Raw genomic sequence first — 56,122 nt, 5'->3', positions numbered from 1 at the left:
CGAGGCCAGGCTGTCGGCATCTAAGGCTGGCTGTCCGCCTGCCCCCGGTCCGTCAAAGGCGCTGACCACCTCGAGATCGACGCCAACGGGTGGAAAACCGCCCGCCGGACCGACAAAGGCCAGCCCCTCGATCGTAGCGGAGGGAGGGCTGGAATTGACCACGTTATAACCCAGCACATCCCAGGTATCTCCGGTATTCGGATCGCGCAGGGTCAGGCGATACTCCGCTCCGATCCGCGTGCCATCCGCATAGGTCACCCCGTCAATGGTCTGCGCCCCATCCAGCCGCTGATTGCCGTTATTGTCATCGAACGTCGTGCTGGTTCCGGGTTTGCTGATAAAGGTTTCGCGCCAGTGGTTGTTTTCCAGGCGGATGGTCGCGCCCACCAGATGCGTCCCGTCGCCCTGGGTGATCCCGCTCAGGGACAGCCCGCCACTGATCGCGATATTTGACGTCTCCAGCATCCAGACGCTGTAATTGGCCATTCTACCCACCTCAAGATCACCGAAACCCGTCGGTCCCACTCATGCGCACAGCCCGGTATCGTTCCGGTTTCGCCTGCCCATCAGTCAACACCCTGCGCAACCGCAAGGCTAACATCATATGATTTATAACAGATTAGCGACACTCTGACCATCTGCCCCCGGTCAGTTGACGTCAGACTGTATCCTTGCCGCACCAGCCTGCAGGGCGCCGCCCGCGCGGTCAAACCGCAGATAGGCAATGGCCTGCTCTCCCGACTGGGTATAGAGGCGTCCGGCCGGTTTGCCCTCAGCCGTCAGGATCTCGGTGCCGACAGGCGCGCGTCCCTCGATCCGCACCATTGTCAGCCCCTTCTTCATCTCGGCCTTGTGCTTCATCCGGGCGGTCACCTCCTGGCCCACGTAGCATCCCTTGCGGAAATCCACGCCGTTCAGCCGCTCGAACCCTGCCTCCAGAATGAACGTGTCGGGCGTCAGTTCGATCCCCGTCTCGGGGATGCAATGGGCAACGCGAATGGCGTCGAAATCGCTGCCGTCATCTCCGTCCTGCTCACCATAGGTGCGCCATCCCAGCGCCGGATGGCGCGGGTCGGACAGCGCATCCGCCGGTGCCGGTCCGGTGCCGCGCCTGACTTTCAGATCCGTCCCGGTGATCGCCACATCGGCGCGCAGCTTGTACATGTTCAGACGCTGTATCAGCATCGGCGCCAGGTCGGATGCCACATCCAGCCAGATCGCATCGCCCTGCCGCAACAGCAGGAAATCCGCCAGATACTTGCCCTGCGGCGTCAGCAGCGCGGCATAGACCAGCCCATGATCCAGTTTCGCCAGATCATTCGTCACCAGCCCCTGCAGGAATTCCCGGGCATCGCTGCCGGTGATCGCCAGAATGGTTCGCGCCATTGCTCATTCCCCTCGTACTGACCCTGTAATATAGGTCACAGGACCGGACACAACAGGGGACAGACATGCGCGCGGCCTTATCGGTGATCATCCCCACTCTGAATGCCGCGCAGAACCTGCCCGCCTGCCTTGCCGCGCTGATCGAGGGACTCGAGACCGGGCTGATCCGCGAACTGATCCTGTCCGATGGCGGTTCTGGCGATGCCACGCTGCAAATCGCCGATGCGGCGGGGGCGGTGATCGTGCAGGGCATGCCCTCGCGCGGCGGGCAACTGCGGCGCGGCGCGCAGGTCGCGGGCGGCGAATGGCTGCTTTTCCTGCATGCCGACACGATGCTGCCTGCGGGCTGGACGGCGGCGGTGCGCGCGCAGATGGATACGGGCGCGCCCGCCGCGTTCCGCCTGTCCTATGACGCGGCAGGGGTCATGCCCCAAATCGTGGCGGGCTGGGCCAATCTGCGCTCGCGCCGCCTTGGCCTGCCATATGGCGATCAGGGGCTGCTCGTCTCGCGGGCCGATTATGACGCCACCGGCGGCTACCCGGATATCCCGCTGATGGAGGACGTGGCGATGGCGCGCGCCCTGCGCGGGCGCATCGCGCTCCTGCCGCTCAGCGTCACCACCTCTGCCGCGCGTTACCTGCGCGATGGCTGGCTGCGGCGTGGCGCGCGCAATCTGATCCTGCTCGTCCGTTATCTTTGCGGGGCCGACCCCCTGCGCCTCGCAGCGCGCTATCGCCGCTCAGAATAAAGGTCTGTGCGCGGCGTCATAAGCCGCCTGAATGGCCGTGTGATCATATTCGGAGGCGATCCAGTCCTCGAATGCGATGCCCGTTTCCGCCTGCCGCGCCGCATACTGATCCAGAATGAAATCCAGCACCCCCGTGCGCGTCCACCGGAAATGGATGTATTTCACCCCCAGCATTCGCCGCGCCTCGGTCAAGGGCCGCCCCCCGATCACCATCAGATAGATAGCCGAGGCGAATCCGGCCCGGTCCGCCCCCGATTTGCAATGCATGACAAAGGGACGCTCGATCTCGTGAAAAGCCCGGATCACCGCCAGGATATTCTCGCGCGGGGCGGCGTTGCGCGCCTGGAGCGTGCAGTTCACCAGCCGCAGCCCAAGCTGCGCACAGCTTTCCTCTTCGGTCAGGTAATGCGCCGCACCCGCCGCCCCCCGCAGATTGAGGATCGAGCGCACGCCCATCGCCTTGAGCCGGACAAAGCGCCCATGGGTCGGCTGGTTCGAGCGATAGACGCCGGGGGCCACCTCGAAATGATTGGTCCAGACGTGGCGCAGGATCGCATGATCGAACCACAGATTGTAAATCCCGGCGCGGCGGCGGTTTTCCGGCGTCGAAAGATCCGTGTTGTAAGAGGCGCGCAGGTCGCGTTCCCAGCTGGAAATCCGTTTTATCAGGCTCATGCGCGCGGGGCTTTCCCTTGTCCGTTGGGCGTCGCACTCATCTAGGCGGCGGCGCGGGGCTTGGCAACCTCCGATCCCGATTGACGCCGCCGCAAAGCTGCGTAATGTCCGGCCCGAACCTCCCAGGAGAACCCTCATGAGCCTTGCCAACGGCCGCCCCTATCTGGCCATTCCCGGCCCCTCGGTCATGCCCGAAGAGGTGCTGCGCGCCATGCACCGTGCCGCGCCCAACATCTACGAGGGCGATCTCATCGAGATGACCGCCAGCCTGATCCCCGATCTGCGCGCCGTCGCGCGCACGACGCAGCATGTGGCAATCTACATCGCCAACGGCCACGGCGCATGGGAGGCGGCGCTGGCCAATACCCTCAACCCCGGCGACCGTGTTCTGGTTTCTGCCACCGGGCGCTTTGGTCATGGTTGGGCCGAGGTGGCGGAATTGCAGGGAATAGCTGTCGATCTGATGGATTTCGGCAAACGCGCGCCCATTGATCTCAACCGGATCGAGGATGCGCTGCGCGCCGACACCGCCCATGCGATCAAGGCCGTGCTCGCCACCCATGTGGACACCTCCAGTTCTGTTCTCAGCGACATCGCGGGTATCCGAGCCGTGCTTGACGCCACTGGCCACCCGGCGCTGCTGATGGCCGACTGTATCGCCTCGCTGGCCTGCGACCGCTTCGAGATGGACGGCTGGGGCGTCGATGTCATGGTCGCGGGCAGCCAGAAGGGCCTGATGGTGCCACCCGGCCTGGCCTTCGTGTTCTTTTCGGACAAGGCCGCCGAGGCGCGCCGCGCACTGCCCCGCGTCAACCGCTACTGGGACTGGACCGCGCGCGCCAACCCCGAGATGTTCTACCAGTATTTCGGCGGCACCGCGCCCACCCATCACCTTTACGGCCTGCGCGCGGCGCTCGACCTGATCATGGCCGAGGGGATCGAGGAAGTCTGGGCGCGGCACGACACCCTTGCCCGCGCCATCTGGGCGGCCTGCGAGACATGGGGCCAGACCGGTCCGCTGGAGATGAACATCGCCGACCCGGCGCTGCGTAGCCGCGCCGTAACCGCCCTGCGCATCGGTGCGCCGCATGGCTCGGCCCTGCGCAGATGGGTGCAGGACAATGCGGGCGTGACCCTCGGCATCGGCCTTGGCATGGCGGAACCCAACGATCCGGCCTGGCACGGGTTCTTCCGCATCGGCCATATGGGGCATGTGAACGCGCATATGGTGCTGGGCGCACTGGGTGCGATCGAGGCGGGGCTGACCGCGCTCGACATCCCGCACGGGACGGGGGCGCTTGCGGCGGCGGCACGGGTGATCGCGGGGCGGACCCGCTGCGTAGGTTGAGGCTGGCACCCGCGCGGCTCTCGTGGCGACCTGACGACAGCCCCAGGTCATTCCCGCCAAACTCAGGCACCCGGATCAAGCCCGGGGCGCTGTGGCTCTGATCGGCGGCAACACACGATAGGCCTACAGCTTCGCCGCCTTCGCCAGCGCCTCGGGCAACGCGCCCGCCAGCACCTCCAGATCCTGCGGCCGCCCGCAGCTGATGCGGATGCAGCGGTCCTGCGGCGCCACGAACGGCATTCGCACGAACACCCCCCGCGCCACCAGCCCCGCCAGAACCCGGCGCGCGAAATCGCCGTCCCGCCCGCAGTCCACGCTGACGAAATTGGCGGCGGAGGGGATCACGCCCAGCCCGTTCCCGCCCGCGATCCGCGCGATTTCTGCGCGCGCGCGGCGCACCTCGGCCTGTACATGCGCCAGCCAGCCGTGATCGCCCAGCGCCGCCAGCGCCCCGGCCTGCGCCATCCGGTTCATCCCGAAATGATTGCGGATCTTGTCGAAACTGCGGATCAATCCGCCTGCGCCGATCGCATAGCCGATCCGCGCGCCTGCCATCCCGTAAGCCTTTGAAAAGGTGCGCATGCGGATTACGCGCGGATCCTCCGCCGCCACCTCCGCCGCCGTGCCTTCTGGGGCAAACTCCACATAGGCCTCGTCCAGCAGCAAGAGACACCCCTCGGGCAAATCCCCGAGTGCGGCCACGATTTCGGCCCCCTGCCGCCATGTGCCCATCGGATTGTCGGGATTGGAAAGATAGATCAACCTGGCATCCACCTCGCGCGCCCGCGCGATCAGCGCCGCCAGATCCTCGTGATCGTCGCGATAGGGCACCTTGTGCAGCACCCCGCCGAACCCCGCGACATGATAGTTGAACGTCGGATAGGCCCCATCCGATGTCACCACCGCGTCGCCGGGGCCGATCAGCAACCGCACCAGATTGCCCAGCAACCCGTCGATTCCCTCGCCCACCAGCACGTTGTCGACCGCCACCCCCAGATGCCGCGCCAGCGCCGCGCGCAGATCATGGCTGGTGGGATCGCCGTATTTCCAGACGTTTTCGGCCTCTTCGCGCATCGCCGCCAGCGCCAGGGGGGATGGACCAAAGACATTCTCGTTCGCCCCCAGCCGCGCGGCAAAGGGCGCGCCTCGCATGCGCTCCTGTTCCTCGGGCCCGACAAAGGGTACATTGGCGGGCAGGCTCTGAACCAGCGGGGTGTAACGTGGCGTTTCCATGCGCCGCAGTTAACGGGAACCCGGCCCCGCGTGCAAGAGCGTGCCCCAACGTCGCCCTCGACCGCCGCCGGAAACTGCAGTTTCATGCAGGGCGAGGAGGACCGCCCATGCCCCGCGTCACCACAGAGATCACCGATCACGTCGCCCATGTCATCCTGACCCGACCCGACAAGATGAACGCGGTCGATCCCGACATGGCAGAGGCCATCGTCGCCGCCGGTCAGGCGCTGGCCGATGCCGATATCCGCGCCGTCGTGCTCTCGGGCGAGGGCAAGGCATTCTGCGCGGGCCTCGACGTGATGAGCTTTGCCAAACTGGCCGCAGGCGATCCCGAAGCGCTCATCCTGCCGCGCAGTCATGGCAATACCAACCTCTTTCAGGAGGTGGCGATGATCTGGCGCCGCCTGCCGGTGCCGGTCATCGCGGCGCTGCACGGTGCGGTCTATGGCGCGGGGTTTCAACTGGCGCTCGGCGCGGATATCCGCATCAGTGCGCCCGATGCGCAACTGGCAATCATGGAAATGAAATGGGGCCTCATTCCCGACATGGGCGGCATGGCGCTCTTGCCGCGCCTCACCCGGTCCGACGTGATTCGCCGCATGACCTACAGCGCCGCACCGATCCCTGCCGCACAGGCCGAACGCTGGGGGCTGGTGACCGAGATTGCCGATGACCCGCTTGTCGCAGCACAGGCCCTGGCCCGCGACATCGCCGCGCGCAGCCCCTCGGCCATCCGCGCTGCCAAGCGGCTGATCGGACAGGCCGAAAGTGGCATTGGCGAGGATGCCGTGCTCATGGCCGAAAGCACCGAACAGGCCGCGCTCATCGGGAGGCCCGATCAGATGGAACAGATCGCCGCCAACATGGCGCGCCGCGCGCCGGTATTCGGGCGTGGGGGATAGCGTTCCCCACATGGCATGAGATCCCCCAATGGAAACGGGATGCCGGGCACTGGTCCAGCATCCGTGAAGGGAACGTAGACCAACGACTGAGGAGCCGCGCGGTCGCTGGGCCGGGGACTGGCGAAGCAACGGTGGGAACTGCCGCTTTATGCCAGCAAATCCCGTGTGACCTCCAAGCGTCGTGCGACGCCTCAAAATCGCCAGGCCGCGGGACGGCCCGGCGATCGCGCGGCGGCGCTACGCGCCTTGTTCCGCGCGAGTGGCAGCCTCGACGTTCGCATCAGACAAACGTTGACTGCTTATCCAGCACCACCAATGCCCCCTCCGTCCCGCATAACTGCCACTCGGGCTTTCGTCCGAGCGCCTGAAGGCGCACCAGAGGCAGACCGGGACCCTTTTGTCAGGTGGCGAACATTGGCTTCAGCTTCAGCCGCCGTAAACCGCGCTCCAGCGCTCGATCAGCGCCTGCTGCAACTGTTTCGACCGCTGGTTCCAACCGCGCGCACCGGGCGGGCGCTCATCATTGGCCGGGTCAATCCGCGACCGCAGACTGTCGCTCGCCGTGAAGATCGCAAAGGCCAGGGTCGCCCCGCCCGGCGTGGCAACATAGCCCGCCAGCGCGCTGACGAAATGCAGCGTCCCGGTCTTGGCCAGCACCTTGAGCGGATGGTTCCCGACCGGCTGGCCCTGGCTGTTGCGCAGTTGGAACTCGCGCAGCAGCGGCGTCAGATGACCCGCCTGATGCACGCGCGCCAGCGCCTGCGCCAGTGCCGCCGCACCCAGCCGCGAGCGGTCACTCAGGCCCGAATGATCCTTCAGATCGGCCCCCGCCATACCCAGCCGCGACTGCGCCCACAGGCTCATCTCCTGTGCCGACTGCTCCAGCGCCACCGCGCCACCGCGCCGCTTCTTGCTGGCGGCAAGACCGACCATCTCGGCGGTCAGGTTGGTGGAATAGCGCATCATCTCGCGCAGGATCTCGGGCAGGGGCGCACTGCGGTGGCTCGCCAGCAGCGCGCCACCCGGTGCGCTGCCGCTCAGTTCCGGCTTGCCAAGCTCGATCCCGTGCGAGCGCGCAAAGGTGGCGAAGACCTCGGCCGCATAAAGCTCCGGTTTGCGCACCGGCAGCCATCGCGCACCGCCATCGCCCAACGCCGCGCGCGCCACGGTCCAGTCCTCGCGGCTGCCCGCGTCGCTGTAGGTATAGACCGGCATCGCGCGATCCGCGATACGCATCCGCGCCACGGTCACGTCGGGGCGGTATTTGCCGGATCGTGCATCCATCGTGATCCGGTACTCGCCGCCCGCGCGTTTCCACTCGAAATGCACCCGGTTGTAATTCAGGTTCAACCCCGAGAGCGCCGGGTTGTAGCCTGCATGTTCCGGCTGACCTTCGTCGATTGCCCGCCTGAACGGCACCGCTCCGCCCCAGACCAGGAACCGGCCCCGCACCTCGCGCAACCCGGTGGTCTTGAGTGCCGCCGCCATGCCCGCCAGCGCATTGGTGTCCAGCGACGGATCGCCGCCCCCCGCCAGCACCAGATCCCCCCGGAGCACACCGTTCTCCACCGGTCCGGTGGCGATCAGCCGCGTCTCGAACCTGTGCGCCGGCCCCAGGACCTCCAGCGCATAAAGCGCCGTCACCGCCTTGGTCACGCTGGCGGGGGGCAGGGCGGTCATGCCGTCTGCTTCCTCCAGAACCTGACCCGTAGTCGTGTCCGCCACTGCAAATCCGACCTGCCCCGACAGGTTCGCCTTGGTGATCAGCGCCTCGGCGCTCGGGGCGGCCACGGCCCCCTTGCGCACCGGGCCCGACGGTCGCGCCACCGGGCGCAGCGACACTTCCGGTGCGCCCGCAAACGCACCTTGGGCCAGCGCTGCCAGCGCCGTCCCGATGAACAGGCGTCTCGAATAGCTGTTGGTCATGACCCGAATTTAACCGAGGCCGCGCGGCCCGTGCAATCGGCATTGCGCTCCGCTCCGCTCACGTTTTCGCCGGTCTGCGCCGCAACCCGCGCTCGCAGGTGCGTCGAGGATATATCCATCATCGGCACATTGACGAAACACCAGGCCGGCGCGTCGGCGCGCCCAAGCGCGCGCGCATCACGGCCCGCGATTCGCGCATGGCCATAAATCCGCGCCGCCGGTGACATGCGCGCCGAAATCCGCTGGCCGGGCCGCGCCAGCACGCCCACCGGCACCGTCTCGATGATACTGCGCCAGTCCTGCCAGTGATGGAATTGCGCCAGATTGTCCGCCCCCATCAGCCAGACGAACCGCACGCCCGGATAGGCCGCCATCAGCGCCGCCAACGTCTCGGCGGTATAGCGCGTGCCCGCCCGCGCCTCGAAATCGGTGGCCGCCATGCGCGGGTGATCGACCATCGCGCGCGCCGCCGCCATCCGCGCGACCAGCGGTGCCGGTCCCTGCCGCTTGAGCGGATTGCCGGGGCTGACCAGCCACCACAGCCGGTCCAGAGCAAACCGTTTCAGCGCCTCGCGACTGATATGCAGATGCCCTTCATGCGGCGGATCGAACGATCCGCCCAGCAGACCGATCACCTGACCGGGGCGAGCATGGGGCAGGGCATGTCTCATCGCCCTTTCATTGCCAGCCCTGTGCGCCGTGTAAAGCGAAATCCCGATCCGGGCACCCCGACAGGGCGCCGCAGGCCCCCCCGCCACGGCCCCCATTGCCCCCGCGCCGCATGGGCGTTATCACCCGGTCTCGGATCACGACATACCCAACCGGAGCGGCACGACCATGGCAGCCTATCAATACGTCTATCACATGCAGGGCGTCTCCAAGACCTATCCCGGCGGCAAGAAATGCTTTGAAAACATCCATCTCAGCTTTCTGCCCGGCGTCAAGATCGGCGTCGTCGGCGTCAACGGCTCGGGCAAATCCACCCTGATGCGGATCATGGCCGGGCTCGACACCGACTTTACCGGCGAGGCATGGGCCGCCGAGGGGGCCAAGGTCGGCTATCTGCCGCAGGAACCGCAACTCGATCCCACCCTCAACGTGCGCGAAAACGTGATGCTGGGCGTCGCGGCGAAAAAGGCCAGGCTCGACCGGTTCAACGAACTGGCGATGAACTACAGCGACGAGACCGCCGACGAGATGGCCACCCTGCAGGACGAGATCGACAGCCAGAACCTCTGGGATCTCGACAGCCAGATCGACATCTCGATGGAGGCCCTGCGCTGTCCGCCCGACGAGGCCGATGTCACGACGCTCTCGGGCGGCGAGAAACGCCGCGTGGCGCTTTGCAAGCTGCTGCTCGAGGCCCCCGACATGCTGCTTCTGGATGAACCCACCAACCATCTCGATGCCGAAACCGTCGCCTGGCTGCAACAGCACCTCATCGACTACAAGGGGACGATCCTGATCGTCACCCATGACCGCTATTTTCTCGACGACATCACCGGCTGGATCCTCGAGTTGGATCGCGGTCGCGGCATCCCCTACGAGGGCAATTATTCCGCCTGGCTGGAACAAAAGGCCAAGCGTCTGGCGCAGGAGGCGCGCGAGGACAAATCCAGGCAAAAGACGCTCGAACGCGAACTCGAATGGATGCGTCAGGGCGCCAAGGCGCGGCAGGCCAAGCAAAAGGCCCGGATCAACGCCTATAACGAACTGGCCGGCCAGTCCGAGCGCGAGAAACTGGCCCGCGCCCAGATCGTCATCCCCAACGGCCCGCGCCTTGGCGACAAGGTGATCGAGGTCGAGGGATTGAAAAAACACATGGGCGACAAGCTCCTGATCGAGGATCTCGACTTTTCGCTGCCGCCCGGCGGCATCGTCGGCGTGATCGGCCCCAACGGCGCGGGAAAATCGACCCTCTTCAGGATGCTGACCGGACAGGAAGCGCCCGATGCGGGCACCATCGAATATGGCGAGACGGTCAAGCTCTCGTATGTCGACCAGTCGCGCGACGACCTCAAGGACAACGAGACCGTGTGGGAGGCCATCTCTGGCGGCGCCGAGATCATCCAGCTGGGCGATGCGCAGATCAATTCCCGCGCCTATTGCGGCGCCTTCAACTTCAAGGGCGGCGACCAGCAGAAAAAGGTCTCGCTTCTCTCGGGGGGCGAGCGCAACCGCGTCCACATGGCGCGGCTGCTGAAAGAGGGCGGCAACGTGCTCCTGCTCGACGAGCCGACCAACGACCTCGACGTCGAAACCCTGCGCGCGCTTGAGGATGCGCTGGTGGATTTCGCCGGCTGCGCCGTGGTCATCTCCCACGACCGCTTTTTCCTTGACCGCATCTGCACCCACATCCTCGCCTTCGAGGGCGAGGCGCATGTGGAGTGGTTCGAGGGCGATTTCTCGGCCTACGAAGAGGACAAGAAACGCCGTCTGGGACCGGACGCGCTCGAGCCGAAGCGGGTGAAGTACAAGAAGTTTGTGAGGTAGAGGGGGCTAGTGCACAATCATGCCTTCGGGATCGAACGACAGGCGAACAGTCTGTAAGGTTCCATTCTTCTTAGCTGGAAGTTCAAAACCAGATTGCCCGCATCGGATGATCGCCCGGCGAGCAGCTTCAAAAGCCTGTCTTACAGCGGTCGGATTGCCACCAGAGCCATCAATAAGCGAAATTGAATCAATATTTGGTCTGCCTTGATTATCAATATCGAATTCGACAACAATCATTGTGCGCAAGGCTTCGGAGCTCAAGCTGCCAACATTCCAACACCGTTGAATTGATGCCTGAATTGCGTTCTTTTCGTTATTTTTAAGAGATGTGCTGCTATTTTCCTCGGCGTCTGCATTCAAATCATTCGAGGAATCACGCTCTAATGCCCCAGCGAGCGCGTTTGAAAGCGCATCGTTGAAAAAGTTCTCGGTGGCTTGCGGCTCTTGAGACGAGGCTGGGCGTTGTTTTTTTGGCCCCTGACCCGGCTTGTTTTCTGAAATGAGACCCTGTTCGCCTCGTTCACTTAGTATCAGCCATGCGCCGAGCGCCGCATTCAGCGTGCCGTTATTGTAGGGTAGAAAATCTGGAACTTGAGCATCCCAATCCAATGCTTCTGCAATCAAGTCTGAGCCATCACAGTAAACCTCAGTATGAACTTTCTCACCGTTGAATAGTATCCGCGCACGAGTTGTCGGACCGTCAACAGTCTCATAGGTCCAGACATGTGAGAATGGCATCGTATTGCTCAAAGCGACACCAGCGTTCGCCAACAATTGAATCTCACTCAAACATTCTTTCTCGCTCCCGAACTCTCGCCTTCCGGTCCCTATGAAGTCCTTCATCAGTTCGGGCGCGTGACGACTGAATTCCTGCGCTTTTTCCGCTCCCTGTTTTGCAAATCCGCCAAGTAAATTCCCCCCAAGTTCCTGCGCGGAAATAGACGCCGGAAAAAGGATTAACGCTAGTATGCTCTTAGCCGCTAATGACTTTGTCATTGTCCACCTCCACCTCTCTAGATACCATGATATGCATGAGTGCCAAACATAATCCCTGGGTGAAACCGGCGGCATCGACCTCCATAGAAAGTCAAACACTCCAGCGATCCTCCGTAACGCGGGCCTCCACCCCACCACCCCGCCTATTCGCCAAACCGACCCTCCGGCACCGCCCGCGCCCATTCCGGCTCTACCCGGCCCAGCCGGATATCGCGGTAGATCGAGGAATAGGGCCAATCTCGTGGCTGCGTGACAAACCCGTGTTTCACCGGATTGGCCCAGCAATAGCGGATATGCGCCACATGGTCCGCCTCGTCCCGAATATGATGCTCCCAGAATCGCCGCTGCCAGATCGCCACCTCGCCCTTGTCATGCCGTAGGCCGGGGTTCACCCCGGCATATCGCCCCGATTGCACCACCGGAAACCGGGATGGCGGGGTGAACCCCGCCCTACGCAGCCCCATGGTAAACCGCGCCTTGATCGCGCCCCATCTTGTGGAATAATCGCTGTCCCCGTCCGGCAGCGTCCAGACCGCGTGCAGATGATCGGGCAGCACCACCCATGCCCCCACATCAAACGGTCGCTCCGCCATCGTCACCCGCACGGCGGCGCGCAGATGCGCGATCTCCTCGACCAGCACACGGCTGCCGCGCGCGGCAAGCGCCACGGTAAAGAACACCGTGGCACCAGATCGTCGGGGGCGCAGATAACCGGACATGCACCGACCCTGCACCAGCCGGATTAACGGGCGGTTACCCGCCCGCCCGTCCGTACGGTTTTTGCCCGGAACCGTACGGCGTGCCCCGGTCAGGACACGTCCTTGTAATTGATTTCGCGCGCGTCGCCGCCGGTCTTTTCACGCCGCACCAGCAGCCGGTTGAGGGCATGAACATAGGCCTTGGCGCTGGCCACCACCGTATCGGTATCCGCCGCCTGCCCGGTGACGATCCGCCCCGCCTCTTCCATCCGCACCGAAACCGTGGCCTGCGCATCCGTCCCCTCGGTCACCGCATGCACCTGATAAAGCTGCAACCGGGCCTCATGCGGAAACAGGGCGTTGACCGCGTTGAACGTGGCATCGACCGGCCCGTCGCCGGTGGCCTCGGTCGAGACCTCGCGCCCGTCGATCTCCATCGTGAGGCTCGCCTGTTGCGGACCCTCGGTGCCGCAGACCACCCGCAAGTATTTGATCTGCAAGCGATTGTTCTCGGAGTCCACGCCCGCATTGACGAGCGCCACGAGATCGTCGTCATAGATTTCCTTCTTGCGGTCGGCCAGTTCCTTGAACCGGACAAAGACATCGTTGAGCTGGTTGTCGGCCAGTTCATAGCCCAGATCCCTGAGCTTGGAGCGCAGCGCCGCGCGTCCTGAATGCTTGCCCATGACGATGTTGGTTTCCGTCAGGCCCACATCCTCGGGGCGCATGATCTCGAAGGTCTCGGCGTTCTTGAGCATGCCGTCCTGATGGATGCCCGACTCGTGCGCAAAGGCGTTCTTGCCGACGATGGCCTTGTTGAACTGCACCGGAAAGCCGGAAACAGCGGCGACGCGGCGTGAAATATTCATCAGCTTGCGTGTATCGATGCCGGTCTCAAAAGGCATGATATCGCCGCGCACCTTCAGCGCCATAACCACCTCTTCCAGTGCCGTGTTGCCGGCGCGCTCTCCCAAGCCATTGATAGTACATTCGATTTGCCGCGCGCCACCCGCGACAGCCGCCAGTGCATTGGCGGTCGCCATGCCCAGGTCGTTGTGGCAGTGGGTGGCAAACACCACCTCGTCCGCGCCCGGTACCGTCTCGATCAGGCGACGGATCAGCGAGGCGGATTCCTCGGGTGCGGTATAGCCCACGGTATCTGGAATGTTGATCGTGGTAGCCCCGGCCCTGATTGCGATCTCCACCACCCGGCAGAGATAATCCCATTCGGTGCGGGTGGCATCCATCGGCGACCATTGCACGTTGTCGCAGAGGTTGCGGGCATGTGTCACCGTCTCGTGGATACGTTCGGCCATCTGATCGCGGTCGAGATTGGGGATGGCGCGGTGCAGCGGCGAGGTGCCGATAAAGGTATGAATTCGGGGACGCTGCGCGTGCTTCACCGCCTCCCAGCAGCGGTCGATATCCTTGAAATTGGCCCGGGCGAGGCCGCAGATCACGGCGTTTTTCGCGTTTTTCGCAACTTCGCTCACCGCGTTGAAGTCCCCCTCCGAGGCGATGGGAAATCCTGCTTCGATGATATCGACACCCATCTCGTCGAGCAGCCCGGCAATTTCGAGTTTCTCGGCATGGGTCATGGTGGCGCCGGGGCTTTGCTCGCCATCGCGCAATGTGGTGTCGAAGATGACGACACGGTCCTTGGTCTGATTGGTCATGTTGGTCTCTTTCAAAAAATCCTAAGCCTGTGGCGCGAACACGGCACATCCTCTGAGCGGTCGCGCCAGAACGGCACGCTCAGAGGCGGCTTAGGCCTAGCAGGACAGCCAGAGCGGCACGCCGGGCGGCGCGTGGCATCGGGGCGATATGATCCTGCATCAACATGGGCAAAACTATAAGAGCGCCGGACGGCGATGAAAACCCCGAAATTGCGCGGGCCTTCCGGGGGTTGAACCGGCGCTACACCCGGCTAGGTCTGGCGGCATGGACAGGGCATTGATCATCGGATCATCCGGCGGGATCGGACGCGCGATTTGCGCCGCGTTGCAGGCGCGGGGCGTGGCGGTCGCTGGCCTGTCGCGGAGCATGGACGGGCTCGATGTGACCGATGAGGTGTCAATCGAGACGGCGTTTGCACGACTGGGCGGATCGTTTGATCTGGTGCTGGTGGCGACGGGCGCGCTGGAGATTGGCGGCGCACAGCCGGAAAAGGCGCTGCGTCAGGTCACGGCCCGGGCGATGCTGGATCAGTTCCTGCTCAACTGCGTAGGGCCGTCTCTGGTCCTGAAACATGGCGTCAGGCTCTTGCCGCGCGACCGTCGCTGCGTGTTTGCCGCGCTGTCGGCGCGGGTGGGGTCGATTGGCGATAACGGGCTCGGCGGCTGGCACAGCTATCGCACCGCCAAGGCAGCACTCAACCAGATGATCCACACCGGGTCGATAGAACTGGAGCGCAGTCATCGCGCGGCAATCTGCGTAGCGCTGCATCCGGGCACTGTCGAGACGCAATTCACCCGTAAATATCTGGGGCGTCACCCTGCGGTTTCCCCCGAGACAGCAGCGAAAAACCTGCTGAACGTGATCGAGCGGCTGCGACCGCAGGACACGGGTGGATTTTTCGATTGGCAAGGCAAGCGCGTGCCATGGTAGGCCGCCTTGTTCTCGTGCTGGGGGATCAGCTTAGCCACTCGGTGTCCGCCTTGCGTGAGGCGGACAAGACCAGCGATACCGTGGTCATGGCCGAAATGATGGACGAGGCGCGCTATGTGCCCCATCACCCCAAGAAGATCGCGCTGATCCTGTCGGCGATGCGGCATTTCGCCGAGGAACTGCGCGCGGAGGGCTGGCAGGTTGCCTATACGCGCCTCGACGATCCCGAGGCCACGCGATCCATTGTCGGAGAGCTGATGCGCCGTGCCGAGCAGCATGAAACGACCGAGGTCATCACCACGCAACCCGGCGAATGGCGGCTGATCAAGGAGCTGAACAACGCACCGTTGCGCGTGCGGCAATTGCCCGATGACCGCTTCCTCTGCTCGCTGGAAGAGTTCGACCGATGGGCCAGGGGGCGCAAGGAATTGCGGATGGAATATTTCTATCGGGAAATGCGGCGCAAGACCGGGTTCCTGATGGAGGGTGGCAAACCCGCAGGCGGCAAGTGGAACTTTGATCACGACAACCGCAAGCGCGCGCAGGCTGACATGCTGCGCGCCAGCCCGATGCAATTCGCGCCCGATGAGGTGACGCGACAGGTGCTTGATCTGGTCGAGACGCGGTTTGATGGGAACTTCGGGCAGTTGCGCCCCTTCTGGTTCGCTGTCACGCGAGCGCAGGCGCTGCGTGCGCTGGATCATTTTGCACGCCACCTTCTGCCGGGGTTCGGAGATTATCAGGATGCCATGCTGAACGATGATCCGTTTCTGCACCATTCGGTCATATCCATGTATCTGAATATCGGTTTGCTCAATCCTGTGGATATCTGCACTCGTATCATTGAAGAATGGCAAGCCGGACGCGTCCCGATAAATGCCGCCGAAGGCTATGTCCGGCAAATCATCGGCTGGCGCGAATATATGCGCGGCATCTATTTTCGCGAGGGGCCGGACTATGTACGGCGCAACGCTCTGGGACATGACCGTGATTTGCCCGCGCTTTACTGGGGCGGCGATACGCGAATGAATTGTGTGCGCCAGGCTGTTGAACAGACAGGAAAAGAGGCCTATGCCCATCACATCCAGAGGCTGATGGTGACTGGCAATTTTGCGTTGTTGGCAGGGATCGATCCTGTTCAACTGCATGAATGGTATCTGGCCGTCTATGCCGATGCGTTCGAATGGGTCGAGGCCCCGAATGTAATCGGGATGAGCCAGTTTGCTGATGGCGGGATCATCGCCAGCAAACCATATATTTCGTCCGGCAACTACATCAACAGGATGTCTGATTACTGTGGCACCTGCGCCTATTCGGTCGGGGACAAGACCGGCGCGCGGGCCTGTCCGTTCAACCTGCTCTATTGGGGTTTTCTGGACCGCCACCGCGAACGATTTGCCGGTAATCCGCGCATGACGCCGGTCTACCGGACCTGGGACGGGATGGATGCCGGCCGAAGGTCAGAAATCCTGTCGGACGCCGCACAGAGGCTTGATAATCTGGATGCAGGTCGCGTCGTCTGATCACTCCGCAGGGGCGGTATTGTCGGTCAGCGCACCGTCTTCCCAGGTGCCGCTTTCCTCCTGCCCGCTGGCATAGCGCATCGTGCCCTCGCCCTGCCGCTTGCCCGAACGGAACGTCCCCTCGTAAACATCGCCATTGGTATAGGTGGCGACACCCCGCCCCGAGATTTCTCCGTTCTGCCATTCACCTTCATAGATGAATCCGTCAGGCATGGTGATCTTTCCCTGCCCGTGCCGCTGTCCTTCGGCAAAATCGCCGACATAGACCGTACCGTCCGGGTAGGTGGCGGTGCCCTGTCCGTGTCGCTGTCCGTCACGCCACTCACCCTCATAGCGATAACCGTCAGGATAGGTCATCACGCCCTGACCATGATTGCGGGCATTCTGGAATTCGCCCTCATAGACGAGGCCGTTGGGATAGGTGGCGCGCCCGGTACCCTCGATCACGCCACCGACCCACGACCCCTCGTATGTCGCGCCATCGGGATAGGTGATCTTGCCCTCGCCATTGGCCAGATCGTCACGGAACTCGCCTTCGTAAACCGATCCGTCAGGATAGACCACGCGCCCCTGACCCGAGATCTTGCCCGCCACCCAGGCACCGGCATATTCGTAACCGTCGGAGCCGGTGAACCGGCCCTGCCCATGGCGGCGATCATCCTTGAATTCGCCTTCGTAGACATCGCCGTTCTCATAGGTCACCCGGCCCGTGCCCTCGCGCCGTCCGGCCACCAGATCTCCTTCATAAACGTCGCCGTTGGGCTGCGTGAGCCTGCCCTTGCCATCAATCTGACCTTCGCGCCACGTGCCCTCATAAATCAGCCCGTCAGACATGGTGAGCCGACCCTCACCTTCGCGTGCGCCGCGCGCGACCGCGCCCTCGTAAACCGCGCCATCGGGATAGGTGATGGTTGCCATGCCTTCCTTGACGCCGTTCACCCAGTCGCCGTCATAAACATAGCCGCCGGGGGACTCCATCCGCCCGCGCCCGTGATGCATGGCATTCAGAAACCCGCCCTCGTAGCGCACGCCATTGGCATAAACCGCAACGCCCTGGCCGGTGATCTTGCCATCCTCCCAGGTGCCTTCGTAGGTGCCGCCATCGGTAAACACGATCTTGCCCACGCCATTTGGTTTGCCCCGCGCAAACTCGCCCTCATAGACCGATCCGTTTGGAAAGCGTGCAACGCCCCTTCCACGTATTTCCCCCTCGGCCCAGTCACCGGAATATTCATAGCCGTTGGGCAGGGTATAGGTGCCGGTGCCATGTTGCAGCCCGTTCTGAAAAGTCCCCTCATAGATGCCACCATCATCATATTGCTTGGTCTGCACCTGACCTTCCTGCGCAGAGGTCATGCCCGCCCCGACCAGTGCGGCGGCCAGTGTCATCGTCCGTGCCTGCGAAAATCTCATGTCTGCCCCGATGCCCGATCCCGCCCGATTTTGCGGCGGTGGGCCAAATCTAGAGGACCGGGCAGGGGCTGACAACGGGTTTTGGGCAAATCGGCTTTCCCTCGCGCGGTGATCTGCTAAATCACGCGCATGGACGGACAAAGGGCACGCGCATGGCTGACAGGTTTCGCCTGACACTGGCACAGTTGAACCCGACGGTGGGTGATCTGGAGGGCAATGCGCGGTTGGCGCGGCAGGCGTGGGAATGCGCGCGCGACGCCGGGGCCGATATGGTGGCGCTGCCAGAGATGTTCATCACCGGCTATAATCCGCAGGATCTGGTGATGAAACCTGTCTTTCACCAGGCGGCGATTGCGGCGATCGAAGGGCTGGCGCGGGATTGCGCCAATGGCCCCGCCCTTGCCATCGGCGGCCCCGCACTCGAAGGTGTGGGGCTTTGCAACGCATATTACGTCCTGCAGGGCGGTGCGATGACCGCGCGTGTGCTCAAGCATCATCTGCCCAATGAGACCGTGTTCGACGAAAAGCGGCTCTATACGGCGGGGGCGGTCGCGGGGCCTTATGGCGTGAATGGTCTGCGTATTGGCTCTCCGATCTGCGAGGATGCCTGGCATGACGACGTAACCGAGACGCTTGCCGAGACCGGGGCCGAACTCTTGCTGGTGCCCAACGGATCGCCGCATTACCGCGACAAGATGGATCTGCGCCAGAACATGATGGTGGCGCGGGTGATCGAGACCGGGCTGCCGCTTGTCTATCTCAACCTTGTGGGCGGGCAGGACGATCAGGTGTTTGACGGCGGCTCTTTCGTGCTCAACCCCGGGGGCGCCCTTGCCCTGCAAATGCCGATGTTCGAAGAGGCGATTGCGCATGTCGATCTGAAGCGCGGGGCTAATGGCTGGCGGGCGATGCCGGGCGATCTGGCGCATCTGCCGGACGATCTGGAGCAGGATTATCACGCCATGGTGCTGGCCTTGCGCGATTATCTGCGCAAGACCATGTTTTCCAAGGTTCTGCTGGGTCTGTCGGGGGGGGTCGACAGCGCCATCGTGGCCACCATCGCGGCGGATGCGGTGGGGGCGCAGAATGTCCGTTGTGTGATGTTGCCTTCCGAATACACCTCCGAGACTTCATTGGAGGATGCCAGGGCTGTCGCGGGGGCCCTCGGATGCCGACATGATATCATTCCCATTTCCGAGGCGCGGGCAGCGATCACCAGCACGCTTGCGCCGCTCTTTGAGGGGCTTGGGGCGGATCTGACCGAAGAGAACATCCAATCGCGCCTGCGCGGTTTGCTGCTCATGGCACTCAGCAACAAGTTCGGAGAGATGCTGCTGACCACCGGCAACAAGTCCGAGGTCGCGGTGGGTTATGCGACGATCTATGGCGACATGGCGGGGGGGTATAATCCGATCAAGGATCTCTACAAGACCCGCATATTCGAAATCTGTAGCTGGCGGAATGCGAACCATCGCGCCTGGATGCTGGGGCCGGCTGGAACGGTAATCCCGGATCGGGTGATGCAGAAACCTCCAAGCGCCGAATTGCGCGCCGATCAGAAGGACAGCGATTCGCTGCCCGATTATCCGGTGCTGGACGGGATTCTGGATATCCTTGTGGATCAGGACGGTTCGATCTCCGATTGTGTGGCTGCGGGCTTTGACCGCAAGGATGCCAAACAGGTCGAACATCTGCTCTACATCAGCGAGTACAAGCGGTTTCAGTCAGCCCCCGGCACAAGGCTCAGCAAGCGCGCGTTCTGGCTTGATCGGCGTTATCCTATCGTGAACCGTTGGCGGGATAGGTCTGGCGCTGACTGAAACCGCACCATGGCCGGTGCGGATCTACTCGGCGGCGGGTGCAGGCAGGTTCTGATCGGTGTCGCCCGCACGATGCTGCTCAAGATCGCTACGCGTCGCGCGATATCGCTCCACATAAGCGATGAGATCCGCCTTGCGCAGCGGTTTTCCCAGAAACCCGTCCATCCCCGCCAGATGCGCCTCTTGCTGATGCTGATCCAGAACATTCGCCGTGACCGCGACCACATGCGCGGGCATCAGATCATGCGCCGCCTCCTGGGTGCGGATGAGTCCGGTCGCCTGATAGCCATCCATGCCGGGCATCGAGACGTCCATCAGTATCAGATCGGCTGGCGCCTCGGCATAGAGCGCTACCGCCTCTGCTCCGCTGGTTGCGACGCGCAGCGAAGCTCCAGAGCGACTGAAATAACGCTCGAGCAACAGCCGATTCGTCGCGTTGTCATCCACTGCCAGAACGCGCAGCCCGGCTGCCCAACCGGTTACCATTCGGGGCGTTTCGTTACGGTGGGTGGGCAGAGATCTGATGTTGTCCAGAGACTCGCCTCCTTCGGTCAATGCCCTTTTGACCGCATCCAGCAAGAGCGATTCGCGTACCGGCTTTCTCAGCGTGATGCAGTCGCCATTCCCCGCGCGGGCCGGGCCGTCCGACAGGATGATTTGTGGCACAGCCTCAGGCATTTGCGTGCGTGCGACGCTATCGTCCATCACGATCAGGTCGGGTCGCGCTTGCGCCGCCACGCCGGAAAGGGCCACCATGGTCTCGGCATCTTCGACCTCAGCCCCTAGATAGGTCAGCAGCGCCACCAGCCCTTTGCGCCGGTCGGTCATTGGATCCACCAACCAGATACGTGGTGCGCGCCCGTCGGCGTGGATCAGCCGGCCCGCCTTCAATCCGCGACCGGTCGTGTCTTGTGGGACGAGCGGCAAGGCGATATCGAATCGCGTGCCGTACCCCTCGCGGGAGGTCAGTGTCAGCCTGCCGCCCATCAACGTCACGAGTTGGTGGCTGACCGCCAGGCCAAGGCCGGTACCGCCAAAGCTGCGGGTGGCGGTATTGTCGACCTGCTCGAATGCGGCAAAGATCCTGTCGTGCTGATCCGGGGGAATGCCCAGACCGGTATCGGTGACGGACAGGACAAACTCGCCTGGCGTGCCAGAGACCACGCGCAGGGCGACATGCCCTTCCAGCGTGAATTTCACGGCGTTGCCGGCGATATTGACGAGGATTTGCCGCAATCGTCCAGCGTCGCCCAGCATCACCTCGGGTATGGTCGGTGCCACATCGGCATAGAGTACCAACCCCTTGCGTGCCGCCAGCGGAGCCAGAAGCTGTGTGACATCCTCAATGATTTCGCGCAGGCGGTAAGGTTCCTCCGCCAGCGTCAGTTTTCCGGCTTCGATCTTGGAGAAATCCAGGATGTCATTGATGATCGTCAGGAGCGCGTCACCCGAACGCACCATGGTGGTGACATAGCTGTCCTGTTCAGGTGTCAGAGCCGTCTCTGCAAGCATGTCGGCCATGCCGATGATGCCGTTCATGGGGGTGCGGATTTCATGGCTCATCTTGGCGAGAAAATCGGATTTGGCCTCATTCGCGCTGATCGCGACCTCGCGCGCCTCTTCCAGACGGTTGATGAGACGGCGCAGCGGGCGACCGACGATCACACGGAACGACACCCAGTTCGCAACGGCGGCGATGAGGATGCCGCCAGCCAGCAGCAGGACCAGAAAGTCGCGCTGATAGCGTTTCACGGTCGCGATTTCACGTTCATCAAAGCGAGTGACAAGCCGGGTGATCGGCCAGGAAAATATCTCATAGGGCAGTGACAGCGCACCCTCCGCTCCCTGACAGCCCAGACCCTGCGGCACCACGGCCAGCACCTCGCCGCTCTCGGGATTGATGAGTTCGACACAACGGATCGCCGGATCGCCCAGCAGCGTTTGCATCAGGTCGGTCACATAGGGGCTCGACCATGCTGTCGGGTCGATGTTCTGGTCGCTGAATCGTTCCAGTGCGCCGCCCAGTCGCGCGGTTGCATTGCCGATCCGCATTGCCATCGCCTCTTCGCTGCGCAACAGGTTCTTCTCGCTCAGCCATAACAGGCCGGTGGCGGCAAAAAGAATGAAGGTCGGTACCATCACTGCTGTCAGTTTCAGGTAGAGTCCAAGCGTCGGCGTGCGCAGGGTCGCCCCGTCCGTCACAGTCATGGCGTCACTCCAGCCGAATGGCCTTGCCAGACTTCATCAGCGCGAGGAGTGGAGCGCGGTTATTGATTTCGGTGCGAATCAGGCTGTAGCCGCTGCCGTTGTGGGTCATGTAATAATCCACAGTCGCCTCTGTCCCGTCGTCGTCAACCAGTGTGGCGCACATCACGTAGACATCCGCTATCCGGAGGATGATCTCGTGGTTTTCGGTGGGATAGAAACGGGTCAGTTTGCCGGTCATCAGATCGAGATGAGGCAGGGCCCCCTCCATCATCGAGCGGCTGAGGCTACGTTGCAGTGTGGCCTGAAGCTGGGTTCTGATTTCGGTCAACGATTGTGCCTGGACGCTGGCCGGTGGAAACAGGCCAAGCGCCAGTAGTGCGAAAAGTGCAATGCGTATCATCCTGAAACTCCGTCATACGGCGGGCTGGTAACGCATATGAGAACCGACCAGGGTTACCAATCCGTTGAGAAACGCCGACTTTCTTCACAAAAATCCGTGATCGTCGACGGCCAGCCACACCCTTGTGACTTGCCTTTGCAAGACTGCCGCGCAGAATCTGCTGAATATCCAGAGGGAGTATTGCATGCGATTTCTTATTGTCCTTTCGACTTTGCTGACGTTTTCGGACCCTGTCGCGTCCTTTGCCTGCGGGCCGGATACCGACTGTCGGCTCGGTGACCGCCATTACCGTATTGCACTGCCCGAGGGTCAGGGGGCAGATCCCGTGGGGGCGGTCGTTTTTGCGCATGGGTATCGCGGCACGGCGGAATCGGTAATGAGGAACAAGGCCTTGCGTCGCATGGTCTCGGACATGGGGCTCGCGCTCATCGCACTCAAATCCGCCGATGACGATTGGGTCATCCCTTACGCACCGCGCCACATGGACAGCGACGGATCGGTCGAATTCCGCTATGTAGAGGCGGTGCTCGAGGATGCCGCGCGCCGTTTTCCAATTGACGGCGCGCGGCTCATGGCGGCCGGGTTTTCGGCGGGCGGCATGATGGTCTGGAATCTGGCCTGCGCCATGCCGGAGCGGTTTGCGGGCTTTGCCGCCATTGCCGGCACTTTCTGGATGAAGCCGCCGACGCAATGCGCCGAGCCGGCGGCCAGCCTTGTGCATATACATGGCACAAGCGATCCGACCGTGCCGCTCAAGGGACGGGCAATCCTCGAGACACGGCAGGGTGACGTGGCCGAGGCGCTTGACATGTACGGGACACTTGGGGATTTCAGGCCGAGCGGCGAGACGAGTTTCGAGGATCTGACCTGTCAGACGCGCCGCAACGCCTCAGGCGAAATCCTCGATTTCTGCCTGCATCCCGGCGGACATTCGTTCCGCAGCAGTTATCTCAAGTTCGCGTGGGAGCGCCTGCGCGCGGCGGGTCAGCTGTAAGTTACTCCCACCATCGGTCGATATGGGCGATGTCCTCATCCGACCAGCCAAAGTGGTGGGCAAACTCATGCACGATGACATGCGCCACCAGCGTCTCGAGCGGCAGATCCCCCCGGTCGCGCCATTCCGCGAGAATCGGCTCGCGAAAGAGCCAGACGGTATCAGGGCCGAGCGGCTGATCGAGACTGGATTTCTCGGTCAGCGGAATGCCCTCATAGAGCCCGGTCAGATCAAGCGGATCGTCGATCCCGAGCTCCTGCAGGATATGAGCCGGGGGCAGATCGGCGACCAGCACCACGACATTCTCCGCCGCCGGGCGGAACGGCGCGGGAAATCGCGCGATAGCATCGCGCGCCATGGTTTCGATCATGTCAAGATCGGGCAGGTTCTGATCCATGCCCGCGATATGGGGCAGGGGGCGGGCAAAGTAAATCCGCCGCCATCCGCGCGTCAGAGAATCAGCTGATAGCTGGCGGGCACATATCGGAATCCGTCGCCGCGCGTCTCGACATAGCCAAGCGCGGGCCAGGGCATATGATAGCCGATGAATGGCAGCCCGTCGGCGGCAAGCATTCCCAGCAGGCGGCGGCGGGTGGTAGCTGCCTGAGCCTTGTCCATGTCGAACCTGACCTCCCAGTCCGGATAGCCCAGCGACCAGACATAGTGATTGGCGAAATCAGCGGCGATGAGCAGCGATTTCCCCTCACTCTCCAGCAGATAGCCCATATGTCCCGGAGTGTGCCCCGCCGCATCCATCGCGGTGATGCCGGAGGTTACACTTGTCCCGGCCGCAATCATGCTCGTCATCTCGGCCAGCGGTTTCATCTTGCTGTCGAAATTGGCATTTTCCATTGTCGCCCATGCGTCAAACTCGGTGGCGCCGGTCACGTAGCGCGCATTGGGGAATGTCGCCTCGCCACCCTCGCTCATAAGCCCGCCTATATGGTCGCCGTGCATATGCGTGATAACCACCACATCCACCTGATCGGGCGTGTAGCCCGCGTCATTCAGTGCTGCGGTGATCCCGTCCGGATTGAGCCCTGTGTCGAAAAGCACCAGTTCGGCCCCGGTATTCACTACCGTGGGCGTGAAAAAGAACTGCGCCTGATCGGTCGGGATATTTGCGGCGGCCGAGACCTCGGCAAATTCTTCGGCGCTGACATTCAGACCAAAGATCGTATGCGGATCCGGACGCGATGTGGTTGCCGCGAGCAATGTGGTCACCTCGAACGCGCCAAGGGTCACACGGTTGTGGCGTGTGGTGGATGCGCCCATCATCGGGGCACCCGCGCGGGCGGGATTGCTGATTGTCGTGGCCAGCGGCAACGCTGCAACCGCTCCGAGCAGGCTGCGCCGGGTCAATGTCGTCTTGGTCATCTGAGTCCTCCTTGTCATGCGACAACCTTAGGGCCTTTTTCACAAACGGAAACATCCTCACGATTTTGTGAGCGCGATCCGGCAGATGGTCGCGCCGTCCGGGATTTCTGGACAATCCCGCTCGCCTGTGACAAAGCCGCGCCTGAGCCAGGAGATGCCGATGACCACGACCCGATTTGCCCCGTCACCCACCGGATACATCCATGTGGGCAATCTGCGCACCGCCCTGATGAATTACCTGATTGCCGCCAAGGCCGGGGGCACGTTCATCCTGCGGATCGACGACACCGATCCGGAACGGTCGAAACAGGAATATGTGGACGCGATCAAGTACGATCTCGAATGGCTCGGTCTGCACTGGGACCGGACCGAGCGGCAATCCGAGCGGCTTGACCGATACGCCGAGGCTGCGGATCGCCTGCGCGCGATGGGGCGGTTCTACGAGGCATTCGAGACCCCAACCGAGCTGGATCTCAAGCGCAAGAAGCAACTGAACATGGGCAAGCCTCCGGTCTATGACCGCGCTGCGCTGTCGCTCTCGGACGAGCAAAAGGAGCGGCTGCGCGCCGAGCGCGGCAATGGCGTCTGGCGCTTCAAGCTGAACCAGCAGCGCATTGAATGGCGTGACGGTATCCTCGGCGATATCTCGATCGACGCCGCCTCGGTCAGTGACCCGGTGCTCATTCGCGGCGATGGCCAGGTGCTTTATACGCTGGCTTCAGTGGTGGATGACGTAGAGATGGGTGTGACCGATGTGGTGCGCGGCTCTGACCATGTGACCAATACCGCCACGCAGATCCAGATCATCGAGGCGCTTGGGTCCAAGCCTCCGAGTTTTGCACATCACTCGCTGCTGACCGGGCCCACGGGCGAGGCCCTGTCGAAACGCCTCGGGGCGCTCAGCCTGCGCGACCTGCGCGCGCGGGGGGTCGAGCCGATGGCGCTCCTCAGTCTGATGGCGCGGCTTGGATCCAGCGACCCGGTTGAACTGCGCAGCGATATGGCCGACCTGATCGAGGGCTTTGACATCGAACGTTTCGGGGCGGCCCCGACCAAATTCGACGAAAACGATCTCTTTCCGCTAAGCGCCCGGCATTTGGTCAACCTGCCCTATGAGGCGATTGCGGACAGGTTGGCCGGAATTGGTGTCCCTAGGGATGTGGCGCCACAGTTCTGGCAGGTCACCCGCGAGAACATCACCACGCTGCACGATCTCGAGGGGTGGTGGCAGCTATTCCGCGACGGGGCCGAGCCGGTGATCGACGATGAGGACCGCGAATTCGTCGCGCAGGCGCTCGCGCTTCTGCCTGACGGGCCTTATGACGCCGAAAGCTGGGGCAAATGGACAACGGCGGTCAAGGCGGCGACAGGCCGCAAGGGCCGTGCACTCTTCATGCCTCTGCGTAAGGCGCTGACCGGACAGGAACACGGGCCGGATATGGCGCAGGTTCTACCGCTCCTGCAGGTGATCCGGGCAAAGGGCTGACGTATCGCGCGGCGGTCATGCAGTGCCGCGCAAAACCCGAACGCCCAGCCTGTCAAGATGCGCGTCGGTCAGACCGCGTTCGGCATTGCCGAGCGGCTGATGGCGCGGATAGCGGGGTGCTGCGCGGTCGTCCAGTATCGGCGCGTCCCAGCCATGGGTGGTGTCGAAAAGCCGCTGCACACCGTCCTCGCCAAACTCGCGCAGATAACCCTGCACCACCACGTCGATATAGCTGAGCAGGATGGGGTGCGCCGTGGTAGGCGAACCGTGCTGGCCTTCGGGAATGGTATAGACCGCGATTTCTGGCTGATCGGGCAGGGTGTGGCGCACCTGGTGTGTGGCGACCGCACGAACATAGGCGGCCTCGCGCAGATCGAGTGCGGGCCAGTCGGCGCACGGCACCGCAGCAATCAGCCCGTCGATCACGGCGGCGGCATCAGGCACCACCGTCAGATAGGCGACGGGCCGCAGGTCGGTATGCCGCCAGACCCGGCGCCATCCCGTTAGTTGCGCGTGATGGCATACCGCGTAGCTGTGGGTGGCACGGTTCACGAGGCTGCCATATCCGAAAAAATATGCATTCTGCATGGGATTTTTGGCTGTTGCTTGATCCAGGTCATATTTTCCGGCGAGTTTCGGTGCAAACTTTGGCGAATTCAAGCTGATGTCAGGGATCGCCATGCGGATCACCAAACGCACCAATATCGCCATCCGGCTCTTGATGTTCTGCGCGTCCAGCCCGGATCGTCTGGTGACCAAGGCGGAAATCGCCAGGCGCTGCAATACCTCGGAGAGTCACCTGGCACAGATCATCAACCGTCTGGCGCGGCTGGGCTATCTGAACACGCAGCGCGGGCGCACTGGCGGGGTCATGTTGGGGCAGCCGGCGGATCAGATCACGGTTGGCGCGGTATTTCGCGCGCTTGAGGAAAACACGCCGGTGGCTGAATGTTTTGCCGATGTAGACAATACCTGCCCGCTGGTAGATGCCTGCCGTCTGCGGTTGGCGTTGGCCGATGCGTTGGAGGCGTTCTATGTCCATCTCGACGAGGTAACGCTGGATGCGCTGGTCTGTAACAACGACGCGCTCTTCACGATTTTTTCAAGCACACCCTGCATGAAACGGGCTTGATGTGGCGCGCACGGTATACTAGCGTCCACAACGACTGGATAGGGAGAACTGGCGCAAGCCAGTGCCGAAGGAGCAACCGCCCCGGAAACTCTCAGGCGCAAGGACCTGCCCGGTAACGGAACTCTGGAGAGACCCCGCAAGAAAACGCGGGGCGCCGAAGGGATAGCGATCTCAGGCGAAAGGACAGAGGGGGCATCGTGGCGTAGCCTTTGGGCGTTGCGTCGGAACGGTGCCGGCATGATCAGCGGATGATCCGGACCCATCGGGAAAGGGATACTGGCGGATGGCTGATCTGAGACTCACACCACTGAACGCGCTACACCGGGAATTGGGGGCCAAAATGGTACCCTTCGCCGGTTATGAAATGCCCGTGCAATATCCGCTCGGCGTGATGAAAGAACACCTGCATTGCCGCGCCAGGGCGGGTCTGTTTGACGTGAGCCACATGGGTCAGGTGATCCTGCGTGCGCCGGGCGGGTACGAGGCGGTCGCGCGCGCCATGGAGGGGCTGGTACCGGTCGATCTCATCGGGCTTGGCGCGATGCGGCAGCGTTATGGCTTCTTCACCGATGAGGCGGGGGGCATTCTCGACGACCTGATGCTGGCCAATCGCGGCGATCACATGTTCGTCGTCGTCAACGCGGCCTGCAAGTCGCAGGACATTGCCCATATGCGCGCCCATCTGCCGGGCTGCGAGATCGAGGAAGTCACTGACCGCGCGCTTCTGGCGCTGCAAGGCCCCGCCGCCGAGGCGGTGCTTGCGGCGATGGTGCCGGATGTGACCGACATGCGTTTCATGGACGTTGGCATCTTCGGATCGGAATTCGGCGAGTTGTGGATTTCGCGCTCGGGTTATACAGGCGAGGATGGCTATGAAATTTCCGTGGCCGAGGCGCAGGCTGAACGGTTTGCGCGTGCGCTGCTTGCGCATGAGGATGTGGAACCCATAGGCCTTGGTGCGCGCGACAGCCTGCGGCTCGAGGCGGGGTTGTGCCTTTATGGCCATGATATCGACACGACAACGACGCCGGTCGAGGCAAGTCTTAGCTGGGCCATTCAGAAGGTGCGCCGGACAGTTGGCGACCGTGCGGGCGGCTTTCCCGGCGCAGAGCGCATTCTGGACGAATTGAGCAACGGCCCGCTGCGCGCCCGCGTCGGCCTGTGCCCCGAGGGGCGCGCGCCGATGCGCGAGGGCACGCTGCTTTTCTCGACCGCTGAGGGAGGCGAGGCCGTCGGTCATGTCACCTCGGGCGGGTTTGGCCCGACCATCGAGGCGCCGATGTCGATGGGTTACGTGCCCGCTGGTCTGGCCAGCCCGGGCACCGAACTCTACGGCGAGGTGCGCGGCAAGCGTCTGCCTGTCCGGGTGGTGCCATTGCCCTTTACCCCCGCAAATTTCAAACGCTGAACATCATCAGGGAGCACAAGATGAAATTCACCGAAGAACACGAATGGCTGCGCGTCGAGGACGATCTCGTGGTCGTGGGCATCACTGAACATGCAAGCGAACAACTGGGCGATGTGGTCTTTGTTGACCTTCCCGAAGTCGGCAAGCAGGTCACCAAGGATGACGAGGTCGTGGTGATCGAGAGCGTCAAGGCCGCCAGCGATATCCTCGCGCCCATCGACGGCGAAATCGTCGAGGTCAACGAAGTGCTGGCTGATGAGCCGGGCAAGGTCAATGAGGACCCTATGGGCGATGCCTGGTTCTTCAAGATCAAGCCGAGCGATCCGGGTCAGATGGATGACTACATGGATGAGGCCGCCTATCAGAAGTACATCAGCTAGGCCCGGTCCGCGCGGAGTCAGGTATACCGTGCGGGAGTATCCATGGAATATTGAACGCCGGGAGGCAGGGCCGAAGCGGCCCGGCACCCGCAACCTGTGAGGGGAAGACTGCGATGACCTTTACGCCGACCGACTATCTGCCCTACGATTTCGCCAACCGCCGCCATATCGGCCCTTCGCCCGATGAAATGGCGGGCATGTTCGAGGTGCTGGGAGTCGAAAATCTCGATCAACTCATCGACGAGACCGTGCCGAAATCCATCCGGCAGGAAAAGCCGCTCGATTTCGGCAAACCCAAGTCGGAGCATGAGTTGCAATTCCACATGTGGCAGACTGCGTCCAAGAACAAGGTTCTGACCTCGCTCATCGGACAGGGTTATCACGGCACGGTCACGCCCCCCGCGATTCAGCGCAATATATTCGAGAATCCCGCCTGGTATACGGCCTATACCCCCTATCAGCCGGAAATCAGTCAGGGACGGCTGGAGGCGCTGTTGAATTTTCAGACGATGGTGAGCGACCTTACCGGGCTCGAGATCGCCAATGCCTCGCTTCTGGACGAGGCCACGGCGGCGGCAGAGGCGATGACCATGGCGCAGCGTGTGGCCAAGTCCAAGGCCAAGGTATTTTTCGTTGACGAGAACTGCCATCCGCAGAACATCGCCGTGATCCAGACCCGTGCCGCCCCGCTCGACATCGAGGTGATTGTCGGAGCGCCCGAAGCGATGGAGGCTGACAAGGTTTTTGGCGCGATCTTCCAATATCCCGGCACTTATGGTTGTCTGCGCGATTTCACCGATCCGATTGCGGCGCTGCACGAACATGGCGCATTGGGCATCGTGATCGCCGATCCGCTGGCGCTGACGCTCCTGAAGGAACCCGGGGCGATGGGTGCCGATATCGCCGTGGGCAGCACGCAACGCTATGGCGTGCCGGTGGGCTATGGGGGCCCGCACGCGGCCTACATGGCCTGTCGCGATGCCTATAAACGGGCTATGCCGGGGCGTATCGTGGGCGTATCGGTGGACAGCCATGGCAACCGCGCCTATCGCCTGTCGCTGCAAACCCGCGAGCAGCATATCCGGCGCGAAAAGGCCACGTCGAATGTCTGCACCGCGCAGGCGCTTCTGGCGGTCATGGCCTCGATGTATGCGGTGTTTCACGGACCAAAGGGACTCAAGGCGATCGCGCAGCGCATCCACCGCAAGACCGTGCGACTGGTCAAGGGGCTTGAGGCCGCTGGTTTTCATGTGGAGCCGGCCAATTTCTTCGATACGGTTACCGTCGATGTGGGCCTCTTGCAGCGGGGTGTCCTGCAGGCGGCGGTGCGCGAAGGGGTGAACCTGCGCCGCGTGGGCGAAACGAAGATCGGCATCACGCTGGACGAGCGCACAAGGACGGCCACCATCGAAGCGGTCTGGCGCGCCTTTGGCATCATCATGGAGGATCGCGATTTCACGCCCGAATACCGCATCCCCGAGGCGTTGCAGCGCACGAGCGATTACCTCACGCACCCGATCTTCCACATGAACCGGGCGGAAACCGAGATGATGCGCTACATGCGTCGCCTCGCGGATCGCGATCTGGCGCTGGACCGGGCGATGATCCCGCTCGGCAGTTGCACGATGAAGCTCAACGCCGCTGCGGAAATGATGCCGGTGAGCTGGCGCGAGTTTGCGCTCCTGCATCCCTTTGCACCTGCAGATCAGGCGCTTGGCTACAAGGAGATAATCGACGACCTGAGCGCCAAGCTGTGTGAGATCACCGGCTATGCCGCAATCTCGATGCAACCCAATTCCGGCGCGCAGGGCGAATATGCGGGGCTTCTGACCATCGCGGCGTATCACCGGGCACAGGGGCAGGGGCATCGTCGCGTCTGTCTCATCCCCGTCAGCGCGCATGGCACCAATCCGGCGAGCGCAAACATGGTCGGCTGGGAGGTTGTGGTAGTCAAATCCGCCACGAATGGTGACATCGACGTAGAGGATTTCCGCGCCAAGGCTGAAAAGCATTCGGATAATCTGGCTGGCTGCATGATCACCTATCCCTCGACCCACGGCGTGTTCGAAGAGACCGTTCGTGAGGTCTGCGAGATCACGCATCAGCACGGCGGGCAGGTCTATATTGACGGGGCCAACATGAATGCGATGGTCGGACTCGCACGTCCCGGAGATCTGGGCGGCGATGTCAGTCACCTCAATCTGCACAAGACGTTCTGCATTCCGCATGGCGGTGGTGGCCCCGGCATGGGTCCTATCGGGGTGAAACCGCATCTGGTGCCGCATCTGCCCGGCCATCCCGCGACGGGCGGGACCGAGGGGCCGGTCAGCGCCGCACCCTTTGGTTCGCCCTCGCTTCTGCCGATCTCATGGGCCTACTGCCTGATGATGGGCGGTGCGGGGTTGACGCAGGCGACGCGGGTGGCGATTCTCAACGCCAATTACATCGCCAAGCGGCTGGAGGGGGCCTATGACGTGCTCTACAAGGGCCGTAACGGTCGCGTTGCGCATGAATGCATCCTTGATGTCCGCCCCTTTGCCGAGAGCGCGGGCGTGAGCGTGGACGATATCGCCAAACGCCTCATCGATTGCGGGTTTCACGCGCCGACGATGAGCTGGCCGGTGGCGGGCACGTTGATGGTTGAACCCACCGAGAGCGAGACCAAGGCGGAACTGGACCGGTTCTGTGATGCGATGCTGGCGATCCGCGAAGAGATCCGCGACATCGAGGAGGGTCGCATCGACCCGGAGAACAACCCACTCAGGAACGCGCCGCACACGATGGAGGATCTGGTCAAGGACTGGGATCGCCCCTACAGCCGCGAGCAGGGATGCTTTCCGCCCGGGGCCTTCCGCGTGGACAAATACTGGCCGCCGGTCAACCGCGTGGATAATGTCTATGGCGACCGGAATCTGGTCTGTACCTGCCCACCGCTCGAGGATTATGCAGAGGCGGCCGAGTAGGTGCAAAATGTAACAGGGGCGGCCCGCAAGGACCGCCCCAACTACATACTGAAACACCTATCTAAAATGTCCCTCCGGTCCTTGATCGGCGACCGGAAAAGCGACAGAAACGGCAGCACAATCACGTTATCCCGCCCTGTTCACATAAACTCACATTACCGTGATAAAGGTGAGTCTGTCATACCCAGTTTGGGGTAGGGTCTAAATTAATCCTCAATGAGTGAGATCAAGCGCGTCAGGACTTGTCGCCAATGGCGGAAAAATAGTAGTTGTCCCGCATCCTCGAAGAGGTGGAACTCGATCCAGTCATATTCGCGGCGGAAGTCCTCGAAAGTGGCCAGAGGCACCTGCGGATCCTGGGTGCCGTTCATGAAGATCACGGGCAACTGGCCGCGCAACGCATTAATCTCGGCACTCCAGTCCTCCAACTGGCCGGATACCAGCTGGCGCGAAAATGCCTCATGCGCGCAATTGTGTTCCGACAGGGCTGTTTCCGAACCGATGATTATCGCTTCATAGACCTCCTTGTTCTCGAATGTGGCGATGTCAGCGGCGGAATTGCCGAAAACCGCATGGACAAAGCCGCGCTTGCCGATCCGTTCCGCCAGCACGAACCCGGCCTTGACCATGAATGGCAGCAAATGCGGGGTGTATTTTGCGCCTGCGATGATGAAACGGTGCCATTTGTCCATGCGCTCGAACTGCTCGCGGCGCGTCAGGGGCAGCATGCCGGCGCAGGCAATGATCCCGCTGAACGTTTCCGGATAGGTCCGGGCCAGCCGCACGGCATAATAGGCATCGCCGCTCAGGCAAATGACCGGACAGCGAGTGACCCCTTCGGCGCGTAGCACCAGCATGGTATCGGCGATCAGCGCCGCGTCATAATCTTCGCTCCGCCCCACCATATCCGACATGCCATAGCCCGGTCGCAGCGGTACGATCACGCGCAGACCGCGCCGCGCGGCAAAGCTCTCGGCCGAGGCGGGCCAGCGGACAAGCCCGAAATCCAGCGGCAGATAGAGGACCGGGCGCCCCTGCGCGGCCCCCAGCACCAGATAATCCACTCGCCGCCCGTCGGGGGTCACCAGAGATTTGTAATCGTGCTCGACCAGCATGGCATAGCCACGACTCACCACGCGCGGAGCGGAGGCCGGTTGGGTCGTCATTGTCGTCATGTCCATCACCGACAACGCCAGACGCACCAGCTCCAGCTGGGAATGGGTCTCGGTCTTGGCGAGAATGGACTTGATCTGTACGCGGATCGTATCGACCGATCGATCGCGCTCTGCGGCGATTTCGTTGACCGAGCGGCAGTCGACCAGATGCCGCAGGATTTCTGCCTCGGTTGCGGTGAGTTCGAACGCCTGCCGCAGGATGTCGCAGAAACCGGGCGGCAGCGTCACCTCGTTCGAGGCCGCCAGCACAAGCACCGTGCCGTCAGCCGCCGCGCAGCGTTGCAGACGAAGAACTATCAGATGATCTGCCCGGCGCGAGCGCACGCGCAATACGGCGGTGTCCTTTTCCGGATCCTCAAACAGCATCGACAATGTGGTGGCGACCGCGTTGATATCCGCTTCGTGGATCGGCAGGTCGCGCAGGCAGGCCTGTTCGGGGAGGTTCATCACTTGCCGCGCTGCCGCATTGGCTGCGCGCAGCTTATATTTCCGGTCGAACAGGACGGTCGCCACCCTGTCGAACGGTGCCAGAATTGCCTCCAGGTCGCCTTTCCTGTCGCCGAGCGCCACACGATCCAGAAATTCTGTTGCCCTGCGAAAATGTGCGGCGATCTGTGGGTCATCCAGTAACCGCGGCGCGCTCAGGTCCACCTGCGCGCGCAGCGGGCCGATGGCGCTTTCCCAATGATCCAGAAGGGCTTCATATCGGGTCGGATCGAGCGCCACGTCATAGAGACGGTCAATCGCTTCGGCCCGGTCCTCTTCGGACAGGGTCACAACGTCTGATTGATCCGTCTTGCGCCGGGTCGAAGTCATGCCTGAAATCCGAATGAGATGAAATTGGGGTGATCCCCCTCACTTATTCATGAGCCTATGGTGATATTATGGCAATGAAAAAGTCATTTGAGGGCTTCATTCGTCCAGAAGACAGGCGAAATGATCGCGCAGACGGTTCCATGTGTCCTGATTGGCGGCAGAAAGCAGCACGCCTTTGGTGATCGTGGTCGAGTAATCCCGCCCGTCCAGCATGCGCGCCACGCCGCCCGCCTGCTGGCAGGCCAGAACCCCCGCCGCGTGATCCCAGGGGTTGAGCACGTCCGACATGACGAAGTCCACCGCCCCCTGCGCCAGCAGGCGGTATTCGTGGCACGAACATCTGAGCGCTATGCAGCGCGCGAGCGCGGGCAAGAGCGGCGCCAGTTGTTCCTGCCGCTCCTGTTGCATGAGATAATAGTGCATGTAGCCCTGTAACTCGTGCAGCGGACCTCCCGCCGACACCCGAGCCGGACGCTCCGCACCGATAGCGGCGGCAAGACGTGACGGTGTCGTTTCGTCGGCGAGGATCCAGTCATCCGACACAGGATCATAGAGCAGCCCCAACGCCGGTCTGCCAAAGCGTGTGACGGCGATGATCACGCCAAAGAGCGGCAGGCCATGCACGAAATTCCACGTCCCGTCCACCGGGTCGATGATAAAGGCGAGTTCCGCCTCGGACACGTCGTCGCGCAGGGCGGGCTTGGCCGCTACCGCCTCTTCACCTACGATCAGGGCATGCGGAAACATGGCCTGCAACCCGCGCGCCAGCATCGCCTCCGCCTGATGATCGGCCTCTGTCACCAGATCATGCGGTCCCGATTTCGTAGTAACATCCGCACGGGTGAGATTGCGGAACCGTGGCATGATCTCTGCCCGTGCCGCTCGGCGTACCAGATTGATCAGCATGCATTGCTGCGCTGGCGTCAGGGGCGGCGAGAGCGGAATGGGCAGCGAATCGATCATGGCGTCTCCTGTTGTGGCGGGTTCTGAGTGCCAGCCCGTCTGGTTGAAATCAACGCAGCTATTCGCGCGCGCGCAGCGTGCGTGCCGGGCGCGCGGTGAGAGGTCCTAGGGCGAATCCCAGCCCCGCCAGCAATGTTACCACCATGCCGCCCAGAATGATGGCGAGAGCCGAGGGCCAGATTACCTGAAATCCGGTATCCATCACGAAATGGCTGACCGCCCAGCCCCCCGCCAGCCCCGCGCCAAGCGCCACCAGCCCCGCCGCCGCCCCCAGAATGGTGGCGCGCAGGACAAGGCTTGTCAGGATACGCGCGCGCGTCGCCCCGAGAGTCTTGAGGATAGCCGCTTCATAGGTGCGTGCCCGGCTGTCTGCCGCGGCCGCGCCGATCAACACTAGAAACCCGGTCAGCAGCGTCACCGAGGCCCCCCAGGATGTGGCAGAGGCAAGCCCCGCCAGCAGGTCCGAAACCTGCATAAGCGCATCGCGTACGTTGATCGCGGTCACATTTGGATAGCGGTCGGTCACATCGCGCAGGATCGCGGCCTCTGCCTCTTGCTCGGCATAGACGGTGGCGATGAAAGTATGTGGGGCACCGGCGAGCGCCGCCGGATTCATCAGCATCACGAAGCCCATTCCGGCGGTTGAAAAATCCACCTCGCGGAACGACGTGATCGGTGCCGTGATCTCGCGGCCAAGGATGTTCAGGGTGATTTCGTCGCCCAGTTTCAAACCCATTTCCCCGGCCTCTTCGGCGGAAAAGCTGAGCTGCGGCGGCCCGTCATAGTCCTTGCTCCACCAGGTGCCCGCCGTCAGTGTGGTGCGGGCGGGCAGAGCATCCGAATAGCTTACCGCGCGGTCGCCCTCGACGACCCAATGACCCGGCGCTACCTCGGTTGCGGGGCGGCCATTGATCCGGCTGATGATCCCGCGCAGCATCGGCGCGCTGTCGATACGGCTGACCGCCGGGTCGGTTTCCAACCGCTCCAGAAACCATGTCATCTGATCCTTTTGCAGGTCGACAAAGAAATAGGACGGCGCGCGTTCGGGCAGGTCGGCGGCGATGGCGCGGCGCAGGTTGCCGTCGATCTGTCCTACTGCGGCCAGCACCGACAGGCCCAGCCCCAGCGACAGCATCACCGGCCCGGCGGTTGTGCCTGGCCCGCCGATGGCCCCGAGCGCCCAGCCAAGCGCCGGGCGTTGCCGCAGTCTGGGTCGGATCACACGTGCCGCGCGCTGCATCAGGGCGGCGGCCACCGCCAGCACCATGAGCGCACTCAGGATGCCGCCCGCGGTCCAGAGGGTCAGCCGCAAGTTGCCGGAAAAGAGCGCAGCGGCTGTCAGAAGTGCTGCGATCAGGCCAAGCGTTGCCGCCACATAAGGCCAGCTCGGCCAGCGCCGCACGCTGCCTGCCGCTTCGCGATAAAGCGCCGCGGCGCGCACCTCGCGCGCCCGGGCCAATGGCCAGAGCGTGAAGATGAGCACGCTCAGCGCGCTGTAGAGTGCGGCCTCGGCCATTGGCGCGCCATATGGGGCAAAGACCGCGGGCACCGGCAGGCGATCCGCAAACACCGGCCCGAGCGCCACCGGCAGACCCACCCCAAGCACGATCCCCGCCACAATTCCGGCGAAAGCAAGTACGCCCACCTGCAGGAAATAGGTCAGAAAGATCGTCCGCTGATCAGCCCCCAGCGTGCGCAATGTGGCGATGACCTGCGTCTTCCCCGCCAGATAGGCGCGCAGAGCGGCGGAAATGCCGACCCCCCCCACCGCCAGACCTGACAGTCCCACCAGCACTAGAAACGCCCCCAGCCGGGTGACAAATTCGGCCACGCGCGGCGTGCCGTTGCGGGCATCCATCCAGCGAAAACCGCTGCCGTCAAGGTCGGTCATGGCGCGTGCTTGCAGCGTTTCGAGGTCGGTTTCCTCGGGCAGGTCGAGCCGGTATTTCGTGGTAAAGAGAGAGCCGGGATTAAGCAGGCCAGAGTTACGGAGTGCGGGCATGGCTACGATCGTGCGCGGTCCGAGGCCAAAGCCAGCCTGCGTCTGATCCGGCTCTCGTGTCAGCTCCGCCATCAGGCGGAACTCCTGCGCGCCTAGCTGGAACGTGTCGCCGACTCCGATCCCGAGCCGCCCGATCAGCAGGGGATGCATCACTGCGCCGGGCACATCCCCGGCTCCTGCAAGCGCCTGCGCCAGTGGTATGTCGGGGACAAGTTCCACTTGACCAATCAGCGGATAAGCGTTGTCCACGGCCTTGACCTGGGTCAGTTCCCGGCGACCGTCCGGAGCAATCGCCATCGACCGAAAATCTGCGATTTCAGAATGTTGCAGGCTGTTGCTGCGAATCCAGTCGCGCTCTGCCTCGGTCGCGAAGCGATAGGTCAATTCCAGTTCGGCATCGCCTCCGAGCAGGGACGCACCCTGTTCAACCAGCCCCGCTGCGATACTCTCACGAATGGTGCCGACGGCGGCGATGGCGGCCACGCCAAGGATCACGCAGCCGAGAAAGATGCGAAACCCATGCAGCCCGCCACGCAATTCGCGCCGGGCGAGTTTCACCGCCACGCGCAGGCTCATGCGGCAGCCTCGATGCGGCCATCGCGCAGGCTGACCACCCGGTCGCAGCGACGAGCAAGTTCGGGGTCGTGGGTGACAAGTACCAGCGTGGCGCCGTGGCGGTCGCGCAGGTCGAAAAGCAGGTCGATGATGGCCGCTCCCGTGCTGCTGTCCAGATTGCCGGTCGGCTCATCCGCAAGGATGATCGCGGGTCGGGGGGCGGCGGCGCGGGCCAGTGCCACGCGCTGTTGTTCGCCGCCCGAGAGTTGCGAGGGATAGTGCCCGGCACGGGTGGCCAGACCGACCGCTGCCAGTTCGCGGCTGGCGCGGTCACGGGCATCAGTCGTCCCCGCCAGTTCCAGCGGCGTGGCGACGTTTTCCAGCGCCGTCATCGTGGGAATGAGGTGAAAGGATTGAAAAACCACACCAAAATTATCGCGGCGCAGGCGGGCCAATTGATCCTCGTTCAACGTGGACAGATCCTGTCCCAATGCCGTCACCTGTCCCGAGGTCACCTGTTCCAGCCCACCCATCAGCATCAACAGGGAGGATTTTCCGGATCCCGAAGGGCCCACCAATCCGAGGGTCTCGCCCCGGTGGACATCGAGTGTAATCCCGTGGAGTATCTGCACAAGACCGGCATTTCCCTGAAGCGACAATGAGGCGTCAGAGAGGGACAGGATAGGAGAATTCATGCGTTTGCGCCTGATACATAAGGATTTTCTGACATATGGGGCCGGTATGCCCTTGGGCAAGGTGCTAGCGGGCTTTCTTTGGTTTGTCAGCCCTGCCTGGGCCGATGCACCAGTCACGATTCTGGCTTTGGGCGACAGTTTGACGCAAGGCTATGGCCTGCCCGAGGCGCAGGGATTCGTGCCACAGATGCAGGAATGGCTTGAGAATCAAGGTATCAATGCCCGGCTTGTGAATGGCGGCGTGTCCGGGGACACGACTGCGGGCGGCGCGGCACGGGTCGAGTGGAGCCTGACGCCCGATGTGGATGCCATGATCGTGACCTTGGGGGGGAATGACCTCTTGCGGGGCATTGATCCACAGGTAAGTCGTGGAAATATCGAGAAAATCCTTCAGGTGGCCGAGACCCGTGGCGTTGCGGTGCTGCTTGTTGGCTTGGAGGCACCGGGAAACTACGGTGCCGAGTACAAATCCGCGTTTGACGCGATTTATCCAGAATTGTCAGAGACGTATGGAACCCTCCATGCAGAGAGTTTCTTTGCCGGGCTGGGCGATGGCGAGCCTGCCGAGTTGCAGCGCTATTTCCAAAGCGATGCGATCCACCCCAATGCCGAGGGCGTGGCACGGATCGTTGCAAGTCTGGGGCCTTATGTGATTGCGCTGATCGAGCGCGCAAAATGAAAAAGGGCCCTGCGAGGGGCCCAATTCCGTCAACACTATCAAACGCTTATGCAAGCGAGAGGTTGGCCGCCGATTCACGACCGTCACGGCCGGCTTCGATGTCGAAGGTCACTTTCTGGTCGTCGGCGAGGCCGGTCAGGCCGGCGCGCTCAACAGCGGAAATGTGAACAAAAACATCCTTGCCGCCGCCATCGGGAGCAATGAAGCCAAAACCCTTGGTTGCGTTGAACCATTTTACGGTGCCAGTAGCCATCGTACTGATCTCCTTGTGTTTTTGCTGCCCGCATGAGTGCGGCAGCCCGGCTAAGTCGTGCAAGATCGAGTGACTGAGCCTTAGAGCAGCAGATGGTCGATAGTGGTAACGTCGCAAAGCGCAATATGACGCCTGACCGTCGGAAAAGCAAGGACGAAGAAGACGGGGAGGCGGGCCAGCGCCCGCTGAGCATCCTGTACGGTTCAGGGCGTGAACCGTACAGATCGCAGCAGGCACTCTATGGGGGGCGCCAGCCTGAGAGCCGTGATCAGAGAACGGTTACGACGGTGCCGATCGGCACTCGTTCGTAGAGATCCTGCACATGCTCGTTGAGCATTCGGATGCAGCCGTTCGATACTGAACGCCCGATGGATTCCGGCTCGATGGTGCCGTGGATCCGGTAATAGGTGTCGCGCCCGTTCTGGAACAGGTAGAGTGCGCGCGACCCGAGCGGATTGCCGGGGCCGCCGGGCTGGACATAGTCGTTGTCCTTGAACCGGCCATAGGCGCGGGGATCGCGTTCGATCATCTCATCGGTGGGTCGCCATGTGGGCCATTTCTTTTTCACGGCGATGGTGGCGGTGCCGGTGAAATCCAGTCCCGCCTTGCCGACACCCACACCATAGCGTCGGGCGCGGCCCGGTTCGGTAACGTGATAAAGGAAATGCGCGCGCGGCAGAACGATGAGCTGTCCGGGCTGATACCGGGGGTCGAATGCCACCTCTTGCGGAGCGAATTTCGGCTCAAGCTCGAAAGCGCTGGCAAGGCCGGGGAATACAGCGGCTGTGGCGGTTGCGGCAACTCCGGTGGCAATGAATCTGCGGCGATGAATCATCTGAAACCTCCTGCACTATGACTATGGAATCATTTATAGATGTGCGGCCGATGGTTGCAAAAATCAAAACACGGTGAGCATGGCGTTCTCGGCACCACTGTGGCGATGCGGTCGCGACCGGGCTTTCAGATCGCGGCCCAGTCGGTGAACCGATAGGGCAACGGGCGGCGATGCCAGGGCGGGTGGGGATGACGGGTCCGGGTGTTGCGTCTGGGCATGGTTTTGTCTCCTTCGGCGTGTCTCATCCTGAGGTGGGACGTCAGGGTGCAGAAGGCCATAGGCGCTGAGAAAAACGTGAGGCTCTGTGAGAGCGCTGTCAGCCGAGGCCGAGGCGGCGCTCGCGGCGGATCACCAGAAGGATGGTCACGATGGCGGCCAGACCGCTGCACAGCATGATCCACAGAAGGGCAAATGCCCCGCTGCCCGGTGTGAGCAGCAACCCCGCAAGTGCCGAGAGCGCAGCGCCCAGCCCGATCATCAGCGCCCCCGAGAGGCCGCTCGCCGTGCCTGCGAGATCCGGTCGGATCGAGAGCGCGCCGGCAGTGGCATTGGGGATCACCATGCCGTTGCCCAGGCCCATGAAGGTCATCAGCCCGAAAAAGCTGAATGGTGTCCCGAGTCCGAGATAGAAGAGCGTGAGGTTGAGCGCAATGCCGCTTGCGTTCGCAGTTGCCCCCCAAAGCACCATGCGGTTGACGCCGATTCGTGTCGAAAATCGTCCCGAGAGGAAATTTCCCAGGAAATAGCCGATGGCGGGCGCGCCAAAGAGCAGGCCCAGCGTTGCCGGAGGCAGGCCAAAGACGCGGTCGCCCACGAAGGGCGCGCCGCCGAGATAGGCAAAGAACGATCCTGACGACAGGCCCGCGGCCAGCGCATAGCCCCAGAACCGGCGCGAGGTCAGCAGGGCGGGATAGTCGCGGAATTGCTGGGCCAGGGTCCGGCCGGTGAGAGGTGCGGTTTCGCCCAGATCGCGCCAGCAGAGCCAGAACAGCGCCGCACCCAGAACGAAGAGTGCCCAGAAATTGGCCTGCCAGCCAAATATTTCGTCTAGGATCCCGCCAACCGCGGGGCCGACCATCGGCACCACCGCCATACCCATCGTGACATAACCGATCATCGAGGCGGCGCGGTCCTGCGGAACCATGTCGCGCACGATGGCGCGGCTGAGGACCATCGCCACCACGACGCTGGCCTGTATCATACGGAAGGTGAGGAAAACGGTGACATTGGGCGCAAAGATACAGCCCAGCGTCGCCGCAAGAAACAGCCCCAGCCCCCAGAGGATCACCGGACGGCGGCCCCAGCGGTCGGAGATCGGCCCCATCAGCAGTTGCAACCCGGCGTTGACACCGAGATAGAGCGCGACCGAAAGCTGGATCAGGCGGTATTCGGTGTCGAAATGCGCGGTCATGCCCGGCAGGCTGGGCAGAAAGATATTCATTGCCAGCGCAGACAGCCCTGCGAGCAGGATCAGCGTTGCGATATGCGGTGGTGTGCTCTGGTCCAGAAACCGGACCGGTCTTTCCGGGCTCATGGCCAATGGCTAGGCAGGCGGCGCGGGGAAGTCCATGCAGCGGTCGAAAAATTCGCAAGTTTACAGGTTACCAGTTTATTTTTTCAAAAATTTGCAAATTTGCCGAATTCCGCTTTGTCATGGCCGTGGAAATGCCTATGCTGCGCACGATGATGCAAGGGGGGCACCATGAAAGATATCCTTGAGGAACTGGAAACCCGTCGCGCCGAGGCGCGCAAGGGGGGCGGCGAGCACCGGATCGAGGCGCAGCACGCCCGCGGCAAGCTGACTGCGCGCGAACGGATCGAGCTGTTGCTCGATGAGGGCAGCTTTGAAGAGTTCGACATGTTCAAGGCGCATCGCTGCACCGATTTCGGCATGGAAAAGGATCGCCCGCATGGCGACGGGGTGGTCACCGGCTGGGGCACGATCAATGGCCGGATGGTCTATGTGTTTTCGCAGGATTTCACCGTGTTTGGCGGCAGTCTGAGCGAGACCAATGCCGAGAAGATCTGCAAGATCATGGACATGGCGATGCAGAACGGCGCGCCGGTGATCGGGATCAACGATTCGGGTGGCGCACGGATTCAGGAGGGGGTGGCCAGCCTGGCGGGCTATGCCGAGGTGTTCCAGCGCAACATCATGGCAAGCGGGGTCATCCCGCAGATATCGTTGATCATGGGCCCCTGTGCGGGTGGTGCGGTCTATAGCCCGGCGATGACCGATTTCATCTTCATGGTGCGCGACACGTCCTACATGTTCGTGACCGGCCCGGATGTGGTGAAAACTGTAACCAACGAGGTGGTGACGGCAGAGGAATTGGGTGGGGCGAGCACCCACACGCGCAAGTCGAGCGTGGCCGATGGCGCGTTCGAGAACGATGTCGAAGCGCTGGCCGAGGTGCGGCGGCTTGTGGATTTCCTGCCACTCAACAACCGCGAGAAACCGCCCGTGCGTCCGTTCTTCGATCAGCCGGGGAGGGTGGAGGAGAGCCTTGATACGCTGATCCCAGACAATGCAAACACGCCCTATGACATGAAGGAACTGATCCTCAAGGTCGCGGACGAAGCGGATTTCTACGAGATTCAGGCGGAATTCGCCAAGAATATCATCACCGGGTTCATCCGACTGGAGGGGCAGACCGTGGGGGTTGTGGCCAATCAGCCGATGGTGCTGGCAGGGTGTCTGGATATCGATTCGAGCCGCAAGGCGGCGCGATTCGTGCGGTTCTGCGACGCCTTCGAGATCCCGATCCTGACATTCGTCGATGTGCCGGGGTTCCTGCCCGGCACAGGGCAGGAATATGGCGGGGTGATCAAGCATGGCGCGAAACTGCTGTTCGCCTATGGTGAGGCGACGGTGCCCAAGGTGACGGTGATCACCCGCAAGGCCTATGGCGGGGCCTATGACGTGATGGCGTCCAAGCATCTGCGCGGCGATTTCAACTATGCCTGGCCCACCGCCGAAATCGCGGTGATGGGCGCCAAGGGTGCGACCGAAATCATCTATCGCGCCGATCTGGGCGATGCGGAGAAGATCGCGGCGCATACCCGGAATTACGAGGGCCGGTTCGCCAATCCCTTTGTCGCCGCCGAGCGGGGCTTTATCGACGAGGTGATCCAGCCTAGGAGTACGCGGCTCAGGGTGAGCCGGGCGTTTGCGAGCCTGCGCAACAAGAGACTTAGTAACCCATGGAAAAAGCACGATAATATCCCGCTGTGAAGCGATGGGAGGATGGGGGCGCTGCCACCACCCCCGGAGTGTTTTCGGCAAGATGAAGCGCATAGAGGCAGGATGAGCCGCAATCGCTGGCACATAATCGAGGAAGAGGACGGCGCGCTGACCTTGGCGCGTCGGCTGCCTGCGCGGTTCGATCTGGCGGTGGAGACAGTGCTGCCCGGTGCCGCCGGGCGGCGGTGGGTGGCGCATCGGGTGCGGCAGGATCTGTGGCGGGCGCTGCGCGGACTGCGCGGATTTGCTCCGGCTGTCAGGGTGGTTCGCGGCGCAGGCGGTTTGTGCGTCCGGGCAGGAGGCGAGGTCCAGGGCCGCTTTGACCGGGTGCAGACGGAGGCGCGCATTGCCGAAGTTCTGGAGGACAAGGCCAATCGCGCGCGCTGGATGGGCTGTGCACGATGAGACGGGTGGGGCAAATGGTGGCCATGCTGGCTGGCCTCGACCTCGCCCAGGGGGCGGCAGCGCAGGATGAGGCGCTGCCGCTGCCCTCGGGCCTTGAGGCGCGGTTGCAGGAGGTGCTCACCGACCGACCCGGTGACGGACTGGTCTATCGGTTCCGGTTCGTTGCGGAGGGCTTTGCCGTCAGCGAAGCGGTGCTGGCGGATCTGAGTTGGCTCTGCGAGAGCTATGCGCTGCCGCGGCTTTCCAACATCGGGCCGCAACCGGCCCGGGTCGTGATTTCATTGGCGGACAAGCCGTCCGAATTCGGCATCTATGATCCTGATGTAACACAGGTTTTCGAATCCTTCAGCCTGCAGGGCGGGGCATGCGTTTGGGAATTGTTCTGATGTGGATACAAAATCTTGCAATGCAGGGCGTGAGCGCGAAGATGACTGATGCTTTGCGGACACATAAGCGTTGCTTTGCGCATATCGCGTATTCAACTCTGGAAATTTCCTATAAACTCCGTAATGGTTGCACCCAAGCGACCTTTACCTCGCCCACAAGACGGATCGGGACAAAGTTCCGACCGTTCTATGTTTACGAAGATACGAGAGACAGGAGATATACATGTCGAACAGCATCAAGAGCATCATCGCCATGGGCCTCGTGGCCTTTGTCGCAGCCTGCGCACAGCCGGCCGAAGAAGAGTTTGTTGTGGTCGAGCCGGTTCAGGCCGAGCCCACCACCAGCAAGTACTGATCGGCTCTTTGAGCAAAGACCGGAACGGACGCTTGCGCCCGTTCCGGTTCATACTGCGGTGGTGCCCTCTGATCCGGAGGGGCGCTCATGCTGAAGCATCGCGGTTTTCCCGGGCGTCTGCCCGGCACGGATTTCCAGTTCACAATTCGCCGCGCCAATCCCAAGGGGGCTACGCCGCTCATTGCACGTGAGCGCTATCGGGATCGTCGTCCGGCGGACCGGCGGGCCGATGCGGCCTTTGTTCGTGCAATCTGGGAATGTTTCGGCGAGGCGCCGTTTGAACGCGGCAATCTGGACGCGGGGCGGCTGAGCTGGCTTCTGGGCCGCGAAGTCAAGCCGGCACAAGAGCCGTTCGATCCCGATAGCTATGAGGCTCTGCTGGTGCTTGATCTGAGCGTGGCGCGCGCATCCTTTCCCGAGGTTTTCCGGGGAGAGAACGATTGACAAGCATTCGGGTCGGCACGAATTTGCCTATAGGTTGCGTGAATGCGCGGCGGTCTGCCGAGACGAGCGTGGGGCGCGTTTTTTGCTTGGACTGCGGCTCGCGCCCTGACAGCATGGCTCAGGTGATGGATGCCCGTTCCCCAGGGGCCTGGACAGGTTGTCTGATCCGTTACCCTTCCCCTCTCGGGCGGCGCTGTGCCATTCTGGACAGCCCGCCCGTTTTTGGCAGAATCCCGGGCAGGCGGGAGAATCGGCGGTGGTTCGCCTATTCGAAGCACGGCTGTGTGGAACATTTTGACCCTGTCAGCCGTTTGGCATTGAGTGCCTTCACTCATACAAGTCAGAAATCAGGAGAGAACCGATCATGCAGAGCATCCGCCGCGGGGTTACCCCGCTATTCGCAGTTATGGGCCTTGCGGCTCTTGTGGCCTGTGGCGACACAGTGCCCGAACAGGCGCTTCTGGGTGGTGGCGCGGGTGCCATCGCGGGTGCGGCCGTGGGTGGTAGTGTCATCACCGGAGCGGCCGTCGGAGCGGCGGGCAACGTCGTCTATTGTCAGGCGTATCCCGGCCGCTGCTAGTCGTCCGCTTCGGGTGGAAATGGTTGCGGGGCGCGCTATGCCGCGCCCCGCAATTCGTCATGGCTCAGAAGTTGAACTGAACCGAGGTTTGCAGCCGCGTGGCGTCGGCAGTCGCGCCGCTGGCCAGTTCGCGCTCGCCCCAGTTGATCTCGGCCCCGACGGTCATGCGTTTGACCGGCGACCAGAACAGCGAGGCATGGACGGTCTGCAATTGCTTGGTGTCGGTCAGAGCGAACGTGTCCTGAACCTCGTAGTAACCATAGGTCAGGCCGACGCTCACCTTGTCAGAGAACTTGTGGGTGATCTGCGCGTTGCCGCCGTAGGCCTCGATGGTGTTGAGTCTGCCGGTGGCGTCGATGAAGGCGTCCTGTCCGACACCGTCGATTATGTAACGGCCAATCCCGTCACCATAGACGAACGAGCCGGCAACGCGGCCGCCCTCCCACAGGGGTGTGCCTGCACCGAGGTTGATACCCCAGCCGGTGTCGCTGTCGCCGCCGAGAGCGGTGGGGGCCTCAAGCTCGCGCAGGACGACCGAGCCCTTGACCGTGCTGCCGTTATGGCTCCATGTGCCGGAGGCCACGAAATCCGGCAGGGTGTCGAAACCAGCGTTGACGCCGGCGAACGCGCTGCCAGTGGACTGGCCGACTCCTTGGACTATGAAATTACCTACGTTATCAGGATCGGGTACAAGTCCACGCCCCGAGAACTCGGAGTTTTCAAGCGCGAGCGCGATCTTGAAGTTTTCGCCCGCCGGGAAGGTATAGCGCAGCAGCGCCTGACGGATGAAGGTGGCACCCGTGGGACCCTGGAAATCCACCGTGTTGGGATGCAGCTCGATCGGCATGAACGTGGACCATGTCTGACCCGCCGTCCAGCCGTTCCACTGGCCATAGGCATGGCGCAGCCGCGGCTGGTGCGAGTTCGACAGCACCTCGTTGCCACGGGTGCCGAAGAAGTCGATCTCGACAAAGGTGGTCAGCGGCCCCTTTTCGGTCTGCGTATCGGTGCGGAAATTCAGCCGGCTCTGACGCACATGGGCGCGGAAGCCGCCGTCGCTCGGGGCGCCGGGAACCAGCCCCGAGACAAGGGCGGTATCGCCCTGTCCCTGATCGAAATCATAGATCATGTCGAGCTTGGCATAACCGCCGAAGGTGAGTGTCGTGCCCGCGGGCAGGTTCACATGCCCCCGGTTTTCGATCTGGTTCACGCGCTCGGTCAGTTCGCGCACCTGCGCCTTGAGTTCTTCGGTGGATTGCGCCAGCGCCGGGGTCGACAGCGCGCCGGTGATCAGGGCCGTCGCGCCGACAAGGGCTGTGAATGTTGGTCTCATGAGTGGATTCCCTCCCGCTTGTATTCTGCATATGCGTACAGGGCGCGGCCTTTTGACGCGCCATGGCCCGGCCACAGTGGCAGCTTCGCGAGACACATGAACCTCACGTTCGCGTGCTTCACATGGCCGTGTAAGCAATTGAATTCAGACAATAATAACGATTTTGTTATAAATTCGTTACAAAACTGTGAAGTGTTGCTGCGCTCTGAATGCGCGCCGCAGATGTCAAGAGAAGGGACGTGAGATGTTCAAGAAAATCCTGATCGCCAACCGGGGCGAGATCGCCTGTCGCGTGATCAAGACCGCGCGCAGGATGGGGATCAAGACGGTGGCGATCCATTCGGATGCCGACCGCAACGCGCTGCATGTGCGCATGGCTGATGAGGCCGTCCATATCGGACCTGCGCCCGCGAGCGAGAGCTATATCGTCATCGACAAGGTGATGGCCGCGATTCGCGAGACCGGGGCCGAGGCGGTGCATCCAGGCTATGGGTTTCTGTCCGAGAACCCAAGGTTCGCCGAGACGCTGGAGGCCGCGGGTGTTGCCTTTGTCGGCCCGCCCAAGGGAGCGATAGAGGCGATGGGAGACAAGATCACCTCGAAGAAGATCGCGCAGGAGGCCGGCGTCAGTACGGTGCCCGGCTATATGGGGTTGATCGCCGATGCCGAAGAGGCGGTGACGATCTCGAATCAGATCGGCTATCCGGTGATGATCAAGGCCAGCGCCGGTGGCGGCGGCAAGGGGATGCGGATCGCCTGGAATGACGATGAGGCGCGCGAGGGCTTTCAAAGCTCGAAGAACGAGGCGGCATCGAGTTTCGGCGATGACCGGATATTTATCGAGAAATTCGTGACGCAGCCGCGCCATATCGAGATTCAGGTGCTCTGCGACACCCACGGCAATGGCATCTATCTGGGCGAGCGGGAATGCAGCATCCAGCGCCGGAACCAGAAGGTGATCGAAGAGGCCCCGAGCCCATTTCTGGACGAGGCGACGCGCCGCGCCATGGGCGAGCAGGCCGTCGCGCTGGCGCAGGCCGTGGGCTATGCCAGTGCGGGCACCGTCGAATTCATCGTCGATGGCGACCGGAATTTCTACTTCCTCGAAATGAACACGCGCTTGCAGGTCGAGCATCCGGTGACCGAGTTGATCACCGGCGTCGATCTGGTGGAGCAGATGATCCGGGTCGCTAATGGCGAGGTGTTGAGCATCGCCCAGGCGGATGTGAAGCTCAAGGGCTGGGCCATCGAGAGTCGTCTTTATGCCGAGGACCCCTATCGCGGGTTCCTGCCTTCGATCGGTCGCCTGACCCGCTACCGCCCGCCCGAGGAACTGGCGGTTGACGGCGCGGTGGTGCGCAATGACACCGGCGTCTTCGAGGGGGGCGAGATCAGCATGTATTACGATCCGATGATCGCCAAGCTCTGCACATGGGGGCATACCCGCGCCGAGGCGATAGAGGGGATGCGGGTGGCGCTGGATTCCTTCGAGGTCGAGGGGATCGGGCATAACCTGCCGTTCCTGAGCGCGGTGATGGATCATCCGCGATTCGTCGGCGGCAATATCACCACGGCGTTCATTGCCGAGGAATATCCCGAAGGCTTTACCGGCGTGACCCTGCCGGATGAGGCGTTGCGGGCGATTGCCGCGAGCACGGCGGCGATGCACCGGGTGGCAGAGATCCGGCGCACGCGGGTGTCTGGGCGGATGGACAATCACGAGCGGCATGTGGGCGAGGACTGGGTCGTCAGCCTGCAAGGCAAGAGCTTTGCCGTGGTGGTGGCTGCGGACCGCGAGGGCGCCACGGTGCTGTTCGAGGATGGCGACAGTCTGCGGGTGGCGAGCGACTGGACGCCGGGCGACAGCCTGGCGCGGTTGGATGTGGATGGTCGGCCGCTGGTGCTCAAGGTGGGCAAGATCAGCGGCGGGTTCCGCATTCGCACGCGGGGTGCGGACCTCAAGGTGCATGTGCGCACGCCGCGTCAGGCGGAACTGGCGGCGTTAATGCCCGAGAAACTGCCGCCTGATACATCAAGGATGCTGCTCTGTCCGATGCCGGGGCTGATCGTGAAGGTCAATGTGGCGGTGGGCGACGAGGTGCAGGAGGGGCAGGCGCTGTGCACCGTGGAGGCGATGAAGATGGAGAACATCCTGCGCGCCGAGCGCAAGGGCGTGGTGGCAAAGGTCAACGCCGGACCGGGCGACAGCCTGGCGGTGGACGATGTGATCATGGAGTTCGAGTGAGGGGATGATCCACGCCATTCCCCATACGCGCGCATCTGGCCTCTTGCTGGCGCTGCTGACACTCGCTGCCTGCGCGCGGGATGCGGAGGCGGCGCAGCGGGCGCGGCTGGAGGTGTGGTTCGCGCTGGGTGAGACGGTGGAATTCGTCGCCCGCAGCGATTGTGCGGCGGGGCTGTACCGGGTGGTGGATGGGCGGGTCAGGGCGGCAATGCCGTTGGTCGCCTCTGCCCCGGAGATGGCGCGCGCGCTGGCAGAGCGGGGTCGGGCAGCGTGGGGGGCACGGGGGCAGGTGCCGGATGCCGCGATTGTGGCGATGGCCAATTTCGACCGGCCCACCGGCATGGCGATGCGCCGTGCCGGGCTGGAGGCGCGGGCCTGCATGGGGGACGCCACCGCGAGTGCGTTTCGACACGCCCTGATGGCGCCGGGTGCCTATCTGGGCTGGGATGGCGCGAATGATGCGCTCATGCTGATGGATCCGAAATCGGGACTTCTGATCGTGGCAATGGGGGCCGGATGATGGTGGAGCTGGGTCAGCTTCCTCCGGGGCGTTCGCGCAGTTCCTGCTGGCGTACGGGCAACTTGTCGATGGTGCGGGTGATCTCGCGCACCTTCCAGGGTGCGGGCTTGCGCAGGTATATCACTCCGTCCTTGCCGATCAGCACCAGCCCGAAACCGCGTGGTCGCAGCGTGCGTCGCAGTTCGCTCTGCGCCGCGGGGTCGGTGTCGGTGATTACCACCACGTCAAGACTGTCCAGCACATCGAGCCGGTCGGTGAGATACCCCATCTGCTCGATGAATCGGGGATCGGCGGGGGTGTCGGCAAAGATCACGAGGGGTCGCTTGACCCAGGAGAATTCGTCCAGGCTGACATCCCGGGCGTCGAGAATTATACCGCTTGCAGGGTCTGTGTCGGTCTCCTGCGCGAGCGCGGAAGACACAGTGAACAAGGCGAAAACAAACGATATGATGTGCTTCATGGACCCTCCTGCCGCTCTAGATATAGGCGGAGGGGCTGAGATTGCGAAGAGCGAATGCATGACGTCGCGCAAAATTGTCGGGCTGATCCAATGCTCAGGAATTGTTGGCAGACTGGGCAGGATGAGTTCATCCCGCCTGAATCGCGTGGCGGTCAGGCAAAAGCACGACCCGACATGGAGATCATCCAGCATCTGCGGACGCACCGCACCGCCTAGACCAGTTTTCAACGTTACATGCGCAGCAACACGGCCGTACTGGCGAGGTGTGACCGCCGATCTTGCCTGTGCGCGACTGGCTGAACCGGGGGCCCGGTCTGATCGTCTTGCGTCGCGCCGTGGCGGCGTGAGGCGGCGTTGTATCGTGCCTGCCCGAGGGCGAGGGGCGCTGGCAGCCGTTCGACCGGGGCCAGAGACGGGCCCTGCAAGCGGTCTATGCCGACGATTTGCGCTGGCTGGGCGCCGGGGCGGATGGTCTGGCGCGATTATGTGAGGAAACCGGACCGGGTGAGGCGGGGAAACATCCGCCCCTCGGTCATACGTCAAGAGGACAACACGATGGCGATGAAGAAAGACGATTGGCGTAGGCTGGCGAAGGCCGAACTGCGGGGGCGTCCGCTTGAGGAGCTGACCTGGAGGACACTGGAGGGGATCGCTGTCGAGCCACTCTATACCCAGGAGGATGTGGCGGACCTGCCGCATATGGGCACGCTGCCCGGCGCGGCGCCGTTCACGCGCGGGGTCAAGGCTACGATGTATGCCGGTCGTCCCTGGACGATCCGGCAATATGCCGGGTTCTCGACGGCCGAGGACTCGAACGCCTTTTACCGGCGCAATCTGGCGGCGGGGCAGCAGGGGGTTTCCGTGGCCTTTGATCTGGCCACCCATCGCGGTTATGACAGCGATCACCCGCGCGTCGAGGGTGATGTGGGCAAGGCCGGCGTGGCGATTGACAGTGTCGAGGACATGAAGATCCTGTTTGACGGCATTCCGCTGGATCAGGTCAGTGTCAGCATGACCATGAACGGCGCGGTGATCCCCGTGCTGGCCAGTTTCATTGTCGCGGGCGAAGAGCAAGGCCATGACAAGAGCCTGCTGTCGGGCACTATCCAGAATGATATCCTCAAGGAATTCATGGTGCGCAACACCTATATCTATCCGCCCAAGCCCTCGATGCGGATCGTCAGCGACATCATCGCCTATACCGCCCGGCATATGCCGAAATTCAACTCGATCTCGATTTCCGGTTATCACATGCAGGAGGCGGGCGCGAATCTGGTGCAGGAACTGGCCTATACGTTGGCCGATGGGCGCGAATATGTGCGCGCGGCGATCGAGGCGGGGATGGATGTGGACAGCTTTGCGCCGCGGCTGTCGTTCTTTTTCGCCATCGGGATGAATTTTTTCATGGAGGCGGCCAAGCTGCGGGCGGCGCGGCTATTGTGGCACCGGATCATGACCGAATTCGGGGCCAAGAGCGAAAAATCCAAGATGCTGCGCACCCATTGCCAGACATCGGGCGTCAGCCTTCAGGAGCAGGATCCCTATAACAACGTGATCCGCACCGCCTATGAGGCGATGAGCGCGGTTCTGGGCGGCACGCAGTCGTTGCACACAAATGCGCTCGATGAGGCGATTGCGCTGCCCACGGATTTCAGTGCGCGGATCGCGCGCAACACGCAGTTGATCCTGCAGGAGGAAACCGGGGTAACGAAAGTGGTCGATCCGCTGGCGGGATCCTATTACGTCGAGAAGCTGACGCATGATCTGGCCGAGAAGGCCTGGGCGCTGATCGAGGAGGTCGAGGCGATGGGCGGCATGACCCGTGCGGTCGAGAGTGGCATGCCCAAGCTCAGGATCGAGGAGACGGCGGCGACCCGGCAGGCGATGATCGACCGGGGGGACGAGGTGATCGTCGGCGTCAACCGGTATCGCAAGGACCGCGAGGATCCGATCGACATTCTGGATGTCGATAACGTCAAGGTGCGCTCTGCGCAGATCGCGCGGCTGGAACGGATCCGGGCAGAGCGGGACGCGGAGGCCTGTCAGGCCAGCCTGAACGAATTGACGCGCCGTGCGCGCGAGGGGGGTAATCTGCTCGAGGCGGCGGTCGAGGCCGCCCGCGCGCGCGCCACGGTGGGAGAGATCAGCATGGCACTGGAAAAGGAATTCGGACGGCACCGCGCCGAGGTCAAGACACTGGCCGGGGTGTATGGCGCGGCCTATGAGGGCGACGCGGGATTTGCCGCGATCCAGAAGGCGGTGGAGGACTTTGCCGAGGCAGAGGGGCGCAGGCCGCGGATGCTGGTGGTCAAGATGGGGCAGGACGGGCATGACCGGGGCGCCAAGGTGATCGCCACGGCATTCGCCGATATCGGGTTTGACGTGGATGTCGGGCCGCTCTTTCAGACGCCGGAAGAGGCAGCGCAGGATGCCATCGACAATGACGTGCATGTGGTGGGGATCAGTTCTCAGGCGGCGGGGCACAAGACGCTGGCGCCGAAACTGATCGAGGCGCTGCGCGCGCGCGACGCGGGCGATATCATCGTGATCTGCGGCGGGGTCATTCCGCAGCAGGATTACGAATTCCTGCAGAAGGCGGGGGTCAAGGCGATCTTTGGTCCGGGGACGAATATTCCCGAGGCGGCCAGGGATATTCTGCGGCTGATCCGCGAGGCGCGGGGCTGAACGAGGGGTGGGGGGTACTGCCCCCACCGCCGGAGCATTTGCGGCAAAGTGAAAGGGCGGGCGATGCGGCTTGATCATCTGGCAGTGGCGGCAGAGACCCTTGAGGCGGGGCGGACCTGGGTCGAGGACCGGCTTGGGCTGCCCCTCCAGCCGGGGGGAAGGCATATCCATTTCGGCACGCACAACCTGTTGCTCGGGCTGGAGGAGGGTCTGTATCTGGAGGTGATCTCGACCAATCCCGAGGCCCCGGCGCCGGGATATCCGCGCTGGTTCGATCTGGACCGGTTTTCCGGCCCGCCGCGACTGCAAACCTGGATCTGCGCAGTCGACGATCTGGACGCGGCGGTGGCGCAGTATCCGCGCGCGGGCGCGCCGGTGGCTCTGGCGCGCGGCGATCTGCGTTGGCGCATGGCGGTGCCAGAGGATGGTATCCTGCCCTGGGACAACCGCTTTCCGGCGCTGATCGAATGGCAGGGGGCGGCGCATCCGGCCGCGCGGCTGGAGGCGTCGGGGGCGCGGCTTGAGCGGTTGGTGGTGTGTCACCCCGAGGCGGCGGCGCTGCGTGCTGTGCTTGACCCGGTGTTGCGGGATGCGCGGGTGGTGTTCGAGCCGGGGGCGTCGTCGCTCAGGGCCGAGTTTGCCACACCGGGTGGCATGAAGGTGCTGGAATGATCATCAGGCCCGCCACGCCCGGCGACATCCCGGCGATCCTGGCAATCTGGAACCCGCTTGTTCGTGAGACATCGGTGACCTTCACCACGCTGGAAAAGACGCCCGATGGTCTGGCGGCGGATATCGCGGCGCGCGGCCCGGCCTTTCTGGTCGCGGAGACGGAGGATGTGGTGCTGGGGTTTGCCAGTTACGGCGCGTTCCGCTCGGGGCCCGGCTATGCGCGGACTGCCGAGCATACGGTCATTCTGGACGCGGCGGCACGTGGTCGTGGTGTCGGCCGGGCACTGATGGCGCGACTGGAGGATATTGCCCGCGACGCGGGGCTGCATGTGCTGGTGGCCGGGGTCAGCGGCGAGAATCCGGGGGCGATTGCATTTCACAAGGCGATCGGATTTCAGGAAGTGGCGCGGATGCCCGAGGTGGGGCGAAAATTCGGGCGCTGGATGGATCTGGTGCTTCTGCAGAAACGTCTCTAGCGGTTTGCGCTGACAGCGCCTGCGAATGCGGCTAGGGTGTCGCCCATGTCGATCTGGACCCGCATATCCGAGGCAATTCAGGCGCTTGCCAGTGGCGAAGGGCTGAGCGCCGTTTTTGACCGCCTGCGCAGCCCGCCCGAGCGCAGCGTGGCCTTTACCATCGCGGTCATCGCGCTGTCGGCCAAGATGGCCAAGGCCGATGGGCTGGTCACGCGCGACGAGGTGACGGCGTTTCGCGAGGTGTTTCAGATCGCGCCCGAGGATGAGCGGGGGGCTGCGAGGGTGTTCAACCTGGCACGGCAGGATATAGCCGGATTCGAGGAATATGCAACGCGGATCGCGCGGATGTTCGCAGAGCAGCCGGGCACGCTGTGCGATCTGATCGAGGGTTTGTTCCATATAGCGGTCGCCGACGGGATCTATCATCCGAACGAGGATGCGTTTCTGGCGCGGGTGGCGGAGATATTCGGCATACGCGATGCGGATTTCCGCGCGCTCAGGGCGCGGTTCGTGGAGGGTGCGGTGCCCGATCCCTGGTCGGTTCTGGGGGTGACGGCGGATATGTCTCTGGCTGAGATCCGCAAGGTCTGGCGGCAGATGGTGCGCGAGTGCCATCCGGACAGGATGCAGGCGCGTGGTGTGCCGGAAGAGGCGGTGAAGCTGGCCGAGAAACGGCTCAAGGATATCAACCGCGCCTGGGAAGAGATCAGCGAGGCTAACGCCCATGCGGATCGCCACCTATAATGTTGAATGGTTCAACGCGCTTTTTGACGATGCGGGGCGGTTGCTTGACGATGGGGAATGGTCGGCGCGTTACAATGTGACGCGCTCGGATCAGCTGGCGGCGCTCGGGATCGTGTTCACGGCGCTTGACGCCGATGCGGTGATGGTGATCGAGGCGCCGGATCATAACGGGCGGCGAGAGACGGTGGCGGCGCTGGAAAGATTCGCCGCCGTGATGGGGCTGCGGGCGCGGCGCGCGCTCATTGGTTTTGCCAATGACACGCAACAGGAAATCGCGCTGATGTATGATCCGGACGTCATGAGCGCAACGCATGATCCTCAGGGAGACGTGACCGCCGTCGCCGGGCAGGTGCCGCGGTTTGACGGGGTGTTCCGGATTGATCTGGATATTGATGACCGCGCCGATCAGGTACGGTTCTCCAAGCCACCGCTGGAGGTTCTGGTGACAACTGCCGGCGGGCGCATGTTGCGTCTGATCGGGGCGCATCTGAAATCCAAGGCACAGCACGGGGTGGGCAGCCGGGACGAGGCGATGCGCGTCGGCATCGCCAACCGGCGCAAGCAACTGGCGCAGGCGGTCTGGCTCCGGCAGCGGGTCGAGGCGCATCTGGCGGCAGGCGAAGCGCTGATTCTGCTCGGTGATCTGAACGATGGTCCAGGGCTGGACGAATACGAGGATCTTTTCGGGCGGTCCTCGGTCGAGATCCTCATGGGCGAGGGCAAGGAGACGGCGCTCACGCTCTATGATCCGCATGCGCGGGCGGCGCTGACCCGGAGGATTGGGGCGATGCAGAGCACGTCGCGGTTCTATCTGCGCGATCGGGGCTGCTATCTGCAGGCCCTGCTGGATTACATCCTGATCTCGCCTGATCTCATGGCGCGGCGGCCGGTCTGGCGGATTTGGCATCCGTTTGACGACCCCGACTGCTGGAATACGCCGGAATTGCGCGAGGCGCTGCTGACAGCGTCGGATCATTTCCCGGTGACGCTTGATATCGAGTTGTGATCTTAAAATTGTCGCGCGGAAGCGCTATATTGATCTCATGATCCCGCGTTACCTGATCCTGACTGCCACCGTCCTTGCCGTGCTGGGCGCGGAGCCTGCCGCTGCGCAGGATACATCCGAGGAGGATGAGGGCCGGTCGCTGATTGAGGATGGCGCGCGGCTGCTGTTCGAGGGGCTGCGCGACCGCGCCGGAGAGATGGAACCGGCGCTGCGGGATTTTGTCGAGCAGATGGGACCCGCCCTGCGCGACCTGATGGACAAGGTCGGCGATCTGAGCGCCTACCACCCGCCCGAAGTGCTGCCCAACGGCGATATCATCATCCGCCGCAAGACCCCGCAGGAACTGGAGGCAGAGCGGTTGCCCGAGGGTGAGATCGAGATCTAAAGCGGTTTGCATTTAATCTGAGGCATATCCTGCAGCTTTAAGGAAGTTCCAGCATTCGAGCGGGTCGAATAGCTCGCAGATGTCGCCGAGCG

At 62.9% G+C, this 56,122-nt stretch carries 52 protein-coding genes and 1 riboswitch (1 of these 53 cut by a window edge); of the genes, 28 read left to right on the top strand and 24 right to left on the bottom strand.

Annotated elements, in window-relative coordinates; all coding sequences use genetic code 11:
- Both BSG08_RS12795 and ygfZ read right to left on the bottom strand, forming a co-directional pair.
- Positions 1-486, bottom strand: the 5' end (the start) of a protein-coding gene (locus BSG08_RS12795) for a Hint domain-containing protein (protein ID WP_093037529.1). The gene continues 597 nt to the left of window position 1, outside the view; only the first 486 of its 1,083 coding nucleotides appear in the window; the start codon lies at positions 484-486; its stop codon lies beyond the left edge, outside the window.
- Between the two features lie 162 nt (positions 487-648).
- On the bottom strand, positions 649-1,386 hold the full coding sequence (gene ygfZ, locus BSG08_RS12790; RefSeq protein ID WP_093037526.1) for a CAF17-like 4Fe-4S cluster assembly/insertion protein YgfZ: 738 nt from the start codon (positions 1,384-1,386) through the stop codon (positions 649-651).
- A gap of 65 nt (positions 1,387-1,451) precedes the next feature.
- On the opposite strand from ygfZ, the gene BSG08_RS12785 reads away from it, so the two are divergent.
- The gene (locus tag BSG08_RS12785; protein WP_093037523.1) at positions 1,452-2,135 is read left to right on the top strand and encodes a TIGR04283 family arsenosugar biosynthesis glycosyltransferase; all 684 of its coding nucleotides are present in this window, start codon (positions 1,452-1,454) and stop codon (positions 2,133-2,135) included.
- On the opposite strand, the gene BSG08_RS12780 is transcribed toward BSG08_RS12785, so the two are convergent.
- Positions 2,127-2,810 carry a tyrosine-protein phosphatase gene (locus tag BSG08_RS12780; protein ID WP_093037520.1) on the bottom strand — a complete coding sequence of 228 codons (684 nt, stop codon included), beginning with the start codon at positions 2,808-2,810 and terminating at the stop codon, positions 2,127-2,129. The genes BSG08_RS12785 and BSG08_RS12780 overlap by 9 nt on opposite strands.
- Before the next feature lie 136 nt (positions 2,811-2,946).
- Here BSG08_RS12780 and BSG08_RS12775 point away from each other — a divergent pair, with 136 nt between their 5' ends.
- On the top strand, positions 2,947-4,158 hold the full coding sequence (locus BSG08_RS12775) for a pyridoxal-phosphate-dependent aminotransferase family protein (protein WP_093037517.1): 1,212 nt from the start codon (positions 2,947-2,949) through the stop codon (positions 4,156-4,158).
- A 123-nt stretch (positions 4,159-4,281) separates the two neighbouring features.
- Here the strand turns inward: BSG08_RS12775 and BSG08_RS12770 are convergent, their stop codons facing one another.
- Complete coding sequence (locus BSG08_RS12770; protein ID WP_093037513.1) at positions 4,282-5,391, bottom strand: pyridoxal phosphate-dependent aminotransferase; 1,110 nt, start codon at positions 5,389-5,391, stop codon at positions 4,282-4,284.
- Positions 5,392-5,498: 107 nt separating this feature from the next.
- Between BSG08_RS12770 and BSG08_RS12765 the strand changes: the two genes are divergently transcribed.
- Positions 5,499-6,293 (top strand): crotonase/enoyl-CoA hydratase family protein, encoded by a 795-nt coding sequence (locus BSG08_RS12765; protein WP_093037510.1) that lies wholly within the window; start codon positions 5,499-5,501, stop codon positions 6,291-6,293.
- 426 nt (positions 6,294-6,719) lie between these two features.
- On the opposite strand, the gene dacB is transcribed toward BSG08_RS12765, so the two are convergent.
- Together dacB and BSG08_RS12755 are read right to left on the bottom strand one after the other, a co-directional pair.
- Positions 6,720-8,219 (bottom strand): D-alanyl-D-alanine carboxypeptidase/D-alanyl-D-alanine endopeptidase, encoded by a 1,500-nt coding sequence (dacB, locus tag BSG08_RS12760; RefSeq protein WP_093037507.1) that lies wholly within the window; start codon positions 8,217-8,219, stop codon positions 6,720-6,722.
- Positions 8,216-8,890, bottom strand: coding sequence for a nicotinate-nucleotide adenylyltransferase (locus BSG08_RS12755; RefSeq protein ID WP_093037504.1), 675 nt, complete (start codon positions 8,888-8,890; stop codon positions 8,216-8,218). The genes dacB and BSG08_RS12755 overlap by 4 nt, the downstream gene beginning before the upstream one ends.
- Positions 8,891-9,056: 166 nt before the next feature.
- On the opposite strand from BSG08_RS12755, the gene ettA reads away from it, so the two are divergent.
- Positions 9,057-10,712, top strand: coding sequence for an energy-dependent translational throttle protein EttA (gene ettA / locus BSG08_RS12750; protein WP_093037501.1), 1,656 nt, complete (start codon positions 9,057-9,059; stop codon positions 10,710-10,712).
- Between the two features lie 6 nt (positions 10,713-10,718).
- On the opposite strand, the gene BSG08_RS19295 is transcribed toward ettA, so the two are convergent.
- From BSG08_RS19295 to BSG08_RS12740, 3 genes are all read right to left on the bottom strand, one after another.
- On the bottom strand, positions 10,719-11,708 hold the full coding sequence (locus BSG08_RS19295) for a hypothetical protein (protein WP_139274572.1): 990 nt from the start codon (positions 11,706-11,708) through the stop codon (positions 10,719-10,721).
- 143 nt (positions 11,709-11,851) lie between these two features.
- On the bottom strand, positions 11,852-12,427 hold the full coding sequence (locus BSG08_RS12745; protein WP_093037498.1) for an REP-associated tyrosine transposase: 576 nt from the start codon (positions 12,425-12,427) through the stop codon (positions 11,852-11,854).
- 89 nt (positions 12,428-12,516) lie between these two features.
- On the bottom strand, positions 12,517-14,082 hold the full coding sequence (locus tag BSG08_RS12740) for a 2-isopropylmalate synthase (RefSeq protein WP_093037495.1): 1,566 nt from the start codon (positions 14,080-14,082) through the stop codon (positions 12,517-12,519).
- A 265-nt stretch (positions 14,083-14,347) separates the two neighbouring features.
- Here BSG08_RS12740 and BSG08_RS12735 point away from each other — a divergent pair, with 265 nt between their 5' ends.
- Together BSG08_RS12735 and BSG08_RS12730 are read left to right on the top strand one after the other, a co-directional pair.
- Positions 14,348-15,013: an SDR family oxidoreductase gene (locus BSG08_RS12735; RefSeq protein ID WP_093037493.1), complete on the top strand. Its 666-nt coding sequence runs from the start codon at positions 14,348-14,350 to the stop codon at positions 15,011-15,013.
- Complete coding sequence (locus BSG08_RS12730) at positions 15,007-16,536, top strand: cryptochrome/photolyase family protein (RefSeq protein ID WP_093037490.1); 1,530 nt, start codon at positions 15,007-15,009, stop codon at positions 16,534-16,536. Before BSG08_RS12735 ends, BSG08_RS12730 begins: the two co-directional genes overlap by 7 nt.
- On the opposite strand, the gene BSG08_RS12725 is transcribed toward BSG08_RS12730, so the two are convergent.
- Positions 16,537-17,925, bottom strand: a complete 1,389-nt coding sequence (locus tag BSG08_RS12725; RefSeq protein WP_425439291.1) for an MORN repeat-containing protein — start codon at positions 17,923-17,925, stop codon at positions 16,537-16,539.
- Between the two features lie 176 nt (positions 17,926-18,101).
- Here BSG08_RS12725 and BSG08_RS12720 point away from each other — a divergent pair, with 176 nt between their 5' ends.
- A complete protein-coding gene (locus tag BSG08_RS12720) occupies positions 18,102-19,769 on the top strand; it encodes an NAD+ synthase (protein WP_093037485.1) in 1,668 nt (555 codons plus the stop codon).
- A 24-nt stretch (positions 19,770-19,793) separates the two neighbouring features.
- Here the strand turns inward: BSG08_RS12720 and BSG08_RS12715 are convergent, their stop codons facing one another.
- Entirely contained in the window at positions 19,794-21,977 is a 2,184-nt protein-coding gene (locus BSG08_RS12715; RefSeq protein WP_093037483.1) for an ATP-binding protein, read from the bottom strand.
- A 4-nt stretch (positions 21,978-21,981) separates the two neighbouring features.
- Positions 21,982-22,377: a hypothetical protein gene (locus tag BSG08_RS12710; RefSeq protein ID WP_093037480.1), complete on the bottom strand. Its 396-nt coding sequence runs from the start codon at positions 22,375-22,377 to the stop codon at positions 21,982-21,984.
- Positions 22,378-22,561: 184 nt separating this feature from the next.
- Here BSG08_RS12710 and BSG08_RS12705 point away from each other — a divergent pair, with 184 nt between their 5' ends.
- Entirely contained in the window at positions 22,562-23,371 is an 810-nt protein-coding gene (locus BSG08_RS12705; protein ID WP_093037477.1) for a CE1 family esterase, read from the top strand.
- Between the two features lies 1 nt (position 23,372).
- Here the strand turns inward: BSG08_RS12705 and BSG08_RS12700 are convergent, their stop codons facing one another.
- Together BSG08_RS12700 and BSG08_RS12695 are read right to left on the bottom strand one after the other, a co-directional pair.
- The gene (locus tag BSG08_RS12700) at positions 23,373-23,768 is read right to left on the bottom strand and encodes a metallopeptidase family protein (RefSeq protein WP_093037474.1); all 396 of its coding nucleotides are present in this window, start codon (positions 23,766-23,768) and stop codon (positions 23,373-23,375) included.
- Positions 23,769-23,821: 53 nt separating this feature from the next.
- Positions 23,822-24,748, bottom strand: a complete 927-nt coding sequence (locus BSG08_RS12695) for an MBL fold metallo-hydrolase (protein ID WP_093037471.1) — start codon at positions 24,746-24,748, stop codon at positions 23,822-23,824.
- A 160-nt stretch (positions 24,749-24,908) separates the two neighbouring features.
- On the opposite strand from BSG08_RS12695, the gene gltX reads away from it, so the two are divergent.
- The gene (gene gltX, locus BSG08_RS12690; protein WP_093037468.1) at positions 24,909-26,234 is read left to right on the top strand and encodes a glutamate--tRNA ligase; all 1,326 of its coding nucleotides are present in this window, start codon (positions 24,909-24,911) and stop codon (positions 26,232-26,234) included.
- Between the two features lie 15 nt (positions 26,235-26,249).
- On the opposite strand, the gene BSG08_RS12685 is transcribed toward gltX, so the two are convergent.
- Complete coding sequence (locus tag BSG08_RS12685) at positions 26,250-26,822, bottom strand: gamma-glutamylcyclotransferase family protein (protein ID WP_093037869.1); 573 nt, start codon at positions 26,820-26,822, stop codon at positions 26,250-26,252.
- A gap of 91 nt (positions 26,823-26,913) precedes the next feature.
- Between BSG08_RS12685 and BSG08_RS12680 the strand changes: the two genes are divergently transcribed.
- The 4 genes from BSG08_RS12680 to gcvP all read left to right on the top strand — a co-directional run bounded on the left by BSG08_RS12680 (position 26,914) and on the right by gcvP (position 32,117).
- Positions 26,914-27,366 (top strand): RrF2 family transcriptional regulator, encoded by a 453-nt coding sequence (locus tag BSG08_RS12680; protein ID WP_093037466.1) that lies wholly within the window; start codon positions 26,914-26,916, stop codon positions 27,364-27,366.
- A gap of 30 nt (positions 27,367-27,396) precedes the next feature.
- A riboswitch (glycine riboswitch) is annotated at positions 27,397-27,483 on the top strand.
- 166 nt (positions 27,484-27,649) lie between these two features.
- Positions 27,650-28,774 carry a glycine cleavage system aminomethyltransferase GcvT gene (gcvT, locus tag BSG08_RS12675; RefSeq protein ID WP_093037463.1) on the top strand — a complete coding sequence of 375 codons (1,125 nt, stop codon included), beginning with the start codon at positions 27,650-27,652 and terminating at the stop codon, positions 28,772-28,774.
- Between the two features lie 20 nt (positions 28,775-28,794).
- Complete coding sequence (gcvH, locus tag BSG08_RS12670) at positions 28,795-29,154, top strand: glycine cleavage system protein GcvH (RefSeq protein WP_093037460.1); 360 nt, start codon at positions 28,795-28,797, stop codon at positions 29,152-29,154.
- A 113-nt stretch (positions 29,155-29,267) separates the two neighbouring features.
- Positions 29,268-32,117, top strand: coding sequence for an aminomethyl-transferring glycine dehydrogenase (gcvP, locus tag BSG08_RS12665; protein WP_093037457.1), 2,850 nt, complete (start codon positions 29,268-29,270; stop codon positions 32,115-32,117).
- Between the two features lie 206 nt (positions 32,118-32,323).
- Here the strand turns inward: gcvP and BSG08_RS12660 are convergent, their stop codons facing one another.
- The 4 genes from BSG08_RS12660 to BSG08_RS12645 all read right to left on the bottom strand — a co-directional run bounded on the left by BSG08_RS12660 (position 32,324) and on the right by BSG08_RS12645 (position 38,323).
- Complete coding sequence (locus tag BSG08_RS12660; RefSeq protein ID WP_093037454.1) at positions 32,324-34,108, bottom strand: bifunctional helix-turn-helix transcriptional regulator/alpha/beta hydrolase; 1,785 nt, start codon at positions 34,106-34,108, stop codon at positions 32,324-32,326.
- 96 nt (positions 34,109-34,204) lie between these two features.
- Positions 34,205-35,071: an inositol monophosphatase family protein gene (locus tag BSG08_RS12655; protein ID WP_093037451.1), complete on the bottom strand. Its 867-nt coding sequence runs from the start codon at positions 35,069-35,071 to the stop codon at positions 34,205-34,207.
- Positions 35,072-35,129: 58 nt separating this feature from the next.
- On the bottom strand, positions 35,130-37,649 hold the full coding sequence (locus BSG08_RS12650; RefSeq protein WP_093037448.1) for an ABC transporter permease: 2,520 nt from the start codon (positions 37,647-37,649) through the stop codon (positions 35,130-35,132).
- Positions 37,646-38,323: an ABC transporter ATP-binding protein gene (locus tag BSG08_RS12645; RefSeq protein ID WP_093037445.1), complete on the bottom strand. Its 678-nt coding sequence runs from the start codon at positions 38,321-38,323 to the stop codon at positions 37,646-37,648. The genes BSG08_RS12650 and BSG08_RS12645 overlap by 4 nt, the downstream gene beginning before the upstream one ends.
- Between BSG08_RS12645 and BSG08_RS12640 the strand changes: the two genes are divergently transcribed.
- On the top strand, positions 38,322-39,002 hold the full coding sequence (locus BSG08_RS12640) for an arylesterase (protein WP_093037442.1): 681 nt from the start codon (positions 38,322-38,324) through the stop codon (positions 39,000-39,002). The genes BSG08_RS12645 and BSG08_RS12640 overlap by 2 nt on opposite strands.
- Positions 39,003-39,048: 46 nt before the next feature.
- Here BSG08_RS12640 and BSG08_RS12635 read toward each other — a convergent pair whose 3' ends face one another.
- The 3 genes from BSG08_RS12635 to BSG08_RS12625 form a co-directional block, all read right to left on the bottom strand.
- Positions 39,049-39,255, bottom strand: coding sequence for a cold-shock protein (locus BSG08_RS12635; protein ID WP_093037439.1), 207 nt, complete (start codon positions 39,253-39,255; stop codon positions 39,049-39,051).
- Positions 39,256-39,523: 268 nt separating this feature from the next.
- Entirely contained in the window at positions 39,524-40,090 is a 567-nt protein-coding gene (locus BSG08_RS12630; RefSeq protein WP_093037436.1) for a L,D-transpeptidase, read from the bottom strand.
- 316 nt (positions 40,091-40,406) lie between these two features.
- On the bottom strand, positions 40,407-41,624 hold the full coding sequence (locus BSG08_RS12625) for a multidrug effflux MFS transporter (protein WP_093037434.1): 1,218 nt from the start codon (positions 41,622-41,624) through the stop codon (positions 40,407-40,409).
- A gap of 168 nt (positions 41,625-41,792) precedes the next feature.
- On the opposite strand from BSG08_RS12625, the gene BSG08_RS12620 reads away from it, so the two are divergent.
- The 6 genes from BSG08_RS12620 to BSG08_RS12600 all read left to right on the top strand — a co-directional run bounded on the left by BSG08_RS12620 (position 41,793) and on the right by BSG08_RS12600 (position 45,504).
- On the top strand, positions 41,793-43,325 hold the full coding sequence (locus tag BSG08_RS12620) for an acyl-CoA carboxylase subunit beta (RefSeq protein ID WP_093037430.1): 1,533 nt from the start codon (positions 41,793-41,795) through the stop codon (positions 43,323-43,325).
- A gap of 72 nt (positions 43,326-43,397) precedes the next feature.
- On the top strand, positions 43,398-43,739 hold the full coding sequence (locus BSG08_RS12615; RefSeq protein WP_093037427.1) for a hypothetical protein: 342 nt from the start codon (positions 43,398-43,400) through the stop codon (positions 43,737-43,739).
- 14 nt (positions 43,740-43,753) lie between these two features.
- Positions 43,754-44,125, top strand: a complete 372-nt coding sequence (locus tag BSG08_RS12610; RefSeq protein ID WP_245770696.1) for a DUF6497 family protein — start codon at positions 43,754-43,756, stop codon at positions 44,123-44,125.
- A gap of 223 nt (positions 44,126-44,348) precedes the next feature.
- Positions 44,349-44,480: a hypothetical protein gene (locus BSG08_RS19835; protein ID WP_281248285.1), complete on the top strand. Its 132-nt coding sequence runs from the start codon at positions 44,349-44,351 to the stop codon at positions 44,478-44,480.
- An 87-nt stretch (positions 44,481-44,567) separates the two neighbouring features.
- Positions 44,568-44,924, top strand: a complete 357-nt coding sequence (locus BSG08_RS12605; RefSeq protein WP_093037421.1) for a hypothetical protein — start codon at positions 44,568-44,570, stop codon at positions 44,922-44,924.
- A gap of 364 nt (positions 44,925-45,288) precedes the next feature.
- On the top strand, positions 45,289-45,504 hold the full coding sequence (locus tag BSG08_RS12600; RefSeq protein ID WP_175544783.1) for a hypothetical protein: 216 nt from the start codon (positions 45,289-45,291) through the stop codon (positions 45,502-45,504).
- A gap of 64 nt (positions 45,505-45,568) precedes the next feature.
- Here the strand turns inward: BSG08_RS12600 and BSG08_RS12595 are convergent, their stop codons facing one another.
- Complete coding sequence (locus BSG08_RS12595) at positions 45,569-46,837, bottom strand: DcaP family trimeric outer membrane transporter (RefSeq protein WP_093037418.1); 1,269 nt, start codon at positions 46,835-46,837, stop codon at positions 45,569-45,571.
- A gap of 244 nt (positions 46,838-47,081) precedes the next feature.
- Between BSG08_RS12595 and BSG08_RS12590 the strand changes: the two genes are divergently transcribed.
- On the top strand, positions 47,082-49,082 hold the full coding sequence (locus BSG08_RS12590) for an acetyl-CoA carboxylase biotin carboxylase subunit (RefSeq protein ID WP_093037415.1): 2,001 nt from the start codon (positions 47,082-47,084) through the stop codon (positions 49,080-49,082).
- A gap of 4 nt (positions 49,083-49,086) precedes the next feature.
- Positions 49,087-49,602 (top strand): hypothetical protein, encoded by a 516-nt coding sequence (locus tag BSG08_RS12585; protein ID WP_093037413.1) that lies wholly within the window; start codon positions 49,087-49,089, stop codon positions 49,600-49,602.
- 13 nt (positions 49,603-49,615) lie between these two features.
- On the opposite strand, the gene BSG08_RS12580 is transcribed toward BSG08_RS12585, so the two are convergent.
- Entirely contained in the window at positions 49,616-50,062 is a 447-nt protein-coding gene (locus BSG08_RS12580; protein ID WP_093037410.1) for a DUF4174 domain-containing protein, read from the bottom strand.
- A 555-nt stretch (positions 50,063-50,617) separates the two neighbouring features.
- Here BSG08_RS12580 and scpA point away from each other — a divergent pair.
- The 6 genes from scpA (at position 50,618) to BSG08_RS12545 (ending at position 56,030) form a co-directional block, all read left to right on the top strand.
- Positions 50,618-52,747, top strand: a complete 2,130-nt coding sequence (gene scpA, locus BSG08_RS12570; RefSeq protein ID WP_093037407.1) for a methylmalonyl-CoA mutase — start codon at positions 50,618-50,620, stop codon at positions 52,745-52,747.
- A gap of 63 nt (positions 52,748-52,810) precedes the next feature.
- Positions 52,811-53,419 carry a VOC family protein gene (locus BSG08_RS12565; protein WP_093037404.1) on the top strand — a complete coding sequence of 203 codons (609 nt, stop codon included), beginning with the start codon at positions 52,811-52,813 and terminating at the stop codon, positions 53,417-53,419.
- Positions 53,416-53,895, top strand: coding sequence for a GNAT family N-acetyltransferase (locus tag BSG08_RS12560; RefSeq protein WP_093037400.1), 480 nt, complete (start codon positions 53,416-53,418; stop codon positions 53,893-53,895). The genes BSG08_RS12565 and BSG08_RS12560 overlap by 4 nt, the downstream gene beginning before the upstream one ends.
- Positions 53,896-53,940: 45 nt before the next feature.
- On the top strand, positions 53,941-54,639 hold the full coding sequence (locus BSG08_RS12555; RefSeq protein ID WP_093037397.1) for a molecular chaperone DjiA: 699 nt from the start codon (positions 53,941-53,943) through the stop codon (positions 54,637-54,639).
- Complete coding sequence (locus BSG08_RS12550) at positions 54,620-55,645, top strand: endonuclease/exonuclease/phosphatase family protein (RefSeq protein WP_093037393.1); 1,026 nt, start codon at positions 54,620-54,622, stop codon at positions 55,643-55,645. Before BSG08_RS12555 ends, BSG08_RS12550 begins: the two co-directional genes overlap by 20 nt.
- A 37-nt stretch (positions 55,646-55,682) precedes the next feature.
- Positions 55,683-56,030 (top strand): hypothetical protein, encoded by a 348-nt coding sequence (locus BSG08_RS12545; RefSeq protein ID WP_093037390.1) that lies wholly within the window; start codon positions 55,683-55,685, stop codon positions 56,028-56,030.
- Positions 56,031-56,122: the final 92 nt, after the last annotated feature.

It is taken from the genome of Roseovarius azorensis, assembly GCF_900109455.1.
Taxonomy (GTDB): Bacteria; Pseudomonadota; Alphaproteobacteria; order Rhodobacterales; family Rhodobacteraceae; genus Roseovarius; species Roseovarius azorensis.
The sequence above is the reverse complement of the archived record's forward strand: the minus strand, read 5'-3'. Positions and strand labels throughout refer to the sequence as shown.

Bases quoted from the DNA above. Each gene is read 5' to 3' on its own strand.
- ygfZ (WP_093037526.1), bottom strand. From the start codon at position 1,386: ATGGCGCGAACCATTCTGGCGATCACCGGCAGCGATGCCCGGGAATTC.
- BSG08_RS12785 (WP_093037523.1), top strand. From the start codon at position 1,452: ATGCGCGCGGCCTTATCGGTGATCATCCCCACTCTGAATGCCGCGCAG.
- BSG08_RS12780 (WP_093037520.1), bottom strand. From the start codon at position 2,810: ATGAGCCTGATAAAACGGATTTCCAGCTGGGAACGCGACCTGCGCGCC.
- BSG08_RS12775 (WP_093037517.1), top strand. From the start codon at position 2,947: ATGAGCCTTGCCAACGGCCGCCCCTATCTGGCCATTCCCGGCCCCTCG.
- BSG08_RS12770 (WP_093037513.1), bottom strand. From the start codon at position 5,391: ATGGAAACGCCACGTTACACCCCGCTGGTTCAGAGCCTGCCCGCCAAT.
- BSG08_RS12765 (WP_093037510.1), top strand. From the start codon at position 5,499: ATGCCCCGCGTCACCACAGAGATCACCGATCACGTCGCCCATGTCATC.
- dacB (WP_093037507.1), bottom strand. From the start codon at position 8,219: ATGACCAACAGCTATTCGAGACGCCTGTTCATCGGGACGGCGCTGGCA.
- BSG08_RS12755 (WP_093037504.1), bottom strand. From the start codon at position 8,890: ATGAGACATGCCCTGCCCCATGCTCGCCCCGGTCAGGTGATCGGTCTG.
- ettA (WP_093037501.1), top strand. From the start codon at position 9,057: ATGGCAGCCTATCAATACGTCTATCACATGCAGGGCGTCTCCAAGACC.
- BSG08_RS19295 (WP_139274572.1), bottom strand. From the start codon at position 11,708: ATGACAAAGTCATTAGCGGCTAAGAGCATACTAGCGTTAATCCTTTTT.
- BSG08_RS12745 (WP_093037498.1), bottom strand. From the start codon at position 12,427: ATGTCCGGTTATCTGCGCCCCCGACGATCTGGTGCCACGGTGTTCTTT.
- BSG08_RS12740 (WP_093037495.1), bottom strand. From the start codon at position 14,082: ATGACCAATCAGACCAAGGACCGTGTCGTCATCTTCGACACCACATTG.
- BSG08_RS12735 (WP_093037493.1), top strand. From the start codon at position 14,348: ATGGACAGGGCATTGATCATCGGATCATCCGGCGGGATCGGACGCGCG.
- BSG08_RS12730 (WP_093037490.1), top strand. From the start codon at position 15,007: ATGGTAGGCCGCCTTGTTCTCGTGCTGGGGGATCAGCTTAGCCACTCG.
- BSG08_RS12725 (WP_425439291.1), bottom strand. From the start codon at position 17,925: ATGACACTGGCCGCCGCACTGGTCGGGGCGGGCATGACCTCTGCGCAG.
- BSG08_RS12720 (WP_093037485.1), top strand. From the start codon at position 18,102: ATGGCTGACAGGTTTCGCCTGACACTGGCACAGTTGAACCCGACGGTG.
- BSG08_RS12715 (WP_093037483.1), bottom strand. From the start codon at position 21,977: ATGACTGTGACGGACGGGGCGACCCTGCGCACGCCGACGCTTGGACTC.
- BSG08_RS12710 (WP_093037480.1), bottom strand. From the start codon at position 22,377: ATGATACGCATTGCACTTTTCGCACTACTGGCGCTTGGCCTGTTTCCA.
- BSG08_RS12705 (WP_093037477.1), top strand. From the start codon at position 22,562: ATGCGATTTCTTATTGTCCTTTCGACTTTGCTGACGTTTTCGGACCCT.
- BSG08_RS12700 (WP_093037474.1), bottom strand. From the start codon at position 23,768: ATGGATCAGAACCTGCCCGATCTTGACATGATCGAAACCATGGCGCGC.
- BSG08_RS12695 (WP_093037471.1), bottom strand. From the start codon at position 24,748: ATGACCAAGACGACATTGACCCGGCGCAGCCTGCTCGGAGCGGTTGCA.
- gltX (WP_093037468.1), top strand. From the start codon at position 24,909: ATGACCACGACCCGATTTGCCCCGTCACCCACCGGATACATCCATGTG.
- BSG08_RS12685 (WP_093037869.1), bottom strand. From the start codon at position 26,822: ATGCAGAATGCATATTTTTTCGGATATGGCAGCCTCGTGAACCGTGCC.
- BSG08_RS12680 (WP_093037466.1), top strand. From the start codon at position 26,914: ATGCGGATCACCAAACGCACCAATATCGCCATCCGGCTCTTGATGTTC.
- gcvT (WP_093037463.1), top strand. From the start codon at position 27,650: ATGGCTGATCTGAGACTCACACCACTGAACGCGCTACACCGGGAATTG.
- gcvH (WP_093037460.1), top strand. From the start codon at position 28,795: ATGAAATTCACCGAAGAACACGAATGGCTGCGCGTCGAGGACGATCTC.
- gcvP (WP_093037457.1), top strand. From the start codon at position 29,268: ATGACCTTTACGCCGACCGACTATCTGCCCTACGATTTCGCCAACCGC.
- BSG08_RS12660 (WP_093037454.1), bottom strand. From the start codon at position 34,108: ATGACTTCGACCCGGCGCAAGACGGATCAATCAGACGTTGTGACCCTG.
- BSG08_RS12655 (WP_093037451.1), bottom strand. From the start codon at position 35,071: ATGATCGATTCGCTGCCCATTCCGCTCTCGCCGCCCCTGACGCCAGCG.
- BSG08_RS12650 (WP_093037448.1), bottom strand. From the start codon at position 37,649: ATGAGCCTGCGCGTGGCGGTGAAACTCGCCCGGCGCGAATTGCGTGGC.
- BSG08_RS12640 (WP_093037442.1), top strand. From the start codon at position 38,322: ATGCGTTTGCGCCTGATACATAAGGATTTTCTGACATATGGGGCCGGT.
- BSG08_RS12645 (WP_093037445.1), bottom strand. From the start codon at position 38,323: ATGAATTCTCCTATCCTGTCCCTCTCTGACGCCTCATTGTCGCTTCAG.
- BSG08_RS12635 (WP_093037439.1), bottom strand. From the start codon at position 39,255: ATGGCTACTGGCACCGTAAAATGGTTCAACGCAACCAAGGGTTTTGGC.
- BSG08_RS12630 (WP_093037436.1), bottom strand. From the start codon at position 40,090: ATGATTCATCGCCGCAGATTCATTGCCACCGGAGTTGCCGCAACCGCC.
- BSG08_RS12625 (WP_093037434.1), bottom strand. From the start codon at position 41,624: ATGAGCCCGGAAAGACCGGTCCGGTTTCTGGACCAGAGCACACCACCG.
- BSG08_RS12620 (WP_093037430.1), top strand. From the start codon at position 41,793: ATGAAAGATATCCTTGAGGAACTGGAAACCCGTCGCGCCGAGGCGCGC.
- BSG08_RS12615 (WP_093037427.1), top strand. From the start codon at position 43,398: ATGAGCCGCAATCGCTGGCACATAATCGAGGAAGAGGACGGCGCGCTG.
- BSG08_RS12610 (WP_245770696.1), top strand. From the start codon at position 43,754: ATGGTGGCCATGCTGGCTGGCCTCGACCTCGCCCAGGGGGCGGCAGCG.
- BSG08_RS19835 (WP_281248285.1), top strand. From the start codon at position 44,349: ATGTCGAACAGCATCAAGAGCATCATCGCCATGGGCCTCGTGGCCTTT.
- BSG08_RS12605 (WP_093037421.1), top strand. From the start codon at position 44,568: ATGCTGAAGCATCGCGGTTTTCCCGGGCGTCTGCCCGGCACGGATTTC.
- BSG08_RS12600 (WP_175544783.1), top strand. From the start codon at position 45,289: ATGCAGAGCATCCGCCGCGGGGTTACCCCGCTATTCGCAGTTATGGGC.
- BSG08_RS12595 (WP_093037418.1), bottom strand. From the start codon at position 46,837: ATGAGACCAACATTCACAGCCCTTGTCGGCGCGACGGCCCTGATCACC.
- BSG08_RS12590 (WP_093037415.1), top strand. From the start codon at position 47,082: ATGTTCAAGAAAATCCTGATCGCCAACCGGGGCGAGATCGCCTGTCGC.
- BSG08_RS12585 (WP_093037413.1), top strand. From the start codon at position 49,087: ATGATCCACGCCATTCCCCATACGCGCGCATCTGGCCTCTTGCTGGCG.
- BSG08_RS12580 (WP_093037410.1), bottom strand. From the start codon at position 50,062: ATGAAGCACATCATATCGTTTGTTTTCGCCTTGTTCACTGTGTCTTCC.
- scpA (WP_093037407.1), top strand. From the start codon at position 50,618: ATGGCGATGAAGAAAGACGATTGGCGTAGGCTGGCGAAGGCCGAACTG.
- BSG08_RS12565 (WP_093037404.1), top strand. From the start codon at position 52,811: ATGCGGCTTGATCATCTGGCAGTGGCGGCAGAGACCCTTGAGGCGGGG.
- BSG08_RS12560 (WP_093037400.1), top strand. From the start codon at position 53,416: ATGATCATCAGGCCCGCCACGCCCGGCGACATCCCGGCGATCCTGGCA.
- BSG08_RS12555 (WP_093037397.1), top strand. From the start codon at position 53,941: ATGTCGATCTGGACCCGCATATCCGAGGCAATTCAGGCGCTTGCCAGT.
- BSG08_RS12550 (WP_093037393.1), top strand. From the start codon at position 54,620: ATGCGGATCGCCACCTATAATGTTGAATGGTTCAACGCGCTTTTTGAC.
- BSG08_RS12545 (WP_093037390.1), top strand. From the start codon at position 55,683: ATGATCCCGCGTTACCTGATCCTGACTGCCACCGTCCTTGCCGTGCTG.